This window comes from Paraliobacillus sp. PM-2, assembly GCF_001368815.1.
In the GTDB taxonomy this organism is placed as follows: domain Bacteria; phylum Bacillota; class Bacilli; order Bacillales; family Amphibacillaceae; genus Paraliobacillus.
On record NZ_CTEI01000003.1, the window covers coordinates 230,686 to 288,356 of the forward strand.

Genomic DNA, 57,671 nt, shown 5'->3' on the forward strand with positions numbered 1-57,671 from the left:
CTCCTTTAGGCATAAGTTCAGTTGAAATTTTAGCACCTGCCTGACCTGTTATTCCCCAACTCAAGCTTGGACCTAAGTCATTAGAATGTACCTCATCTATAAATTCCAAGGAGTCTAAAAATCCCTCACTACCTAAAACCCATTTTCCAGTTTCATCATTATATAATTTACTATCCGTACCATATAAAAGCATTAGGAAAGTTTGCATTGTAGTACCTTCACCCATTGCTTTTCCTGAATTCATCCAAATTGGTACCTTAACATCATCTTTAATAGTTTTTGCTGCTTCCAGAACATCATCCCATGTCTTAGGGTTCCAAGGCACATCTAAACCAGCTTCTTTAAAAACTGTCTTATTATACCAGAGCCCACGAACATCCGTAGATATTGGAACACCGTATGTCTTTCCATCTTCACCTTTTACACCATTTTTAACAGGATCATAGAAATGTTTCCAATCTTCCCAATTCTCCACTTTACTTGTAATAGGTTCTAAATATCCCGCAGCCGCATCAGCTTTTAGCCCCTCAGAGTCTTCCATAACAATATCTGGTGCTGTATCATCAGATTTCATCATTAGAATTGTTTTATTTGGATAATTACCTTCATTACTATCAATTGGCGTTATTTTTACATTTATACCTTCGTTACTTTCTTCAAAATCCTTTTTAGCTTCTTCCATCCATGCTTTAAAAGAGTCATCAGGTGATTTATATACTACTTCTATTGTTTTGTCTGAACTAGCATCGTCTTTTTCTCCCCCTGAACATGCAACAAGAGAAATGGTCGATATTAATACAGTTAGCAGAATTAAAAATTTTTTACTAAATTTCATTTTATTCTCTCCCCTTTTTTAATATTAGAGTGATCGTGCACTAAAATACTTCTGCTTCTTTTACCACCCCCCTTATCGTTTGTTCTAATTTATATTCTGATAAGTGTATCCCTAGGTGAATCAAATAATAACTGTTGAATAATAGAAGCTGCTCCCATTAGACCGGATTTCTTTCCAAAACTCGATTTTATAAACTTTATTTCTTTTGCGGAGTTGGAAAATGCTCTAGATTTAGCAATATCCTCACTTATTTGAATAATTTCAGGATATAATTCAACTAATTGGCCACCGAAAATTACCATTTTAGGAGCGAAAAAATTCAATGCATTTGTAACCCCTATGCCTAAATAACGGGAAGCTTCTTCTAAAACTTTTAATACTAAGACATCACCTTTTTCACCATGCTCCATGATTGTTTCCAATGTTAAGGAATTTTCATTGTCTATATAAACATCAGTCAATGAACTTTTCACTCCTCTACGGATCTCTTGCTTAATTCTGGTGATAATAGATAATCCAGATGCCATTGCCTCTAAACATCCAAAATTACCACAATTACATCTTGGTCCATCAGGGTCAATCAATATATGCCCAATTTCCCCAGCTCCATTTTTAAAACCACGATAGGTGCGCGAGTCAACAATTATTCCTCCACCAATTCCTTGATCGGCAAAAACGTAAAGAATATTCTCATTATTATTGACTGTACCAAACCATTGCTCTGCTAAAGCTACGGCATTCGCATCTTTTTCTAAGATCGTAATAAGGTTATAGCGTTTTTGTAATTGATCTTTGAGATTAACATTTTCTACACCTTGTAAATTGGGTGGCGATAAAATTTGGCTACCATTCTCATCAATTGGTCCGGGTGCCGATACACCTATACCAGCAATTTTTGAAACTGCTAACCCAGATTCATTTAGAACATCGTCAATAGTTTTGTAAACCTTTTCAATTAAAGGTGTATCTTGATTAAAATCATTCATTAAAGCTACATTTTCCTTGTAAATATCCCCTTTAAAATTCACTAAGGCAGCAGAAACCTTTGTAACACCAATATCTAAAGCAATCACATAAAAATTATCCCAATTGAACTCATATAGAACGGGTTTTCTACCCCCATTTGATTTTCCATAACCAGCAATTTTTATAGCACCTGCTTTCAATAGATCGGAAGTTATATTACCAATTGTTGCAAAGGTTAAATTTGAACTTTTAGAAATATCATCTTTTGTAATTAGACCTTTCTTATGAATTATTTTCAAAACCAAAGAACGATTATATTGCTTTATCTGCTCCGTATTCCAGTGTTCCATCTTATCCATTTGCTATGACCCTCTTTACTTTTTTAAATGCATATAATAAGTTTATTTATATAAAAGCGTTTTCATTACATTTTTAAAAAAAATAACATTTATATGTTAATAATTTACTTAACTTATTAAATTGTTTTTAATAAGTTAAGTAAATTGTATCACCAGAAATAGTAAGTGTAAACCGTTAATTTTAAATTTTTAACAAAAAATAACTAATATAGACTAAAGATCCATTAATGATTAGTGAACCCAATCCCCATAGAAGTTTAGCTGGCACCGCTCCCTTAACACAAAGCATAAGCGATGCCTTGTTATAGATTGACATTAGACATACATTAAATCCCTATCTATTATAAATAATAAAAAAACATGGTGCTTTCTGTGATCATACACAGTCAGCACCACGATCTGTTTTTTAACTAATACAATGGATTAAAGATTGTTATTAGATTCTTTCTTTCTTCTGACTACTACTAATAATGCTCCCATTCCTATTATTAGCAGCCCTAAAGCTAACCAATTAAACATGTTAGTAGCTGTATTTGGAAGATTATTATCTTTATCTGAGTCACCATTTTCCCCTGGCTTACCGTCTGCTCCTGGTTCACCTGGTTCTGTAGACTCTTCTGCCTCTTTCAAATCTTCATGCGCTGCGGTTAATGCCGCAAGTGCTTCATCCACATTATCCTGGGTTGCATTAGTCTCAGAAGCAACAATTTTTGCTACTGCTAATGCTTCAGTTAATGTAGTCCAGCTTTCCTCTGTATAAGCTGTTTCATCTAAGTCTTCAACCTCAGCTATTTTTTCTTCTAAGGCTGTTTTATCAGCTGGATCTTCTGATTCTGTAGGCTCTTCTGCCTCTTTCAAACCTTCATGCGCTGTGGTTAATGCCGCAAGTGCTTCATCCACATCACCCTGGGTTGCTTCACCTTCAGAAGCAACGGCTTTTGCAGCTGCTAATGCTTCAGCAAATGTTGTCCAGCTTTCTTCTGTATAAGTTGTTTCATCTAAGTCTTCAACGTCAGTTATTTTTTCTTCTAAAGCTGTTTTATCGGCTGGATCTTCTGGTTCTGTAGGCTCTTCTGCCTCCTCCAAACCTTCATGCGCTGCATTTAATGTCGCAAGTGCTTCATCCACATCACCCTGGGTTGCATCAGTCTCAAAAACAACGGTTTTTGCCGATGCTAAAGCTTTAGCGAATGTATCCCAGCTTTCTTCTGTATAAGCTGTTTCATCTAAGTCTTCAGCCTCAGCTACTTTTTCTTCTAAAGCTGTTTTATCTACTTCTTCTACATCTTCATCAACAATTTCATCAAGAATAAGGTTATCTAATATATATTCACCTTGTCCAGCATTTCGTGGAGATATGTCTAGATAGTAATCGTCGTAGTCACCCGTTGTAAATTCCAGATTAATTGTTCCTGGATTCTCTCCATCTGTATGTTTAACTGCTGGTTTTGTGATTAACGTTTCATTACCATCATCCGTTTTAATACTTGCATTAAAGATGCCATCTTGATATGCAATATAGTCAATACTCAATTCATATTCAGTATTAGCCTTAAGCCTCATTGTTTGTGGCAGGGTTCTCATATGATCCCCATATCTAATCTTTAATGAATAACGTCCATCGATTGTATCTTTTGTATGTGGTTTATTTGTTTCAGATAAGTGTGAGTTATCTGATTGAGTACTGACGAACGGTCCGAATCCTTCATCAACATTCTCAAAATCTTCTAAGAATGTATGACCTTTTTGATCTGAAAGCCCTAATTTTCGAACTCGCACATCATTAAAGTCGACTTTACCATCTGCATCTGATTCTTCACCAATAAGTTCTAATAAAACTGTATCGTTTTGAGCTATAAACTTAACACCCATGCGTTGGAAGTATGTCCGATTTTTGTCTGTATGTTTAACACCATAAATTACATCACTCTTGTCGATATAGTTTTCATAAACATTATCGCCATCAGTAATTCTAATTTTGGCACGCTTTCCGTTTTCAACCAATGTCCATACAGATGCTCCATAAGACTCGCCAACTTCTAAGCCAGTAAGTTCTTGAGAGACAACTCCTTCTTCTGCACCACCAATAATCATATGCGTATTTCCAATATTATTATTATGGAATTTAGCTGATCCTGAATCCTTTTTCCAGTCTTTAAATGCATGAGAGTCAAATCCTGCGTCTTTTACAACCGAACCTTGGGTCCAATCTACATCAACACTTGATTTCTCACTAACATTTTCCGAACCCTTATAAAGTGTGTAGCCTGTTTGTTTATCTAAATCTATGGTTACTTTGCCATCATTTACTTTAATCGTTTCTATGAGTTCTCTACCTTGGTCGCTAAGTTTAAATAATTCAACTTCAGCTACATCTTCCCAACCATTTGGAAGGTCCCATGTTTTTTCAGATCCATCATCGCTCCAAGCATAGATTTTTTCATTTTCACCTTCATTTGTCCACGGGATAAAAATTTTATTTCCTTCCGCTACTTTTTTACCATCTTGCGATATATGGTTAGCTCCGTTTACCATTTCTGTAACAACGTTTCTTTCTTTTCCAAGAACAGCTTTATTTGTTGTTTCATAATTCATGATTGGATATTGAGCAAGATATTTATTCGGTAATACTTGTGTAAAGAATCCTTGAATTGATTTGTTGTAATCAACAGAGTTTTGCCATCCGTTAAATCCAACGTTTCTTGTGTGTGCATCTCTAAATAGCGCTTGATTACCAAAGATATCTTTATCATTATTATGAATAACTCGGACTAAGTTTCCAGCATCGTTAAAGCGATTACCGATATGGTGAGCCCACACGGAATCCTTTGTAAACTCGTCAACATATTCTGTCCCTAGTGCCATACCTAATTTGTCATTAATAGCGTCTGCTATTTTATGTGCTGGCCAACGTGTATCGAAGTATACGTCAACATAAATCATTTCTAAAAGACCTTTGGTTGATGTATCTAAATTTTGTAATCTTTCAAGCATACCTTGTTCTTCTTTAAGAATATCATTTTCACGGATAATTTGAGATGCACTGTCATACCATGACCAACCTGGTACAGATGATACGAGGTCATCTCCGTATTGTTTTGCCTCTGGATAAGCTTCTGTATGGTTAATATGTACACCAACAGTAGCATTATTATCCTCTGCATTTTCGAGTAATACTAAGAAATCTTCAAGTCCGCCGGCACGATCTGAGAAATTATTAAAATCTGGGTGTGATGCATCGTGACCTTCCGATTGATATCCTTTAATAATAATATTTTGTTTAAATCCATCTGTTCCTAGATTGAATTTTTTAATATTATCTAAAATTCTTAAGAACGGATATTGCGCGTTACTTCCTACATTCATTGCAATTGAGTTGTAAGATTGCATTACTACATCACTACCGACAGCTTTTCTGGCAATATCATCACGATAGGCAATGGCACCATCAATAGCATCAACTATTCCATCTTCGTTTCGGTCTAGCGTAATTGCTACTTTAGTCCATGGTTCTTCTATTACTTCATTATCTAAACCGCGATATAAATATTCATTTGTCCAAATACCTGTCGATGTGTATCCATCTTGTACAAATGTTTGATATGCAACTTCATTTCTGCGTTTAATGGATCCATTAGAAATTGATGCTGCAATTTTATCTGAACTTAAGACAGCAATAGATGTTTCTTGATACGCATCTGAAATTTCAACATCAGATAAGTTAAGATTTTTTTGTTCTCTATAGTTATTCACTGTTAATGCAGCATTTTCTTTATTACTTTCCATTGATACAAGAGAATGTTCTGGAAAGTTAATCGTATAAATCATTTGTCCTTCTTCATTAATATTCTTAATTCTAAAATCAAGAACATTATTTTCTACTGTCAATACAACATCAAATGAAACTCCAATTTCCTCAACCTTCATTGAATAAGTAATTTCATTTTCACTTACTACACTTGTTACTTCTGGTGTGTACATTGTATTGTTTATTTCTACTTCATGGACTTTATTTGCTTGTCCAGTAATCGTTTCTCCACCTAAAGTATAGTGGTTAACAGTTGGGAAGTCTTTATCAACATTGACTGTTAATTGTTCTGATTTAATTTCAGCTGATTCGATATTTTCAGTTACTCGAGTAGGGAATTTAGCTTCTTTAACACTTAAATAAGAAACATTAGCTCCTGCTCCACCGTAATAACGTAATCCAACTTTACCTGCTTTATTACTAACTCCACTTACTTCTCCAGTATAGATTTCAGCATTATCAAGATATATTGTTGCTACGTTTTCAACAATACGCGCTTTTACTTTATAAGGTTCCATGCGATTAGCATAAATTCTATTTCCATCTTGTGTTAATTGTTTGTTTTGTCCTCCTGATGAAAATAAATTCCATGAAGTTGAGTTACCCCCTACTCCATTTTGCCCTAAAGCTAACCAATCATCTGGACCATTATAACGTAAAACAATTGCAAAGTTACCTGAATCATTTTTTGGATCAAACATGAATTCTACTTCAGTGTTTTTATATTCTGGAGCATTTTCATCAACAACGATTAAGTTTTGACCATTAGTAATGTCTAAACCTTTATCGTGTTTTACCTCACCATTACCACTAACCTTTTTGATCCCATTAATATCGTCAGAGAAATCTTTTACATAAAGTTCTTCACTTACTTGAGATGGTCCTAAAACTGTGATTGGGAATTCAGCTTTAAATCCATCTTCATATTCTAAAATCACTTTAGTTTTCGTATCTGTTTCTCCCTGAAGAGGTTCAATAAATTCCTTTTTCAGCGTTAAACGTGTTGAATCTTCATTTAGCACATAATCTGTTCCTGCTTCTAATGCTTTTCCTTCATGCGTGATTTTTGATAATACATTTGTAGTTTCACTTATATTAATATTAATATCATATAAGCCTGCATCTCCACTACGTACTATAGCTGAACTTGGTGATAAGTTAACACCACTAAATTCGCCCATCACCATATTATGAAGATCGAGTTGTCCTTGTGTATCTCCTGAACCGTACCCCCATGTACGAATACCTGCTTTACCAGACTTTGTAGTAAAAGCATCAATAGGACCATTAAATACTTCATCATTATTTACTGTTAATCGATAATTATCATTTACAAATTCGATTCTTACTGTATTTTTTTCGCCTATGTTCAATGCTTTATTTCCTGCTTCTCCCCAATTTCCTCCAGTGATATAATTCCAGTTTCCACCCACGTCATAGCCAAATCCTGCAAAATCATTTGCACCATTAAACCTGAATAAAAACCCCATACGGGCCGAAGTTATCGGAGTGAATTCATATTCTACAAATCCATTTTTCATATTTGGTGAATAAGCATCGGAATAAATAGTATTTCCATCCGCAGCAAAGTTCATTGCCTGGTCTGCATATTCCATCGTTCCATCACCAGCTACTTTACCCCAACCGCCTGTGTGATCTTCGTCTTTAAAGGAAACTAAATAATGTCCGTCTTCTGTTTGTTCGTTTTCACGCATTTTTTCATATACAATATTGTCTACTTGTATAAATGCATAGTTGTCTGTATAACCCCATGTTCTTAAACCAAAATGACCTGCATCATTATCGGTATGAGGCCCATCATACAATTCCGTATCATCCACATAAACTTTTATATTTTCATTAACATATTCCATAGAAAACCTAAAACTTTGATTATCAACATTAAGATTTACATCCAACGCTTCTTCAGACTTCTGCCCATCTCTTACTGTAGCACGAATCCATTTTCCGCCAACATCGTAGCCGATGTAATCATAATTTTGTGCATCAATATGACGATAAACAATACCAAAACGTCCATGCGTGTTTTTAACACTAATATCCATTGCTAGACGAGCATTCTTGAATTGAGGTGCTTTGGTATTATGGTACTGTTGGTAATCAATAGAACCCGCTACCCAACCATCTGTTTCCATTTCTAGTTGTTCATTAACAACTTCCAAACGACCTGCACCAAGATCTTTTTCCCATCCTGTCAAATCTGGGCTAGAAAAATCTTCAGTGTATACCTCATTTGTAGTATTAGATGTCTCCAATGCCATTATATTTATTGGCATATAAGGAACTGCTAAAATCAATGCTAATAATATAGTTAATAACTTTCTTGATTTTATTTTCATTCTTACCCCTCTCCTCCCTTTTCTATTTTTCTATTTAAATTAAGATTTTTTATCAAACCTCCAATCTAAATAATAACTAAATGTGAGGATTTCATTGATGTATGCGTTTTCAATTAACTTGATGTTTTATCACATTAATTAAATTATAGTCTTACAACTATAGTATAGTTTTAAAAAATGGTTTGAAGCAATATGGATATTGTTTTATTTTTTAGAAAAATTGCTTCTTGCTATAAATTCATAAGATTCGGGGGGATTTAGACAAAACAATTAAACATGAAATAACACAAAATTATTTTCTGCTATTACTACCAAAAAAGGCACCGGCGAGATGCCGATGCTTTAGATTGGTTAAATCTATTATAGCAAAAAAGACACCAGCAAAATGCTGATGTCTTCATTCATTTTAAGAATAACGTTAAATTGATCCAACTTACACCCAAAGACTTTGGAAACGTTGGTATATCAATAAACCTATTAACGTTTTGAGAACTGAGGAGCTCTACGTGCGCCTTTAAGACCGTATTTCTTACGTTCTTTCATACGAGCATCACGAGTTAAGAATCCTGCACGCTTAAGCACTGTGCGGTATTCTGGATCAGCTTCTAATAATGCACGAGAAACGCCATGACGAATTGCACCAGCTTGTCCAGTGAATCCTCCACCATCAACGTTTACTAATACATCATAGCTACCTTCTGTTTCTGTTGCAGCTAAAGGTTGCTTGATAATTGTACGTAGTGTTTCATATGGGAAGTAATCTTCCGCATCACGTTTATTTACAATGATACGTCCAGTTCCTGGAACTAAACGTACACGAGCAGTTGATTTTTTACGGCGTCCGGTACCGTAGTATTGTACTTGTGCCACTATTCGTTACCTCCTTTTTTATTATCCACGAAGTTCGTATGCTTCTGGTTTTTGTGCTTGATGATTATGTTCAGAACCTCTAAATACGTGTAGTTTTTTACCCATTTTGCGGCCAAGGCTACCTTTTGGAAGCATACCTTTAATAGTTAATTCAAGCATTTGCTCAGGGTATTTTGTACGCATTTCATTTGCTGTACGCGATTTCAATCCACCTGGGTGGTTGGAATGACGGTGGTAAAGTTTATCATTTAACTTATTACCAGTTAATTCGATTTTCTCTGCATTGATAATGATAACATGGTCACCAGTATCGACATGCGGTGTGTACGTTGGTTTATGCTTGCCACGAAGAATTGCAGCTACTTCACTAGATAGACGACCTAGTGTTTGGCCTTCTGCATCAACTACAAGCCATTTACGTTCAATGTTTGCTTCATTCGCCATGAAAGTTGTGCGCATGATTCGTTAACCTCCTGTATATAAAAATTCACCTAATATCTTACGTTTCATTCGCTATTTCTAGCTTCTTCTGCTTTTATATTCTACACAATTAACTTTCCGGGGCTAATCGTGGTATATAAATAAAATGCCATAGATCATCATACATCAAGTCAGACCTAATGTCAATAGGGATTCACCTGGTTGCGTTGTTTTTTCAAAAGATAGATCAAAAGATAGATCAAACCATACTTATATTTCATTCAATTATAAGTGACAGATGTTAAAAATAGACCTTGTGGCGGAGCGGTTTTTCCAGCTTTTGATCGATCTTTACTCACTAAGATTTCTCTTATTTCCATTGGTTTTCGATTCCCTTTCCCTACCTCTATCAGTGTCCCAACTATAATACGAACCATATTATAAAGAAAACCACTGCCCTCAAACGTAAAAATGTACTGATTTTTATGTTGCTCGCATGTAGCTTGATAGATCGTTCTAACCTTCGTACCTTTCACTCCAGCATTAGCGGCACAAAATGCAGTAAAATCATGTTCTCCTTCAAGCATTGTACAAGCTTGTTGCATAGATACAATATCAAGTGATTCTTTTACAAAATAGCTATAATTTCTTTGAAACACATCTTTATCTTCATTATTTAACACATAGTATTGATATTTTTTTGTTTTTACATCAAATCGAGCATGAAAATCATCAGGGACTAATTGAACATGATCAATATAAATATCATTTGGTAGCACTGCATTCAGCGCTCTTTTCCAATTCGTTTCCGGAATCTTCAGATCTGTATCAAAGTGAAAAGTTTGACCAACAGCATGGACACCTGCATCTGTTCGTCCAGAGGCTACAATTCGTATCTCTTGTCCTTTATGAATCTTAGATAATGCCTGCTCAATTTTTTCTTGAATAGTAAGTGCATTGGGCTGTACTTGATACCCTGCATAAGCTGTGCCGTCATAGCTCACTGTTGTCAATAGTCGCATAATTGTTTATCTCCTTTATGAACGTAAGAAGAATAATATGATAATTACGAGAGCAAATATAATAAATGAAATAATATCAATTTTTTCTATCTTTAATTCTCTTAATTTCGTTCGTCCTTCACCGCCCTGATAACCACGAGCCTCCATCGCCATAGCTAGCTCCTCTGCGCGTTTAAACGCACTAACAAATAATGGTACAAGCAATGGAACAACCGCTTGTATCCGGTCTTTTAAAGGGCCTGTTCGAAAATCTACACCTCTTGATGCTTGCGCTTTTGATATTTTTTCCGTTTCTTGCATTAACGTTGGAATAAAGCGCAAAGATATAGACATCATTAAGGCCAATTCATGAACTGGAAACTTAATCTTCTTCAATGGGCGTAAAAGACTTTCAATCGCATCCGTTATTTCAATTGGAGTGGTTGTCAATGTCAATAAAGATGTTACTAATATTAATAAAAAGAACCGAAAAGAAATAGCAATCCCTTGTTTAATTGCTCCTGTGTAAACCGAAAATGAGAAGACCTCAAATAGTACGTCACCTTCTTTTGTAACAATTAAATGCAAAAGAAATGTAAAAATAATCAAGAACCATACTGGTGTTAGACCTTTCATAATAAAAGATAGTTTTATTTTGGTAGCTAGGGCAGTTCCAATGGCAAAGGTAGTTAGCCATGCATAGCTAGGAACTGAATTAGCAAAAAAGACAAAAATAACGAAAAAGAATATAACCATTATTTTTGTACGCGGATCTAATCGATGAATAAATGAGTTACTTGGTACATATTGTCCTATTAAAATAGAATTACCCATGTTCATCACCAACTCTCATCAACAAGGTGAGTTCAGCAGCTAATTCTGGAATGGTCTGTCCTTTATAAGGGAGCGAGATATCAAATTTTTCTTCTATTTTGCGTAAGAATTGAATGATTTCAGGTAAATCTAATTGAACTGCTTGTAATTTTTCCTTTTGTGTAAATACCTCACTAGGCACGCCTTCCATATATTTTGTCCCATGATCCATGATAATAACATGGTCTGCATAACGAAGTGCATCTTCCATGCTATGAGTGACTAAGATAGTAGTTAATTTTTTCTCATGGTGGAGCTGATAGAACATATCCATCATTTGTTTTTGACCTTTCGGATCTAAACCTGCTGTTGGTTCATCAAGCACTAAAACAGAAGGGTCCATTGCTAGTACACCCGCAATGGCAACTCTACGCATTTGTCCACCACTTAAATCAAACGGCGACCGTTCTAACATATCGGTAGATAACTGAACAGCTTCCATTACTTTTGGAATCCTTTTTTCGATTTCATGATCAGAAACGCCAAAATTACTCGGTCCAAAGCTGATATCTTTTTTTATTGTTTCATCAAATAATTGATGTTCTGGATATTGAAATACCACACCTACATGCTTTCGTAGGTTTTTAATTCCTTTTGGCTTTCCATTAGCTGTAAGTTTAAAATCGCCAATACGCACTTCACCCTCTGTTGGGCGCAGCAAACCATTTAAATGCTGAATTAAGGTTGATTTCCCAGAACCGGTATGCCCAACAACTGCTACAAAGGAACCTGATGGAATATCAAAAGAAAGATTAGTTAACGCTCGATGTTCAAAAGGTGTATTGGGTTGATAAGTATAGTTTACATTTTTGAATGATATGTCCATAATCCTTCTATTAACTCCTCTTGATTTAATGGTTGTTTCTCCAGAATCATTTGATCCTTGTTTATTTCATTTGCTAACTTCGCTACGAAAGGGATATCCAGACCAATTTTTTGTAACATTTTTTCCTTTTGAAACACTTCTCTTGGACTAGCTTCTAGCCATACTTCCCCTTTATTCATCACAATAACTTGATCAGCTTGTGTTATCTCATTTAAATCATGGGTAATTGATATTAACGAGATACCTTGTTGTAATCTAACATTATTAACTGTTTGCATGATTTCTTTTCTACCTTTTGGATCCAACATTGCTGTTGCTTCATCAAGTATAATCACTTGTGGGGAGACGGCTAATACACCACCAATGGCAACACGTTGTTTTTGTCCTCCAGATAATCGATGGGGCTCATGAAGGCGATAATCCCACATAGAAACGGCTTCTAGGCTGCTTTTTATCTTAGAAATCATTTTTTGTCGCTCTACTCCTCTATTTTCTAAACCAAAGGCAACATCATCTCTAACAGTCGTACCGACAAATTGATTATCAGGGTTTTGAAAAACCATACCAATGGCTTTTCTTACTTCCCAAACGGTTTCTTCTGTCACAGTTATACCATTAACAATTATTTCTCCCTTCACCGGAAATAACAAACCATTTATTAATTTTGCAATGGTTGATTTCCCAGAGCCATTATGCCCAATAATTGCCACCCAACGATCAGCAGGGATGCAAAAACTTACATTGTTCAGTACCCATGGCTGCTCTTCACTATATCTGAACGAAACATTACGAAACTCTATATAAGTATTATTCATATATTCCTCCAAAAAAAAACAATATATTTCCCTGGAAATAATGTATATTGTCGGGACATGTCATATATTATTAATTTATATCATAGTTTCTTCAAAATAAGGCACACTTCTAATTGATTATTTTATCATAATTTCATTGTATTGATATAGCTAATTTATAGATTTTAATCTTACGTTTTAAAATGCTTTATTATGAATATCAATTACTTTACGCTCTAAATATAATTTTTATAGGATTGATTATTCAAACACAATACATAAATAGCCGGGACGTGGGTGTTATGCTGTATCGGAATCAAAAATAATGCTTATATGGTCGTTTATATCTATTACACCTTCCTGTATTGCAAAAAGTTGAAATAAAAAAAGCCGTTTGCTCCACTTTGGGTAGCTAAACGGCTTCACCTATCTATATCTAATGAAGGCATGAGCAAAAAAGGGCTTTGATTCACCTCGTGCAGAGATTCTGTCCAAGCCCTTACCTTCATATATCAAACTTTATACTAACTCAATAACTGCCATTTTTGCACCATCACCGCGACGTGGTCCTAATTTTAACACACGTGTGTAACCGCCCTGACGATCTTCGTAACGACTAGCTATATCAGAAAATAACTTTTGTACTGCATCTTCATTTTCAGCCGACTCTACATTATATAAATATGATGCTGCTTGACGGCGTGCATGAATATCACCACGTTTACCCAACGTAATCATTTTATCTACTACAGAACGAAGATCTTTTGCTTTTGCCTCTGTTGTTTCTAGACGCTCATGAATAATCAAATCAGTAGCAAGATTTCGAAGTAGTGCTAAACGTGCATCAGTCGTACGACCTAGTTTTCTAGCCATCGATTATCCCTCCCTTTTTCGGAATATCTCAAGATGTTTTCATATGATTAATCTTCTTTACGTAAACCTAATCCTAAATCCTCAAGTTTATGTTTCACTTCTTCTAGTGATTTTCGTCCTAGATTACGAACTTTCATCATATCTTCTTCAGATTTATTTGCAAGCTCCTGTACCGTATTAATCCCTGCTCGTTTTAAACAGTTATAAGAACGTACGGATAAGTCAAGCTCTTCGATTGTCATTTCAAGTACTTTTTCTTTTTGATCTTCTTCTTTTTCAATCATAATTTCTGCATTTTGTGCTTCATCTGTTAAACTAACAAAGATATTTAAATGTTCAGTATAGATTTTAGCACCTAAAGATACTGCCTCTTCTGGACGTATGCTCCCATCTGTCCAAACATCTAACGTTAATTTATCAAAATTCGTGATTTGACCTACACGAGTATTCTCTACTTGATAAGTAACGCGAGATACTGGAGTGAAAATCGAATCAACAGGAATAACTCCTATTGGTTGATCATCATGATTGTTAGCATCCGCTGGACGATATCCACGTCCACGTTCAGCAGTCATCTTCATATGCAATGCTGCATTACTACCCAATGTAGCAATATGAAGATCCGGATTAAGAATTTCCACATCACTGTCATACGTAATATCCGCAGCAGTAACAACGCCTTCTCCCTGTACATCTATTTCTAATGTTTTCTCTTCCTCAGAGTAAATCTTTAGAGCTAGTTTCTTCAGGTTAAGAATAATCGTTGTAACGTCTTCTATAACACCATCTATCGTCGAAAATTCATGTAATGCGCCATCAATTTGCACGGATGTTACAGCAGCACCAGGAAGTGAGGATAATAGAATACGACGTAAGGAGTTTCCTAGTGTAGTCCCATATCCACGTTCTAGTGGTTCTACGACGAATTTTCCAAATGTAGCATCATCACTGATTTCTACCGTTTCAATCTTTGGCTTTTCAATTTCGATCATTAATAAAACCCTCCTTCAAACGTCGAAACCCCGGTTAGACTATTTGCCTAACCGAAATTCCTCATGTAGGCAGTTCCCGCTTCTGCACTAAGTCCATTCGTATACTTCAAATCTGTCTTAAGCAATGGTGACTTTTAACTATTACATTAAATCATCACTTTAAATCGTTCATCTTAACTTTTAGCTTCATAAATCATTATAGACAGTCTGACAAATTCTATACGGATAAATTATTTATACACGACGACGTTTTGGTGGGCGACAACCATTGTGAGGAACTGGTGTTACATCAACAATGGCAGTTACATCGATACCAACTGCTTGTAGTGAACGGATTGCCGCTTCACGACCAGCGCCAGGTCCTTTAACTGTTACTTCTAATGTTTTTATTCCGTGCTCCTGTGCAGCTTTAGCAGCAGCTTCTGCAGCCATTTGTGCAGCAAATGGAGTCGATTTACGTGAACCTTTAAAGCCAAGTACACCAGCACTGCTCCAGCTTATTACATTACCTTGCACATCTGTAATCGTAACGATTGTATTGTTAAAAGTAGAACGAATATGTGCTATGCCAGTGTCTATATTCTTTTTCACACGTTTTTTACGCGTATTTGTTTTACGAGCCATTAGCTTAACGAACCTCCTTTAATACTTATTTCTTTTTATTAGCCATTGTTTTACGTGGGCCTTTACGAGTACGAGAGTTGTTCTTTGTCTTTTGTCCACGAAGTGGTAACCCTCTACGGTGACGTAAGCCTCTATATGAGCCAATTTCAATTAGTCGTTTAATATTTAAAGAAATTTCACGACGTAGATCGCCTTCTACAGTACGATTATCAACTGCAGTACGAATTTTTGCTAATTCATCTTCAGTCAAATCACGAACACGAGTATCTTCAGAAACACCAGCTTCAGCCAAAACTTCTTTTGCAGCAGATTTACCAATGCCATAGATATAAGTTAAAGAAATTACTATACGTTTTTCACGTGGAATATCAATACCTGCAATACGTGCCATACGTGTTGTGCACCTCCTTATTGATTAACCTTGTTTTTGTTTATGCTTCGGGTTTTCGCAGATTACCATAACTTTCCCTTTACGACGAATAACCTTACATTTTTCGCATATTGGTTTTACAGATGGTCTTACCTTCATCATCCATACCTCCTCTTGTATCGGAGCTTATCATTATTTATAACGGTACGTAATACGTCCTCTTGTCAAATCATATGGAGAAAGTTCAACCGTTACCTTATCTCCAGGTAAAATTCGAATAAAATGCATACGAATCTTTCCAGAGACATGAGCTAAAACGGTATGACCATTCTCTAATTCAACTTTAAACATTGCGTTCGGTAATGTGTCAGTAACAGTACCTTCTACTTCAATTGCATCGTCTTTCGCCATCGAGTTGATCTCCCTTCTTCAAATCAGTCACTACTTCATTGACAAATTTTGATATAGCAAAACGCAGCTTACCATTTGTAACGCGACCAGTTTCTAGAAGGCTATTTTGGACCTCAGGAGAAATAAAGTTCATCGGCATAACATGATTTAGATTCTTCTTCTTTGGTCGATCATACTTTCTTTTCTCTCCGTCAGCAAGTAAAGCAAAACGATCATCTACTATACCTATTACAATAGCATATTGACCAGCTTCTCGCCCTTGTAAAATTTGAACAACTTGACCTATCTGGGGATACGAATCCGCATCATTCAAACATGATCACCTTCACTTACCGATTTGTTATATTAACAAATCATGATATTGTTTTAAAATATATAGAAAACAAACATATATTTTACCATGTTTTGTGACAACCGTCCAATCATCCGCAAAAGTTGTTATCTGACATATCCCGCTATTAACCATGAAGTAATTATTTACTCATGATTAAATTTGTATGCATAGACCAAAAATAGATGTACCTTTTTAGTCTACTAACACACGTTGTATTTATTAGATGCGATATATTGGAAAGGCGGGCACCTGGTTTTGCTTGATTTGAAAATGAAATAACATTATTCACCATTAGTATATACATTCAAAACGCTTCTATAAACGTTAGTTGTTTTTACAATGGCAATAAGTTATTTATACATTAATTGGTATTTATGTGCAAACACACAGAAAACTTTATAATTTGTTTGTTATTTCTATCGTATTTGCACAAATTACCTACACTAATGTTTGAAGTTTTTGATCAATATCTTCAAAAACTTTGTTAATATCTTGTGAACCATCTATGGAGACAAGGTATCCTTTGTCATGATAAAAGTCTAACATTGGTTGTGTTTGTTTAATGTTTACTTCTAGACGTCTAGCAACTGTATCAGGACGATCGTCTTCTCGTTGAATGAGTGTTGTACCATCGTTATCACATACGCCATCTTCTTTTGGCGGATTAAAAGTAACGTGATACGTTGTGCCACACGTTGGGCAGATACGTCGACCTGTCAAACGTTCGATTAATTGATCTTGTGGAACATCAACATGTAGGACGAAATCTAAGGAACGCTGCATATCTTGAAGTAAGTTTTCTAAAGATTCAGCTTGTGCTATTGTTCTTGGAAAACCGTCTAATAAGAATCCAGCTTTGCAATCATCTTTACTTAAACGTTCACGCACAATTCCAATTGTTACTTCATCAGGGACTAATTCTCCTTGATCCATAAATGTCTTTGCCTTTTTACCGAGGTCTGTTCCTTCTTTAATTGCTAATCGGAACATATCTCCAGTTGAAATATGAGGGATCTGATATTTTTCTACTATCTTTTCAGCCTGAGTGCCTTTTCCAGCACCAGGAAGACCCATTAGAATTAAATTCACTGCAATTCCCCTCGCTCTCATTCATGATTAATAGGATCATTAATCAAAAACTATTTAATAAAACCTTTGTAGTGTCGTTTTACTAGTTGGCTTTCTAATTGTTTCATGGTTTGCAAAGCAACACCTACAACAATTAACAAGCTAGTACCGCCAATTTGGACTGCTTGCGGTAAATTAGCCATACTTCCTAACACTAATGGCAGAACTGCCACTGCTGCAAGGAATATTGAACCAACAAAAGTTAAGCGATACATAACACGTGTAAGATACGTTTCAGTTTTGTGACCAGGACGTATCCCAGGAATATAGCCACCTTGTTTCTTAAGATTTTCTGCCATTTGCTCTGGGTTTACCTGCACAAACGTATAAAAATAGGTGAATGCAATAATTAATGTTACGTATATAACCATGCCAATTGGCTGTGTGTAATCAAAAATCGTTTCTATGGTGTCTGCAACTTTTCCATCGAAAAAGCTAGCAATTGTTCTTGGTGCCATGATAAATGATACAGCAAAAATAACTGGAATAACACCTGCTGCATTCACTTTTAATGGAAGGTGGGTAGAGTGACCACCTACTGGTGAACGATTTACTAAACGTTTTGCATATTGAATTGGTATTTTACGAAGTGCTTGTTGAATATATATAACACCAACTACAACTGCAAGTACTACCAAAACAATTAAGGAAACAATAACAATATTGATGAATAAATCATCACCTGTGTTACCACCAAAATATTGCTCGAATAATTGATTAACGCCATTTGGTATTGCAGCAACAATACCGGCAAAAATGATAATCGATATACCATTTCCTACTCCATGTGCGGTAATTTGTTCTCCGAGCCACATTAAAAAGGCTGTTCCACTTGTTAATACAATTGCAATTACAATATATTTTCCAATACCAGGATTTGAAATCAATTGACCACCTGCCATGGCATTAAAACCAATTGACATAGCAATTGCTTGAATAAAGGCAAGGATAATGGTTGCATATCTAGTAAATTGCGCTAGCTTACGTCTACCGACTTCTCCTTGCTTCTTCCATTCAGTGAATTTGGGTACGACATCCATTTGCAATAATTGCATAATGATGGAAGCGGTGATGTAAGGCATAATTCCCATTGCAAAGATGGAGAAATTCTTCAAAGCCCCGCCTCCAAATGTATTTAAGAAACCAAAAACACTTTGTTGATCATCCATAAATTCAATTACATCCCGATTGGAAAACGGAACAGGAATGAATGTCCCTAACCGAAAAACAATCAGCATTAATAATGTAAAAACAATTTTACTTCTGATATCCTTCACACGCACAAAATTGGAGATTGTACGGAACATTAAATCACCTCTATTTTACCGCCCGCTGCCTCTATCGCTTCTTTGGCTGAAGCAGAGAACTTGTGAGCTTTTACAGTAAGTTTCTTTTCCATATTGCCATTTCCAAGAACTTTAATGCCGGCTTTTAACTTGCTAACCATACCTGATTCAAGTAAAAGCTCAGGTGTTACTTCTGTACCTTCTTCAAATTTATTTAAAGTGTCTAAATTAACGATTGCATATTCTTTACGGTGAATATTCGTAAATCCACGTTTTGGTAATCGTTGGAACAATGGCATTTGTCCACCTTCAAATCCTGGACGAACACCACCACCTGAACGAGCTTTTTGTCCTTTGTGACCACGTCCAGAAGTTTTTCCGTTACCGGAGGACATTCCACGACCTACACGATTTCGCTTTTTACGAGCTTGTGATGGCTCTAATTCATGAAGTTTCATGCGAGCACCTCCTCTTTGCGCTAATGTTTTATACTTCTTTAACCGCTACTAAATGTGATACTTTATTTAACATGCCTCTAACCGCAGGCGTATCTTCACGGACTACAGATTGATGGATTTTTTTTAATCCCAATGTTTGAACCGTTGCTTTTTGCACTTCAGATCTGCCGATGATACTGCGCGTGAGGGTAATTTCTAACTTTTTAGCCATGTGATTTCCCTCCTTATCCTAACAGTTCTTCTACTGATTTACCACGTAATTTTGCTACTTCTTCTGCACGTTTTAAACCTGCAAGGCCACTAATAGTTGCACGAACCATGTTGATTGGTGTGTTAGAACCTAATGATTTAGAAAGGATATCACCAACACCTGCAAGCTCAAGTACAGCACGAACTGGGCCACCTGAGATAACTCCAGTACCTTCTGCTGCTGGTTTCATTAAGATGCTACCTGCACCAAATTCTCCAACAATTTCGTGTGGAATAGTAGTACCTACGATCGGTACAGTTATTAAGTTTTTCTTCGCATCATCAATGGCTTTTTTAATCGCATCAGGTACTTCTTGTGCTTTCCCTGTACCAAAACCAACATGTCCGTTTTTATCACCAACAACAACTAATGCTGCAAAGCGAAAACGACGTCCACCTTTTACTACTTTTGCTACACGATTAATTGTTACTACGCGTTCTTCTAAGTCTAATTTATTTGGGTCAATATTAGTACGCAATCTATGTCCCTCCTTTTACAATTAAAATTCAAGACCTGCCTCACGGGCAGCATCTGCTAATGCTTTCACACGTCCGTGATATAAATATCCTCCACGGTCGAACACCACGTTTTTGTGGCCTTTTTCTTGTGCACGAGAAGCAATAACCTCGCCAACTTTTTTCGCAGCTTCTACGTTTCCAGTCGCATCTAGACTAAGCTCTTTATCTACTGTTGACGCACTTACTAGTGTGACACCAGCAACATCATCTATTAATTGAGCATAAATGTTTTTGTTAGAACGATAAACGTTTAAACGAGGACGTTCTGCTGTTCCAAAAAGCGTTCTACGCACACGACGATGTCTTTTCTTACGTACGGCATTTTTGTCTGGCTTTGTGATCATCTAGGTCACTCCTTTCTGTTACCTAACTAACCTGTTTCGGTTAACTAACCTTACTTAGCTGTTTTACCTTCTTTACGACGTACATATTCATTCTCATAACGGATACCTTTTCCTTTATAAGGTTCAGGTGGTCGAATAGCACGAATATTTGCAGCAATTGCTCCAACTAATTCTTTATCAATACCTTTTACAACTACACGAGTGTTTGAAGGTACATCAATTTCAATACCATCTTGAACATCAATCTCTACTGGGTGAGAATATCCAGCGTTAATTACAACTTTATTACCTTGTTTTTGAGCACGGTAACCTACACCTTGAATTTCAAGTGCTTTTTCGAAGCCTTTGTGCACACCCTCAACCATGTTGTTAATTAGGCTGCGTGTTGTGCCGTGTAAAGCACGGTGCTCTTTATGATCACTTGGTCTTTCAACCGTTAGTACGTTATCTTCAATATTAATTGTCATATCTTCATGAAATTGACGAGTTAATTCACCCTTAGGACCTTTAACAGTTATTTTGTTGTTATCATTTTTGATTTCAACACCTTCAGGGATTTCAATAATCTTTAAACCTATACGAGACATCTCTGGGGCACCTCCTATCTTGTTAAATATTTATTACCAAACGTATGCTAGCACTTCGCCACCAATAGCTTGTTCACGTGCTTCTTTATCTGATAGTACACCTTTAGAAGTAGAAACGATCGCAATTCCTAGGCCGTTAAGAACTTTAGGAATCTCGTCTGCTTTAGCGTAAACACGCAAACCTGGTTTACTAATACGCTTCAGTCCAGAAATAACACGCGCTTCGTTTGTACCATATTTTAAGAAAATACGAAGTACACCTTGTTTATTATCTGTAATGTATTCATAATCACGAACAAAGCCCTCACGTTTTAGAATATCTGCAATGTCTGTTTTTAGTTTTGATGCAGGAAGCTCTAGCTTCTCATGGCGAACCATGTTTGCGTTACGAATACGTGTTAACATATCTGCGATTGGATCTGTCATAACCATTAAATATTACCTCCTTCCCTAATCGGGGTTTACCAGCTTGCTTTTTTGACACCAGGAATTTGACCTTTATAGGCAAGTTCACGGAAACAAATACGGCAAAGTTTAAATTTACGAATTACAGAGTGTGGACGTCCACAACGCTCACAACGTGTATATTCTTGCACTTTATACTTCGGTGTGCGTTTTTGTTTCGCAATCATTGATTTTTTAGCCACTATTTTCCCTCCTTGTATTAGCTTTTATAGCTTATTTTTGGAAAGGCATGCCAAGTTTTGTTAATAATTCACGAGCTTCTTCGTCAGTATCAGCAGTTGTAACAATAACGATATCCATACCGCGAACTTTACTTACTTGATCATAATTTATTTCTGGGAAAATCAATTGTTCTTTTACACCTAGTGTGTAGTTTCCTCTTCCATCAAAAGCTTTTTTAGAGATACCACGGAAGTCACGTACACGTGGAAGTGATACATCAATAAGTTTTTGTAGGAATTCATACATTCGTTCACCACGAAGGGTTACTTTTGCCCCAATAGGCATTCCCTCACGCAAACGAAAGCCTGCAATTGATTTCTTTGCTTTTGTTATTAATGGTTGTTGTCCTGAGATAAGTGCTAATTCTTCTACTGCACTATCTAGTGCTTTTGAATTTTGTACTGCATCTCCAACACCCATGTTAATTACGATTTTTTCAACTTTTGGTACTTGCATTACTGAATCATAGTTGAATTTTTCCACCAATGATGAAACGATGTCGTTTTGATATCTTTCCTTTAGTTCGTTCATCGAGTAGCCCTCCTTTCACAGCACAGTTATTTATCTAACGCTTCACCGGATTTTTTAGCGATACGAACTTTTTTTCCGTTACGTTCTTCATATCCTACACGAGTTGGTTCGCCGGATTTTGGATCAATCGGTAATACATTAGAAACATGAATTGGTGCTTCTTGTTCAATAATTCCGCCTTGCGGATTGTCTTGAGAAGGTTTCGCGTGTTTTTTCATCATATTCACACCTTCTACAAGTACTCGATCTTTTTTAGGGAAAGCAACTAGAATTGTACCTTGCTTACCTTTATCTTTACCAGAGATTACCTGTACTTTATCACCTTTTTTTACATGCATGCTAAACGCACCTCCTTACAAGGCTTATCATTACGATCTTTTTAATCATTAAAGACAGATAGGGTTGATTTATTATCCCTTTAATGAATAACAGAACAACACATTTCTGAATTCAACGTTTTATTATAGTACCTCTGGAGCCAGAGATACAATTTTCATGAATTTTGCATCACGTAATTCACGTGCGACTGGGCCAAAGATACGAGTACCTCTTGGGCCTTTATCTTCACGTACAATTACCGCTGCGTTTTCGTCAAAGCGAATATATGAACCGTCTTTACGACGAACTCCGCTTTTCGTGCGTACGATAACAGCTCTTACCACTTCACCTTTTTTGACAACGCCCCCAGGTGTTGCTTGTTTTACCGAACACACGATAACATCACCAATATTAGCAGTTTTACGTCCTGAACCACCTAGTACTTTAATTGCTTGTACTTCGCGGGCACCAGAGTTATCTGCCACTTTCAAACGAGTCTCTTGCTGAATCATACTGTCGTTACCTCCCTTCGGAATCAATCCGAGCGAACTTTACTTTTATTAGATAATTACCGCTTCTTCCACTACTTCAACAAGACGGAAACGTTTTGTTGCTGATAGCGGACGAGTTTCCATGATTGAAACAATATCGCCAACTTTAGCTTGGTTATTTTCATCATGCGCTTTAAATTTCTTAGAATATTTAACACGTTTTCCATAAAGTTTATGGAACTTATAAGTTTCTACTAGTACAGTAATCGTTTTGTCCATTTTATCTGAAACAACGCGACCAGTGTAAACTTTACGATCATTACGCTCAGTCATTTGAGGTTAACCTCCTCTCGGTTTAACTAGTTATTTACGCTAAGCTCTCTTTCACGTACAACAGTTTTCATGCGTGCAATGGATTTACGAACTTCACGAAGACGTGCAGTGTTTTCCAATTGACCAGTAGCTAACTGAAAACGCAAGTTGAAAAGCTCTTCTTTTAATGACTTGATTTTTTGTTCAATTTCGGCAGTGGTTAGTTCTCTGATTTCATTAGCCTTCATTGATTTCACCACCAATTTCTTCACGTTTTACAAACTTAGTTTTAACAGGTAGTTTATGAGAAGCAAGACGTAGTGCTTCACGTGCTACTTCCTCAGATACTCCAGCAATTTCAAACATAATCTTACCAGGTTTCACTACAGCAACCCAACCTTCAGGTGCACCTTTACCAGAACCCATTCGAACTTCTAGAGGCTTTGCAGTGTAAGGTTTATCTGGGAAAATTTTAATCCAAACTTTACCGCCACGTTTCATATAACGAGTCATAGCAATACGAGCTGACTCTATCTGACGGCTTGTGATCCAAGAAGCTTCTATAGCTTGTAATCCATACTCACCAAAGGCAACAGACGTACCACCTTTTGCTTTACCTTTCATTTTACCACGATGTTGCTTACGATGTTTTACACGTTTAGGCATTAACATAATGCGTGCCCCCTTCCTTACTTATTGTTTTTAGTTGGAAGGACTTCTCCACGATAAATCCATACTTTAACACCAAGTTTACCATATGTTGTATCTGCTTCAGCAGTACCATAATCGATATCGGCACGTAAAGTATGAAGTGGTACAGTCCCTTCGCTATAACTTTCTGCACGAGCAATATCTGCTCCGCCTAAACGGCCAGAAACCTGTGTACGAATACCTTTTGCTCCTGCACGCATAGCACGTTGAATTACTTGTTTTTGTGCACGACGGAAAGAAATACGATTCTCTAATTGACGTGCAATATTTTCAGCTACTAATGTTGCATCAATGTCTGCTTTTTTCACTTCGACAATATTAATGTGAACTTTTTTACCAGTTAGAGCATTTAGTGATTTACGAAGTGCTTCTACTTCAGATCCGCCTTTACCAATAACCATACCAGGTTTAGCGGTAGAAACGGAAATGTTCACACGATTTGCCGCACGTTCGATTTCAATCTTAGAAACAGCAGCATCTTTCAGACGTTGTTCAACATATTCACGAATTTTAATATCTTCATGTAATAAGTCTGCATAATCTTTGCCAGCGTACCACTTTGATTCCCAGTCGCGGATAACACCAACACGAAGTCCTATCGGATTAACTTTTTGACCCACAGATTATCCCTCCTTCTTTTCTGATACAACCACTGTAATGTGGCTTGTTCTTTTATTGATTTGACTAGCACGACCTTGTGCACGTGGACGGAAACGTTTCAATGTTACGCCTTCATTCACATATGCTTCAGATATATATAAATCATCTGGGTTCATTTCATAGTTGTGTTCTGCATTTGCGATCGCAGAGTTTAAAACTTTTTCGACAACTGGCGATGCGCCTCGTTGTGTATGCTTTAAAATTGCAATTGCTTCTCCAACGTCTTTTCCTCGAATTAAATCAATTACCAAACGAACTTTACGAGGAGCAATTCGAACAGTTTTTGCAACAGATTTAGCTTGCATCAAGAGTGCCTCCTCTCATAATTAGCGTTTTGTTTTCTTGTCATCGCCCGCATGCCCTCTGAATGAGCGTGTTGGCGCGAATTCACCTAATTTATGTCCAACCATATCTTCTGTAATATATACAGGTACATGTTTGCGTCCATCATATACAGCGATTGTTTGACCTACAAAGTTAGGGAAAATAGTAGAACGACGAGACCAAGTTTTCACCACTTGCTTTTTATCATCTTCGTTCAATTTTTCAATTTTTTTCATTAAATGGTCATCTACGAAAGGTCCCTTTTTTAAACTACGACCCATGCATAAACCTCCCTTCGTGATTGTCGGACGAGTAGTATCGTCCGTCTTACAACCCCGTTATTTTTTACGTTTACGTACAATAAATTTATCTGATGGTTTATTACGTTGACGTGTTTTGTAACCAAGTGTAGGTTTACCCCATGGAGACATCGGTGATTTACGTCCGATTGGCGCACGTCCTTCACCACCACCGTGTGGGTGATCATTAGGGTTCATTACAGAACCACGAACAGTAGGGCGAACACCTTTCCAACGGGAACGTCCTGCTTTACCCACATTAATTAATTCGTGTTCTATATTTCCAACTTGGCCAACTGTTGCACGACAAGTGCCTAGAACCAAGCGAACTTCACCTGAAGTTAAACGAACTAATACATATTTATCTTCACGACCTAGGATTTGCGCTTGAGATCCCGCAGAACGAGCAAGCTGTCCACCACGGCCAGGTTTTAATTCAACATTATGAATAATTGTACCAACTGGAATATTTACAAGTGGCAATGCATTACCTAATTTGATATCTGCATTTTCACCTGAGATAATTTCTTGACCTACTTTGATTCCTTTTGGTGCTAAAATATAGCGTTTTTCACCATCTGCATAGTGAATTAATGCAATATTAGCAGAACGGTTGGGATCATACTCGATTGTAGCAACGTGACCAGGTATTCCATCTTTGTCACGCTTAAAATCGATAACACGATATTTACGTTTATGTCCACCGCCTTGATGACGAACAGTTAATTTCCCTTGGTTGTTACGTCCTCCACGTTTGTGTAGTGAACTAAGCAACGTTTTTTCTGGCTCTGTAGTTGTGATTTCAGCAAAATCAGATCCTGACATGCCACGTCTACCATTTGAAGTTGGTTTATACTTCTTAATCGCCATCTTTTTTCCCTCCTTCTTTTATAGCGTTATATTAAACACTCTCGAAAAATTCTAGTTCTTTACTGTCTTCAGAAAGTTGAACAACAGCTTTTTTACGATCAGGACGAAATCCTCCGTAACGACCCATACGCTTGAATTTACCTTTAAGATTCATAGTGTTTATTTTTATCACTTTCACCCCAAAGATTAATTCAACAGCTTGTTTGATTTCTGTTTTATTCGCTCTTGGATCTACCTCGAACGTATATTTCTTATCAACCATTAGGTCTGCAGAGTGTTCCGTAATAATCGGGCGCTTAATAATATCACGTGTGTCTTTCATTATGCAAGCACCTCCCCTGCTTTTTCAGCTGCATCTTTTGTAATAATCAGCTTGTCATGCGTAAGCAAGTCAATAACGTTAACTTCACTTACTGGTAATACTTTTGCGTTTGGCAAGTTATTAGCAGAACGTGTTACTACTTCATCTTTTTCTGAAGTAACAATTAATGCTTTGGCATCCACGTTAAGCGTGTTAAATAAGTTAACAACTTCTTTTGTTTTTGGAGCATCAAATGCTAATGTTTCCAAAACAACTAAGCTATCTTCTTTTACTTTAGAAGATAATGCTGAGCGAAGTGCTAAACGACGTACCTTTTTAGGTAGTTTATAGCTATAACTACGTGGTGTTGGTCCAAATACTGTTCCACCACCAACCCATTGAGGTGAACGAATAGAACCTTGACGCGCACGACCTGTGCCTTTTTGGCGCCATGGCTTACGTCCTCCACCCTTTACTGCTGAACGGTTTTTGACAGCGTGTGTACCTTGACGACGAGACGCTTGTTGCATAACAACTGCATCGTGCAATACGTGCTCATTTGGTTCAATACCAAACACTGCATCGTTCAGTTCCACATCACCCACTTGCGATCCGCTTTGGTTATATAGTGCTACTTTAGGCATGACATATCCTCCCTTCAATTTATAATTAGTTAGCCTTTATTGCACCCGTGATTTTTACGAATGATTTTTTTGCACCTGGAACGTTACCTTTGATTAATAAAAGGTTGCGCTCTGCATCGACTTTTACTACTTCTAAGTTCTGAATAGTGATTTGTTCTCCACCCATTTGTCCAGGTAGTTTTTTACCTTTAAATACATGCATTGGATCAATTGCACCCATCGTACCAGGGCTTCTATGATAATGAGAACCGTGACTCATTGGACCACGTGATTGGTTATGGCGTTTAATAGCACCTTGGAAACCTTTCCCTTTAGAAGTTCCTGTTACATCAATTACATCTCCAGCTTGGAAAACCTCTACGCTAATTTCTTGACCAACTTCATAGTTATCAAGATTTACGTTACGGAATTCACGAATGAAGCGCTTAGGGTTCGTGCTCGCTTTTGCAGCATGCCCTTTTGCTGGTTTGTTAGAACGAGATTCTTTCTTGTCAGCAAAACCTAATTGAACTGCTTCATAGCCATCATTGTCTTCTGTTCTTTTTTGTAGAACCACGTTTGGTTCTGCTTGAACAACTGTTACCGGCGTTAATTCTCCATTTTCAGAGAAAAGCTGTGTCATGCCGATTTTGCGACCTAAGATTCCTTTCGTCATCCGTTACACCTCCTAAAATTTTAATCTATTAAAGTTTGATTTCAATATCTACACCAGACGGTAAGTCCAAACGCATTAATGAATCAACTGTTTGTGGTGTAGGACTAACAATATCAATCAGACGTTTGTGTGTGCGCATTTCAAATTGCTCACGAGAATCTTTGTACTTGTGTACTGCACGTAAAACTGTATATACGGATCTTTCAGTAGGTAATGGAATTGGTCCTGATACCCCTGCTCCAGAACGTTTTGCAGTATCTACAATTTTTTCAGCAGACTGATCTAAAATACGGTGATCGTATGCTTTTAAACGAATTCTAATTTTTTCTTTTGCCATTATTTTCCCTCCTTTTCGCCCATTTTTTTAATAGACATTCTCCGCGAAAATTCCTTAGCACCCCGCCATGGCAAAGGGGCCGGGTGTGCCAACAACCTTCCGCATCATCGCCTTTTTATGACCAACATCGTTCATTATATAAAAAAGATCGTTAAAATGCAAGTTCAAATCCTAATTAATTATTTTTTTTTCGAATGTTTTCGCTTTTTTTTTTAATAAAATGATATTTTTTTGTATTTTTTTTAGGAATAATGATAGTTAAGCAGTTCTTTTTCTTATATTGATTAGTAAACATAAATAAAAAAAGATTCTATTCCTAATTTTAATTAACTGAAATTCCAATAAGAAAAAGAACAGGTAACTGAGTTACCTGTTCTTAAAATAATATATTATTTTTCGATAGTTGCAACAACGCCGGCGCCTACTGTACGGCCACCTTCACGAATAGAGAACTTAGTTCCTTCTTCAATCGCGATTGGAGAGATAAGCTCAACTGTCATTTCAACGTTGTCTCCAGGCATAACCATTTCAACACCTTCAGGTAGGTTGATTACACCAGTTACGTCCGTTGTACGGAAATAGAACTGTGGACGGTAGTTGTTGAAGAATGGAGTATGACGTCCACCTTCTTCTTTAGATAATACATAAACTTCTGCTTTAAAGTTTGTATGCGGAGTGATAGAACCAGGCTTAGCTAGTACTTGTCCACGATTAATATCTTCACGAGAAACACCACGAAGAAGTGCACCAATGTTGTCTCCTGCTTCTGCATAGTCAAGAAGCTTACGGAACATCTCAACACCAGTAACAGTAGTTTTTGATGGTTCTTCAGCTAGACCAATAATTTCAACTTCGTCTCCAACTTTAACTACTCCACGCTCAACACGTCCAGTAGCAACAGTACCACGACCAGTGATTGAGAATACGTCCTCAACTGGCATCATGAAATCTTTTTCTGTGTCACGATCAGGACGAGGAATGTATTCATCAACAGCATCCATTAATTCATAGATAGCATTAACGTAGTTTTCTTCGCCTTCAAGTGCTTTAAGAGCAGAACCTTTAATTACCGGTACGTCATCTCCTGGGAAGTCATACTCAGCTAGAAGGTCACGTACTTCCATTTCTACTAGCTCAAGAAGTTCTTCATCGTCTACCATATCACATTTGTTTAAGAATACAACAATCGCTGGTACACCTACTTGACGAGAAAGTAAGATGTGCTCACGAGTTTGTGGCATTGGGCCGTCAGCAGCAGATACTACTAAGATAGCTCCATCCATTTGTGCTGCACCAGTGATCATGTTTTTAACATAGTCAGCGTGTCCTGGGCAGTCAACGTGTGCATAGTGACGATTTTCAGTTTCATACTCAACGTGTGCAGTAGAGATAGTAATTCCACGTTCGCGCTCTTCAGGAGCACCATCGATTTGATCATAAGCCATTGCAGTACCTGAACCAGAACGATTGTGTAGTACTGTTGTAATAGCAGCAGTTAGTGTAGTTTTACCATGGTCAACGTGTCCAATAGTACCAATGTTAACGTGGTCTTTGGAGCGGTCAAATTTTTCTTTACCCATTTATAGTTCCTCCTTTAATTTTAAAAAAATATGTTTATATGACATGTAAGCTTGCTTAGAAACAAAATAGTTACTTATTTCTAAGCTCACAATACAAGTTATACTTTAGAATGTGGAAAAAATCAATTATTCTCCAGTATTTTTCTTAATAATTTCTTCTGAGATACTCTTTGGTACTTCTTCATAGTGATCAAAGTGCATTGTGTATACACCGCGTCCTTGCGTGTTTGAACGAAGTGATGTAGCATAACCAAACATTTCTGCAAGTGGTACAAAAGCTTTTACCACTTGAGCTGTTCCGCGTGCTTCCATACCTTCCACACGACCACGACGAGAAGTAACATCACCCATAATGTCTCCCATATATTCTTCTGGGATTACAACTTCTACTTTCATCATAGGTTCTAGTAACGCAGGGTTACATTTATTTTTTGCAGCTTTTAATGCCATTGATGCAGCTACTTTAAAGGCTGTTTCGTTTGAATCGACATCGTGGTAGCTACCATCAAATAGAGTTGCTTTCAAATCAATTAGTGGATAACCAGCTACAACACCGTTTTCCATCGATTCTTTAATTCCTGCTTCAACGGATGCGATATATTCACGAGGTACCGCACCACCAACAATTTTATTAACAAATTCGAAACCAGCACCTTCTTCATTCGGTTCGAACTTAACCCAAACGTGACCATATTGTCCACGTCCACCAGATTGACGTACGAATTTACCCTCTACTTCCGCTTCACTGCGGAATGTTTCGCGGTAAGATACTTGTGGTGCACCTACGTTAGCATCTACTTTGAACTCGCGTCTTAAACGATCAACAATGATATCTAAGTGAAGTTCACCCATACCAGAGATGATTGTTTGTCCTGTTTCAACATTCGTTTCTGTTTTGAAAGTAGGATCTTCTTCAGCAAGTTTCCCTAAAGCAATCGACATTTTATCCTGATCCGCTTTAGACTTAGGTTCAATCGCTACAGAAATAACCGGCTCAGGGAATTCCATAGATTCAAGAATAACTAAGCTTTTTTCATCACATAGTGTATCTCCAGTGCCAGTATCTTTCAATCCTACTGCACCAGCAATATCACCAGCATATACAGAAGCAATCTCTTCACGAGAATTTGCGTGCATTTGTAGAATACGCCCTACACGTTCACGCTTATCTTTCGTAGAGTTCTTAACATATGAACCTGAATCCAATCTACCAGAATACACTCGGAAGAATGTCAACTTACCAACAAATGGGTCTGTTGCAACTTTAAATGCTAAAGCTGAGAAAGGTTCGTTATCATCTGCCCTACGCACTACTTCTTCATTTGTTTCTGGTACATGGCCTTCAATTGGTTTAACATCTGTTGGTGCTGGTAAGTAATCAATAACACCATCGATTAGTAATTGTACACCTTTGTTTTTGAATGCAGAACCACAAAATACTGGATAGAATTCAACAGATAGAGTAGCTTTACGAACTGCCGCACGCAACTCATCTTTTGTAATTTCTTCTCCTTCTAAATATTTCATCATTAGTTCTTCATCAGTTTCAGCAACAGCTTCAATAAGGTTTGTACGGTACTCTTCAGCTTGTTCCAAATGTTCTTCAGGAATCGGGCGTGATTCATCACGAGTTCCTAAATCATCTAAATAATAATGAGCTTCCATTTCAATCAAGTCAATAATTCCGTTAAATTCATCTTCTGCACCTATTGGCAGTTGAACCGGATGTGCATTTGCACCAAGACGATCACTAATTGTACCAACTGAGTACAAGAAGTCAGCACCTACTTTATCCATTTTATTAACGAAAACAATTCTTGGTACACCGTAAGTAGTAGCTTGGCGCCAAACTGTTTCTGTTTGAGGTTCTACACCTGACTGCGCATCTAGTACTGTTACTGCACCATCTAGTACACGTAAAGAACGTTCAACTTCAACTGTGAAGTCTACGTGTCCTGGTGTATCAATGATGTTAATACGATGACCTTTCCATTGAGCAGTTGTAGCAGCAGATGTAATGGTAATCCCGCGCTCTTGTTCCTGCTCCATCCAGTCCATTTGGGAAGCACCTTCGTGTGTTTCACCAATTTTATGGATACGTCCTGTATAGAAAAGAATACGCTCTGTTGCTGTTGTTTTACCAGCATCAATGTGGGCCATAATCCCAATATTACGTGTCTTTTCCAAGGAGAATTCTCTAGGCATGTTTCTTTCTCCTTCCTGTTTGTAAATTCCATTTTTACTATATCATGTTTTGGATATAAATATACAGTTAGTATAAAAGCAAGAGAATATCTTATTCAAAATAATCATTTTTGCTTTTATATTACCAACGATAGTGAGCAAATGCTTTGTTTGCTTCTGCCATTTTGTGCATATCTTCGCGTTTTTTAACAGATGAACCTGTGTTGTTAGAAGCGTCTAAAATTTCATTCGCAAGACGTTCTTCCATTGTTTTTTCTCCGCGTAAGCGAGAGTAGTTAACAATATAACGAAGACCTAATGCTTGGCGACGCTCTGGACGTACTTCTACTGGTACTTGATAGTTTGAACCACCAACACGGCGAGCGCGCACCTCAAGTACTGGCATTACATTTTTCATTGCCTGTTCAAATACTTCCATAGCTTGTTGACCACTACGTTCTTGAACAAGTTCAAATGCTTTATAAAGAATTTTTTGTGCTTTACCTCTCTTACCGTCAACCATAATTTGATTGATCAAGCGAGTAACAAGCTTTGAATTATATAACGGATCTGGTAAGACATCACGTTTTGCTACTGGACCTTTACGTGGCATTGTCTAACCTCCTTTCTAAAATCATTAACTTATTTCACTTACTTCTTTTTCTTCGGTCTTTTAGTACCATATTTTGAACGGCCTTGTGCACGTCCTTCAACTCCAGCTGTATCTAACGCACCACGTACTATGTGATAGCGCACACCTGGCAAGTCTTTTACACGTCCTCCACGAATAAGTACAACACTGTGTTCTTGAAGGTTGTGCCCAATCCCAGGAATGTATGCAGTTACCTCAATTCCATTTGTTAAACGAACACGAGCATATTTACGTAATGCAGAGTTCGGTTTCTTTGGAGTTAACGTACCAACACGCGTACATACTCCGCGTTTTTGTGGAGAAGATTGGTTTGTTAATGATTTTTTAAAGCTATTATACCCTTTATTTAAAGCTGGTGAGTCAGACTTCTTACCTTTACTCACACGACCTTTACGTACTAATTGGTTAATAGTTGGCATATGTTTTTTCCTCCCTTCTTCTAACGTTTGTAATACCACACATCCAGGTGGTTCATTTATAAGCAAAAAACAAAGTTTTCATGAATGGTATTACCCATGCATCAAAACTTTATTGCTTTATTGCAACTGTCGCTGTACCCACATCAATACCACACGCTTTACCAAGTTTTTTCTTGGAATCAACTTGAACACACGGTATATCCATTTCCTTTGCAAGTTGCGACACTTTATTTGTTATATGCTGATCTGCATCAGCAGCTATAACAACTTCATTCACTTCACCATCTCTAATGGCTTTAAGTGTTTGTTTTGTGCCTATAACTAATTGTTCTTTAACCTGTGCCACTTTTTCATAAGACATTTACACATCCTCCAAAGCAACAAGGATAACAGAAGCACCTTGAATATAGTACCATTCTAACATTCTAATGTCAACAAAAAATGTCATCATTTGTTGATAGAATCTATATTCAAAATGCATCGTTTTTCACCTTGTCCTCTAAACCATACTATTATGGTGTTACTTCTTCTTCTATCTCTTCTGTAATCTGATCAATTGGTTCTTCTGTTTCTGCTTGTATTTTTCGATACCTTTGCATTCCGGTACCAGCAGGAACTAGTTTACCGATGATCACATTTTCTTTAAGTCCTAATAGCTCATCTCGTTTACCTTTAATTGCTGCATCAGTTAATACACGAGTTGTTTCCTGGAATGATGCAGCAGACAAGAATGAATCTGTCTCGAGAGATGCCTTTGTAATACCGAGCAGAACCGGTCTACCGACTGCAGGCTGATTACCTTCTAACAGCACTTTCTTATTCGCATCTCGGAATTGGTGGATCTCAAGCAGCGAACCAGGAAGCACATCTGTATCACCAGCATCACCAATACGCACTTTACGAAGCATTTGTCTTACCATTACTTCTACGTGCTTATCACCGATTTCTACCCCTTGCATACGGTATACTTTTTGCACTTCTTTTAACAAGTATGATTGTACCCCATCAATACCCTGGATCTTTAACAATTCTTTCGGATCAATAGAACCTTCTGTTAACGCTTGACCCGCTTCAATTTTGTCACCTATATCAACTTTCATACGCGCGCCATATGGTGCAGTATATGAACGCTTTTCAACAGTTCCTTGTATAACAATCTCCTGTTTATCTTTTACTTCTGTTATATCTTCAACAATACCGGTGATTTCAGAGATAACAGCTTGCCCTTTTGGATTTCTTGCTTCGAAAATCTCTTGAATACGAGGTAGACCTTGTGTAATATCACTACCAGCAACCCCACCAGTGTGGAACGTACGCATGGTTAGCTGTGTACCAGGCTCACCAATGGATTGGGCAGCAATAATACCCACTGCTTCTCCAACTTCTACCTCTTCTCCTGTTGCTAAGTTACGTCCATAGCATTTTTTACAAGCGCCATGTTTCGTATTACATGTGAACACACTACGAATAGTTACTTCTTCGATTCCAGATTCAACAATCTGTTTAGCGATATCTTCTGTGATCACTTCATTCTTTCCAATTATCGCATCATTTGTCTCTGGATGACGAACTGTTTGGAATGCTGTTCGACCAATTAAACGATCAAGTAATGGTTCGATCATTTCTGTACCTTCTGTTATAGAGCGAACAGTTAAACCTTTATCTGTTCCACAATCTTCTTCACGGATGATTACATCTTGTGCTACATCAACTAAACGACGGGTTAAGTAACCTGAGTCAGCTGTTTTTAGCGCTGTATCAGCAAGACCTTTACGTGCACCGTGCGTAGAGATAAAGTACTCTAATACTGTTAAACCTTCACGGAAACTAGATTTGATTGGTAGTTCAATAATTCTACCAGCCGGGTTAGCCATTAATCCACGCATACCAGCTAACTGTGTGAAGTTAGAAGCATTACCACGCGCACCAGAATCACTCATCATAAATATAGGATTTCGTGGATTCAATGTTTTCATCAATTTGTCTTGAATCAAATCTTTCGCCTGTGACCAGATAGAGATGACACGATCATATCGTTCTTCATCCGTAATCAGACCACGACGGAATTGTTTTAACACTTTATCTACTTTAATTTGTGCTTCTTCAAGAATATGTTCTTTCTCTGCTAATACAACAATATCGGCAACACCAACAGTTATACCAGCTTTTGTTGAATATTTAAAACCAAGATCTTTCATACGGTCAAGCATTTTTGATGTTTCGCTGATTTTAAACTTCTTAAATACTTCCGCAATAATATCTCCTAAAATACCTTTTTTAAATGGAAGAATAGCATCACGCTCTGCAATGATTTCTTTAGCATTTACACCTTGTTCAATAAAATACTTCTCAGGTGTACGTATTTCAAGGTTTTCTTGCGTTGGCTCATTCATATATGGGAATGAATCAGGAAGCATATCATTAAAGATTAATTTACCAACTGTTGTTACTAACAATTGATTTTTTTGTTCTTCTGTTAAGTTCTCTTTATTAAGCGAAGATGCTTGCACGGCAATCCGCGTGTGTAAGTGTACATACCCATTTTGATAGGCAATTAAAGCCTCGGAAAGGTCTTTAAAGATCATTCCTTCGCCAATTGCACCTGCACGTTCCATCGTTAAGTAGTAATTACCTAACACCATATCCTGTGATGGTGTTACTACCGGTTTTCCATCTTTTGGATTTAAGATGTTTTGTGCTGCTAACATAAGAATTCTAGCTTCAGCTTGTGCTTCTGCAGACAGCGGTACGTGAACCGCCATTTGGTCACCATCGAAATCAGCGTTGTATGCTGTACAAACTAATGGATGCAAACGAATCGCGCGTCCTTCTACTAAAGTAGGCTCAAATGCTTGAATTCCTAAACGGTGTAATGTTGGTGCGCGGTTCAATAATACAGGGTGTTCTTTAATAACATCTTCTAATACATCCCAGACCTCTGGGTGTAATCTTTCAATTTTTCTTTTGGCGGATTTTATGTTATGTGCCAAACCTCTTTCAACTAACTCTTTCATGATGAAAGGTTTGAATAACTCAACAGCCATTTCTTTTGGCAGACCACATTGATACATTTTTAAGTGTGGACCAACGACAATTACTGAACGACCAGAGTAATCAACACGTTTACCTAATAGATTTTGACGGAAACGACCTTGTTTACCTTTCAACATATGAGAAAGTGATTTTAATGGACGATTTCCTGGTCCGGTAACCGGGCGACCTCGACGGCCATTATCGATTAAAGCATCTACAGCTTCTTGAAGCATACGTTTTTCATTTTGCACAATTATGCTTGGAGCGCCAAGATCTAACAAACGCTTTAAGCGATTGTTACGGTTAATAACACGACGATATAAATCGTTTAAATCAGAAGTCGCAAAGCGACCACCATCTAATTGAACCATCGGTCTTAACTCAGGTGGGATAATCGGCAATACATCCAAAATCATCCACGCAGGGTGGTTTCCTGAATTACGGAATGCTTCCAATACTTCTAAACGTTTAATTGCCCTTGTTCTACGTTGACCTTGAGCAGTCTTTAATTCTTCACGTAAAATCTCTACTTCTTTTTCTAAATCTACGTCTTCTAAAATTCGTTTAATTGCTTCAGCGCCCATATCAGCTTGAAAACCATTACCGTATTTATCACGGTACGCACGATATTCTTTTTCAGATAGAAGTTGTTTTTTCTCTAGTGCCGTCTCACCTGCGTCTATAACGATATAAGCAGCAAAATAAATTACTTCTTCTAATGCTCTAGGTGACATATCTAATACTAGACCCATTCTACTCGGGATTCCTTTAAAATACCAAATATGTGAAACAGGAGCTGCCAACTCTATATGTCCCATGCGTTCACGGCGAACTTTTGATTTTGTAACTTCTACACCACAACGATCGCATACAACACCCTTATAACGTACACGCTTGTATTTTCCACAATGACATTCCCAGTCTTTTTGTGGCCCAAAAATTCTTTCACAAAATAAGCCGTCTTTTTCAGGTTTAAGTGTTCGATAGTTAATGGTTTCTGGCTTTTTAACCTCACCATATGACCAAGAACGAATTTTGTCTGGTGATGCTAGCCCAATTTTCATATACTCAAAATTATTTACATCTAGCAAGGGGCCTACCTCCCTTTTAGTATGTGTTCGAAAATAGCAGCCAAATGAAAGGTGTTGTAAACCTTTCATTTGGTCACTAAATTTGAAGTTATCTATTAATTAAACTCTAACAACGCACCGCTTATCTTTCCTCTAACTCTAAGTTAAACTGATCAGCAGATTGGTTATCTTCTTCTTCAATATCACGTAATTCTATTTCTTCTTCATCAGCTGATAGCATTTTAACGTCCATACCAAGACTTTGTAATTCCTTAATCAATACTTTAAACGACTCTGGAATACCTGGTTCAGGAACACTATCACCTTTAACAATTGCTTCATACGTTTTCACACGACCCACTACGTCATCGGATTTAACGGTCAAGATTTCTTGTAATGTATAGGCAGCTCCATAAGCTTCTAGCGCCCATACCTCCATCTCACCAAAACGTTGTCCCCCAAATTGCGCTTTACCACCAAGTGGCTGTTGCGTAACAAGTGAATAAGGACCAGTAGAACGCGCGTGTAATTTATCATCAACCATGTGCGCAAGTTTGATCATATACATGACACCTACAGATACACGGTTATCAAATGGTTCACCCGTACGGCCATCATAAAGAACAGTTTTTGCGTCTCTTGCCATACCAGCTTCTTCAATTGTTTCCCAAACATCTTCCTCACGCGCACCATCAAATACAGGAGTTGCAACATGAATACCAAGTTGACGAGCGGCCATACCTAAATGCAACTCTAATACTTGACCGATATTCATACGAGAAGGAACCCCTAATGGGTTTAACATAATATCAATTGGTGTACCATCTGGTAAGAAAGGCATATCTTCTTCAGGTAATATTTTCGAGATAACCCCTTTATTACCGTGACGACCAGCCATCTTATCCCCCTCATGTATTTTCCGTTTTTGAACGATGTATACACGAACAAGTTGATTTACACCAGGTGGCAATTCATCTCCATCTTCGCGGTTAAAGATTTTTACATCAAGTACAATTCCACCAGCGCCATGTGGCACACGAAGTGATGTATCACGTACTTCACGAGCTTTTTCTCCAAAAATGGCATGTAGTAATCTTTCTTCGGCGGAAAGTTCTGTTACTCCTTTAGGTGTTACCTTTCCTACTAACAAATCGCCATCTTCTACTTCCGCACCTACGCGAATAATCCCTCTTTCATCTAAGTCGCGCAACGCATCCTCACCAACATTAGGAATATCTCTTGTGATTTCTTCTGGTCCAAGCTTTGTATCACGGGCTTCTGATTCATATTCCTCAATATGGATCGATGTATAAACGTCATCTTTCACAAGACGTTCACTCATAATAATCGCATCTTCATAGTTATAGCCTTCCCATGTCATGAAGCCAACTAGCACATTTTGTCCTAATGCTAATTCACCATCTTCCATAGACGGACCATCCGCTAATATTTCACCCTTCGTAACACGATCGCCTACACGAACGATTGGACGTTGATTATAGCAAGAACCTTGGTTTGATCGAATAAACTTCTGCAAACGATAGCGATCGAGATCGCCTTGAACTTCTTTACCATCAACTTCAGAAACACGACGGACATGTACTTCTTTGGCTTCTACACGTTCCACAATTCCTTCATGCTGGTTAATTACAGCCGCACCAGAATCCTTACCAGATACATACTCCATTCCAGTACCAACAATTGGTGAGCGTGGTTGCATAAGTGGTACTGCTTGACGCTGCATGTTCGCACCCATCAACGCACGGTTTGAGTCATCATTTTCTAAGAATGGAATACACGCCGTTGCAGCTGAAACAACTTGCTTTGGTGAAACATCCATGTAATCAATGCGATCACGACTTACGATTGTGTTTTCACCACGGAAACGAGCGATAACTTCCTCATCAGCAAAAGCACCATCTTCAGTTAAACTAGCATTCGCTTGTGCTACTACATAGTTATCCTCTTCATCTGCTGTTAAATAGTCATACTGATCGGTTACCTTCCCGGTGTTTGGATCGACACGACGATACGGCGTCTCAATAAATCCAAACTTATTCACTTTCGCATAGGAAGATAATGAGTTAATCAATCCAATGTTAGGACCTTCTGGTGTTTCAATTGGACACATACGACCATAGTGTGAATAGTGAACATCACGAACTTCAAAGCCAGCTCTTTCACGCGTTAAACCACCCGGCCCTAAAGCAGATAAACGACGTTTATGTGTTAATTCTGCTAACGGATTTGTCTGGTCCATAAACTGTGAAAGTTGCGAACTGCCGAAAAACTCTTTTATAGATGCAATTACAGGGCGAATATTAATCAGTTGTTGTGGTGTAATCGCTGATGTATCCTGAATAGACATACGCTCACGCACTACACGTTCCATTCTAGATAAACCAATCCGGAATTGATTTTGTAATAATTCACCAACAGAACGCAAACGTCGATTACCTAAGTGATCAATATCATCCGTGTCCCCAACTTGATGTAAAATATTAAAGAAATAACTAATTGCTGCCAAAATATCAGACGGCGCAATGTTCTTAACAGAATTGTTAACCGCACCATTCCCAATAACATTGAGTGTTCTTTCGCCTTCCGGATCAGTCGGATCTACAATTTTAATTGACTGAATTTTGATCTGATCTTCTAGAACACCTTCATGTGGTTGTAAGTACTGCTCACCAAAACTGTCTTCTTCTGTATCTAAGTATGGTAGGATTTTGTTCAACAAACGACGATCTATTTTCGCCCCTTTTTCTCCTATCACTTCGCCGGTTTCCTGGTCTACCAAGGTCTCGGCTAACGTTTGATTAAACAAACGATTTTGGATGTGTAATTTTTTGTTTATTTTGTATCGACCAACATTAGCTAAATCATATCGTTTTGGATCGAAAAAGCGAGATACAAGTAGACTTTTAGCATTTTCAACGGTTGGTGGTTCACCAGGACGTAAACGTTCATAAATTTCAAGTAATGCTTTTTCGCTTGTTTCTGTATTATCTTTTTCTAATGTATTTTTTAAATATTCGTTATCACCAATTAAATCAATGATTTCTTGATCATTACCAAAGCCCAACGCACGTAACAGGACGGTGATAGGCATCTTCCTTGTACGATCAATACGAACATGTACAACATCTTTTGCGTCGGTTTCAAATTCTAACCAAGCTCCACGGTTAGGAATCACCGTAGCTGTATAACCTCGCTTACCATTTTTGTCAATTTTTTGACTGAAGTAAACACTTGGCGAACGAACCAGCTGTGATACAATCACTCGTTCAGCTCCGTTAATAACGAATGTTCCTGTATCTGTCATTAATGGGAAATCTCCCATAAATACTTCTTGCTCTTTCACTTCCCCAGTTTCGTTGTTTAACAAACGAACTTTCACTCGAAGTGGAGCATTATAAGTAACATCTCTTTCCTTTGATTCATCTACAGGATATTTCGGTTCTCCTAAGCTATAATCGACAAATTCTAACGATAGGTTACCTGCAAAGTCTTCAATTGGAGAAATATCTTTAAACATTTCTCGCAAACCTTCCTCTAGAAACCAATCATAGGAAGCGGTTTGAATCTCAATAAGATTCGGTAATTCTAAAACTTCACTAATACGCGCGTAGCTTCGGCGCTGGCGGTGCCGTCCATACTGAACTAGTTGACCTGTCAACTGCTTCACCCCTTAAATCAAGAATAAAAAAACATAGCAAGCTTAATGTATATACATAGATTTATATTAAGCTTGTATACCTTCTCCCGATACAAAAATGCATCTATCGGTATTGACTTATATAATGGAAAAGGTATAATTTAATCAGAATAAAAATTGTTCGGTACACATACCGAACAAACTTGCGAATGCTTAAGCAACTCACAAGTTATAATAAACCATTCATTCCTTGAACAAATGGCAGTACATATTAATTAATCTTCTACTAGGCATAATGCTAAATTCATCTACCAAGTCCACGTTTTACCATTCTATCCTTATAAAAAAGTAATATACATCTTTAATATGGTAAAATTAACACTTGACAAGCAAACATGCCTATTGGCATTTTTTAATATTACCATAAACTAAACATGTGGTCAAGTTTTTTACTGTCGCTTATTTTTTTGCTTTAATAATGAAGTATCCTTTATTTTTCTTTACAGTCTCTACTTCACGAAACTGTTCATTCAACTTCTTAATCGCAGATGGAGCGCCTTGCTTCTTTTGAATAACAATCCATAACTCACCATCAACACTTAAGACATCATAACTTTCCTCAAACATTTGATGCACCGTTTGTTTACCTGCACGAATCGGTGGATTTATCAAAATTGCTGCGTAAGAACGCTTCGGAATTGCCTCCAACCGATCACCAATGTAAAAAACAACATTTTTAACCTGGTTTTGTTTTGCATTTCCTTTCGCTAATTCAAGCGCCCTCTCATTAATATCACTTAAAATGACTTGTCTTTCCGGAAACGTTTTGGCAATCGAGAGTCCAATAGGTCCATAACCACATCCAAGATCAATGATATCCCCTGGTATATTTGGTGGTTGAAAAGCGTTAATCAATGTTTTTGAACCAAAATCAACTTCATTTTTTGAAAAAACACCGAGATCGCTTGTGAACTGAAAGGTTTGACCACGCAGCTCATATGTCCACGTTTTGGGGTTACTTTTAGATTGGGGTTGATTTACAAAGTATTGCTCCGACATATTAGCACCTACTTTAGATGATATAATATAAAGCTCGTCTACTAGTAGACGAGCTTTATGATCAATACTTACTTCAATTCTATAGAAGCGCCAACTTCTTCAAGTTTAGCTTTCATTTCTTCAGCTTCTTCTTTAGAAGCGCCTTCTTTAATTGCTTTTGGTGCGTTATCTACAAGATCTTTCGCATCTTTAAGTCCAAGACCTGTAATTTCACGAACCGCTTTAACAACTTTAATTTTAGATGATCCAGCACTTTCTAGAACAACATCAAATTCAGTTTGTTCTTCAACAGCTTCTCCACCAGCAGCACCACCAGCTACTGCTACAGGCGCAGCTGCTGTTACACCAAATTCTTCTTCAATTGCTTTTACTAAATCATTTAATTCAAGAACAGACATTTCTTTGATCGCTTCAATAATTTGCTCTTTAGACATTATATTTTCCTCCTATTTTAGGTTTTTATTTTATACCGTTTAGCTTTATTACGAACTATGATGCAATTAAGCTCCTTGTTCTTCTTTCTGCTCTGCAATTGCTTTTGTTGCATATGCAAAGTTGCGAACTGGAGCCTGCAATACGCTGAGTAGCATAGAAAGTAGGCCCTCGTAGTTTGGTAGATCCGCAAGCTCTTTAATTTGATCAAGCGTTGCAATATTACCTTCAATCACACCAGCTTTAATTTCCAATGCTTCGTGCTCTTTTGCAAAATTATTTAAAATCTTTGCAGGAGCTACTACATCTTCATCACTAAATGCGATAGCGGTTGGTCCTACAAGCGCATCATTTAAATCCGTTAATTCAACTTCCTCTGTAGCACGGCGAGTCATTGTGTTTTTATACACTTTGAAATCCACACCTGCGTTACGTAGTTGGCTACGAAGTTCTGTAACTTCAGCAACATCAAGGCCACGATAATCTACAAGTATTGCAGTTTTACTATCGCGGAACTTATTTGCAATTTCAGATACAACTTGTTTTTTGTGTTCAATAATGGTTGACATTGTTCCACCTCCTATTGACTAATCATTATACCGGAACATCAGGATTACCTATACCTAAAAAACCTCCATGCCGTGTAGACATGAAGGTTTTGTTTGAATGGGTTAGATTGATATTGTAGCACAATACCATCTTTATTCAGACACCTCGGTAGGAATTATTAAGCCTTTAAGCACCTACTGTCTACGGTACAACGTATTTGTTTTTATATTCAACATTGTTCATTATAGCCAAGGCTCATAATGAAGTCAATAGTCAATTTCTTATTTCGCAAAAGTTGATGGGTCAATTTTAACACCTGGACCCATCGTAGATGTTACAGCTGCATTTCGCATATAAATACCTTTTGATGCCTGAGGTTTAGCTTTTATCAGTGTATTAGCTAGCGCTTGGAAATTCTCTACTAGTTGATCTAACTCAAAAGAAGCTTTTCCAATTGGAACGTGAATGTTAGATTGACGATCCACGCGATATTCTACTTTACCAGCTTTGATTTCTTTCACTGCTTTTTCTACTTCAAATGTAACTGTACCAGTCTTAGGGTTTGGCATCAAACCTTTTGGTCCAAGCACACGACCTAATTTACCAACTTCAGCCATCATATCTGGAGTCGCTACAATTACATCAAAGTCAAACCAACCTTGATTGATTTTGTTAATAAGATCTTGCTCTCCTACATAATCTGCACCAGCAGCTTCTGCTTCTTTCGCTTTGTCACCTTTAGCAAAAACTAAAACCGTTTGTGTTTTACCAGTACCGTGCGGCAATACCATTGCACCACGAATTTGTTGATCTGCTTTCTTTGGATCGACACCTAAACGAAAAGCAGCTTCTACCGTTTCATCGAAGTTTGCTTTAGCGGTTTGCTTCACTAAGTCCAAAGCTTCTCTAACATCATACGCCTTCGTACGATCAACAACACTTAGAGCTTCTTGTTGTTTTTTTGTTTTCTTAGCCATTATAATTTCCTCCTTGAATGTGGTTTTAGCGGTTATACCTCCCACTTTAAAAAGCGGCCGCTGTTATCTAACAACACAGAAAGATAACAGACACTAGATTCTCATCTAGTTAATGGTTATCGTTAACCATCTTACAAAAAGGCTGCGTAATGGCCATAATCTTCCATTCACGCAACCTTTACATCGTCCGTCTACGATATGGGATTAGTCTTCAATAACAATACCCATACTACGCGCAGTACCTTCTACCATACGCATAGCAGCTTCTACATCAGCAGCGTTTAGATCAGGCATTTTTGTTTCTGCGATCTCTTTTACTTTATCACGCTTTAATGTTGCTACTTTATTACGATTTGGTTCGCCTGATGCACTTTCGATACCTGCTGCTTTTTTAAGTAACACCGCAGCCGGCGGAGTTTTTGTAATAAATGTAAAGGAACGGTCTTCAAAAACCGTAATTTCTACCGGTATAATCATACCTGCTTGATCTTGCGTACGGGCATTAAATTCCTTACAAAATCCCATAATGTTAACACCTGCTTGACCTAAAGCTGGTCCAACTGGTGGTGCCGGATTTGCTTTCCCTGCTGGGATTTGAAGTTTAACTACTTTAATTACTTTTTTAGCCACGAGACACACCTCCTTAAGTCCGTGATGTGGTAATAGGGCAATACCCTCCCACTCATTTCATATACAAATTAAAACCTTATACTCCAAGTATAAAGAACATTAAAATTCTAGCATGATACAACAAAAATTGCAAGTGTTAGTTGTTAACTATTTCTTCAATTCATTTATTAAAGTTATAATTTAGTGATTTGCGTAAAGTCTAGTTCGACAGGAGTTTCACGACCAAACATATTTACATGCACTTTTACCTTTTGCCTATCTGAATCTATCTGCTCAATAGTACCTGTGAAATCTTTAAAGGGCCCGTCTGTTACACGAACACTTTCCTTAATATCAAAATCTATTTCAGTTACCGTCTCATTCATTCCCATTCTCTTCAGAATAGTTTCAACTTCTTCTTGCAAGAGTGGCGTTGGTTTCGTACCAGATCCGGCTGAACCAACGAAACCTGTTACACCTGGTGTGTTACGAACAACATACCAAGAATCATCCGTCATAATCATCTCTGCCAACACATAGCCAGGAAACACTTTTTTCTTGGCAATTTTTCTTTTCCCATTCTTAATTTCCGCTTCTTCATCTTCCGGAACAAGGACACGGAAAATTTTATCTTCCATACCCATTGATTCTAACCTTTTTTCTAAATTAGTCTTCACTTTATTTTCATATCCAGAATACGTATGGACTACATACCATTGTTTTTCCATCTTGCAGGACAACCTCGTGTCCTTCCCTCCCTTTTATTTTTCCCAATTTAAAAAACCCGCTAAAACGGGTTTTTCTAGAAACGTTCTATTTATTATCATTATAGCATATAATTGCGTAATCTATTCAAAAAATAAATTAAGAATTTGTGTAATACCTAAGTCTATCAAAGCGAAAAATACCGCAACAAAAGCCACTGTCGTTACTACTGTAATTGTATAACGAAACAACTCTTGTCCACCAGGCCATGATACTTTTTTCATTTCTCTAGACACATTTTTAAAAAATGTAACAAGATTCATAGGTGGTAACCCCCAAACTTCTGCCAATTTTTAAAAAATCATTTACTTTGTTTCACGATGCAAAGTATGCTTATTGCATCTTTTACAAAATTTATTCACTTCTAAACGTTCAGTCATTGTGGTATTTTTATTTGAACTATAGTTCCTACTTAAACATACAGTGCATGCCAATACAATCTTTTTTTGCAATTATTTCACCCCTTATATCCGTTAAGGGTTGTACACTCTTATTAATTTATCACGGTTATTATTCCCTGTCAACGCTTTCTCAGGTTATTCTCTGTCTGCTCATAAGCTTATTTCACTAAGGTCCAAATATTTTTCAAGCTTTCTTTTTACTCGTTGCAAAGCATTATCAATCGATTTAACATGGCGTTTTAATTTATACGAAATCTCTTGATACGTACGACCATCCAAATATAATGCAAGTACTTCACGCTCTAATTCACTCAATACCTCTGACAATTTACCCTCTAATATCCCGTGTTTTTCTTGATTAATAAGTAAATCTTGCGGGTCATCCGTCACAGTTGCGTTCACCAATACGTCTAACAAGGTTCGTTCAGATTCTTCATCGTAAATAGGTTTATCTAAAGATACATACGAGTTTAAAGGCATATGCTTTTGCCTGGTCGCTGTTTTAATAGCGGTAATAATTTGGCGAGTAATACATAATTCTGCAAATGCTTTAAATGAAGACAATTTATCCGATTTATAATCACGTATTGCTTTGTATAAACCTATCATTCCTTCTTGCACGATATCATCATGATCTGCTCCAATTAAAAAATAGGTTCTAGCTTTCGCATGTACAAACCCACGATATTTATTAATTAGATAGTCCAAGACATAGCTATTTTCATGGTGAGCAAGTATAATCAGCTCATCATCTTCTAACAATTCTAAATCTAGCACTCGACTCTTTGTTTGCGCATAAGTGACACTCAACCTGGACTCCCCCTAGTTGTTGAAAGTGAAGATATAGAAATATTATACAGGAAGCGCTTCAATTGCGTCAACAGAACCTTCCCTACTTTTGACCCCTTCTCCACTGTTCAAAAATTTCTAATACATCTTGCTTTATAGGGATTTTGGTAGATATTTGTCGAGCTTTGTAAGATTTAAGGTCGTCTTCTATTTCTTGTTGGATGTTTTCAATCTCCAAATATAACTCTCGAGCTGACTTTCGATAAGCTCCTTGAGCAAATATAGTTCGTTGTTCTGTATAATCAGATGTAGCAACATACACCTTTGTCTTAACATTTTTCAATTCCTTAACTAAGCGCTCTATACACTCATCAGCGGTTTCTTGTTCCTTCGTGTAAATCACTTCTACTTTATAGTTTGTATGCTTCGTTTCTCCCCCACTTACTTCATACGCATCAAAAACAATAATAACACGATAGCCTCGATACGCTTGGTACTCTGCCATCTTTTCAATCAACAAATTTCGAGCTTGCTCTAAGTCAATATCTTTAATTTTTTTTAGTTCTTGCCAATCTCCAATCATGTTATAGCCATCAACAAGCAGAACATCCATCAGGACTCACCAAGCGGATAACGCTTTCTGTAAATTTCATACATCAAAATACTTGCGGCAACCGAAGCATTTAAAGATGATACATTACCTGTCATTGCCAAGCGAACTGTCCAATCGCATTTTTTTCTAACTAACCTACTGATTCCCTTTCCTTCATTACCGATTACTAAAGCTAACGGCAACGATCCTTCTAGCGAGCGATAATCTCTTGTAGCTTCCGCTTCTGTACCAACAACCCATACATGACGATCTTTTAGTTCATCAATCGTTTGTGCAATGTTTGTCACGCGCGCAACTGGTATATATTCCATTGCACCCGCAGAAGTTTTAGCAACAGTTGCAGTCAGACCAACCGCTCTTCGCTTAGGGATGATAATCCCATGTGCTCCTACTGCATCAGCAGTCCGCAGAATAGACCCTAAATTATGTGGATCCTCAATTTCGTCCAAAATAATAAAGAACGGTTCTTCCCCTTTCTGTTCTGCACGAATAAACAAATCTTCTATGGATGCATATTCATATGCAGCTACTACTGCAACGACACCCTGATGATTTCCATCTACTTGCTTGTCCAACTTTTGCTTAGGAACACGATTCACAACAGTACCTTGCCGCTTAGCTAAGCTCTCCAAATTTTTTGTTGTTGATTGATTTAATTGATCAGAAATTAGCAATTTATTAATAGACCGACCAGACTTCAACGCTTCTAAAACAGGGTTTTTTCCTATAATCCATTCTTCTGACATATTAACCTTCTCCTTTCTCCACAAACTCAATCGCTTCTTTGATTAATGTTTGTAAACGTTCTTCATTTTCAGACAAATAATGAAATCCTAGCAATGCTTCGAATGCTGTACTGTAACGGTACGTTTGGACATCTGTATTTTTTGGAATAGAACCCGATTTAGCATTTCGTCCTCGACGAACAATCGCTTGCTCTTCTTCTGTTAATCTTGCCTGCTCAAGCCAATACCGGATGACTTTGGCTTGAGCTTTTGCTGAAACAAACTTAATTGCAGCGTGATGTAGAGTATTTAGTTTTTGAGAACCCATTTTAACTAAATGCTCTCTAACATATAACTCATATATCACATCTCCCATATAAGCAAGCGCCAGACTCTTCATTTGTTTTACTCTTTGCTCTTTCATCATTAGCCTCTCTTCCATCTTGTACCTTGCGGTGTATCCTCTAAAATAATGTTTTTTTCTTTTAATTCATCACGAATCTGATCAGCTAATTGAAAGTCTCTATTTTTTCTTGCTTGCTCACGTTGTTCGATTAAGTGATTGATCTCCTCATCAACTAATTCTTCTAATCCATCAATTTGAATTCCTAATACTTGTAATAAATCTTTTAAAAGTGATTGAAATGCTTCCATTACTTCTGTTGATGTTTGATTTTGCTGAATATACACATTTGCTTCTTTTGTTAGTTCGAAAATAACCGCAATTGCATTAGCTGTATTAAAATCATCATCCATTTCTGTTAAGAACGCTGTTTTAAATCGAGTAATTTCATCCAACCATTTATCAGCATCTTCTGCTAGGTTAAGACTAGCTTGTTTTCGATGTTCCAAGTTTTGATAAGCATTTTTTATACGATCTAAGCCGTTTTTGGCATTTTCCAGCAGTTCTTCGCTAAAATTAATTGGATTACGATAATGTACACTTAACATAAAGAAACGGATTAATTGCGGATCAAATTTCTCAATTAAATCATGAGCTAAAATAAAATTACCAAGGGATTTTGACATTTTTTCGTTATCAATCGTTATATACCCGTTATGAATCCAATAGTTAGCAAAGCTTTGATCATTGCACGCTTCAGACTGAGCAATCTCATTTTCATGATGCGGAAAAGTAAGATCTTGCCCACCAGCATGGATATCAATTGTCTCACCTAAATATTTCTTTGCCATAGCAGAACATTCAATATGCCAACCCGGCCTTCCTTCCCCCCATGGAGAATCCCATGCAATTTCACCTGGTTTCGCCTTCTTCCAAAGTGTAAAATCTAACGGATCTTCCTTCTTTTCTCCAACTTGAATTCTAGAACCCGAACGTAGATCATCAATGGATTGGTGTGATAACTTACCATATTCCTTAAATGAACGGGTTTTAAAATAAACGTCACCTGCTGATTCATAGGCAAATCCCTTAGCAATTAACGCATCAATAAAATCAATAATATCCTCCATGGATTCCGTTACCCTTGGATGATACGTAGCCTCCTTCACTCCTAACGCTTGCACATCCGATCGATAGGCATCAATAAAGCGATTTGCCACGTCTTCTACCTCTTCATCCAGCTGATGAGCAGCTTTTATCAACTTATCATCTACATCAGTGAAATTAAGCACATAATCTACCTGATAGCCCTTATATTCCAAGTAACGACGAACCGTATCAAATACAATTGCTGGCCTTGCATTACCAATATGAATATAGTTATAAACGGTTGGACCACAAACGTACATACGAACCTTCCCTACTTCAATTGGTTTAAATATCTCTTTTTTTCTAGTAAGTGTATTATAAATTTGAATTGTCATCTGGATTCACTCCCTTTAATCTGTTAACTTCTTGTCTTAATTCATCTATTTCCTCATTTAATTCTTTCATCACCTCTGATACAGGGTCTGGAAGCTTATGGTGATCTAAATCTTGTCTCATCCGTTCTCCATTTTGCACAACTACCTTACCTGGAATACCTACTACTGTTGAATGGTTAGGGACATCCTTTAGCACGACTGATCCCGCGCCAATCTTTGCGCTCTCTCCAACGGTTATAGAGCCCAAAACTTTTGCACCTGTTGCTATTAAAGCATTATCTTTAATGGTGGGATGTCTCTTTCCTTTTTCTTTTCCCGTTCCACCTAATGTCACACCTTGAAATATGGTTACATTATTACCTATTTCACATGTTTCTCCAATCACCACTCCCATGCCATGATCAATAAAGAAACGATTTCCAATTTGAGCACCTGGGTGAATTTCTATTCCGGTTAAAAAACGGCTAATTTGTGAAATAACCCTAGCAATAAAAAAGAATTTTTTTCGATATAATGCATGTGCAATACGATGAGACCAGATGGCATGTAGACCTGAGTAAGTGAGGAAAACTTCTACACGTGTACGTGCAGCAGGATCTTGATCAAATACTACATCCATATCTTCTTTTAATTGCTTCCAAAAGCGCATCACTTCACCCCCATATAACACATAAAAATTGTTATTATAGTGCAGTATATACAAACAATGGTATAAATTCATTTATGAATGGACCCGCTACACAGTAAAAAGCGCCTCTATGTTCTTCAACACAGAGACGCTTTTTGCGCGGTCCCACTCTGTTTAGAAAATCAGCTTGATTCCCTCTACTTTTGGCTCCTATAACGGTGAGCGTACCGCCTTTGTTTACTCCGATTCAACAAAGGACTCTGAGGTGCATGTTCTAAACATGTACTTAAAATCACTTTCAGCCAAGGTGATTCTCTCTGAATAAGTAACGACTGTTTATACTTTTCCTCTTCTTCGTTCTACATTTTTTACTATGATATGTTTAAACCTTTATAACTGTTCCAATACATTTGTTAATCTTGCAACAACAACCTCTTTACCTAATAAATAAATAGCATTTGGAAGTTCTGGGCCGTGCACTTGACCAGTAGTTGCTACACGTATTGGCATAAATAAGTTTTTTCCTTTTTGCTTTGTTTCTTTCTGAGTCGCTTTTATCTCAGATTTAATTGCAGCTGGACTTAATTGATCAAGTGCTTGTATTTTGTCTTTAAATACACTTATAACTTCTGGAACTTGTTCCCCACTCAATACTTCCTTCGCATCATCCGTATATGTTATCTCTTTTTGGAAAAAGAGAGAAGTTAACTCAACAATTTCTTGCCCATAATTTAGTTGTTCTTTATATAAAGCAATTAATTCAAGTGCCCAGTCTTTTGTTGACTGATCCATATTTTCTGGTAATCTTCCTGCCTCAACTAGGTGAGGTAAAGTCAATTCTACCACACGATCAAAATCTGCTGCTTTTATATATTGATTATTCATCCATTTTAACTTTTGCGGATCAAAAATAGCCGCAGATGTTGATAAACGCTCTGGATCAAATATTTCAATAAATTGTTGCTGTGTAAAAATCTCTTCTTCTCCAACTGGAGACCACCCTAATAATGTAATAAAATTAAATAATGCTTCAGGGAGATAACCAAGATTTTTATACTGTTCAATAAATTGTAAGATGTGTTCATCACGTTTACTTAATTTTTTGCGATTTTCATTTAGAATAAGTGTCATGTGGCCATACTTTGGCGGTTCCCATCCAAACGCTTCATAAATCATCATTTGCTTAGGTGTATTTGAAATGTGTTCCTCACCACGTAAAACATGGGAAATGCCCATTAAATGATCATCTATTGCAACAGCAAAGTTGTATGTCGGTATACCATTTTTCTTCACCATCACCCAGTCACCGAAGTCGCTGGATTCAAAGGTAATATTCTCTCTAACAATATCATTAAATGTATACGTCTTACCTTCAGGGACACGGAAGCGAATACTAGCTTGTCTTCCTTCCGATTTAAACTGTTCAATTTGCTCAGCTGTTAAATCACGATGTGCTCCAGAGTATTTTGGAACTTGTCCATTGGCACGTTGTTGCTCACGTTCTGCTTCAAGTTCTTCCTCTGTCATATAACATTTATAAGCAAGCCCGCGATCTAACAATTCATCTACATACTTTTTGTAAATATCTAAACGCTCCATCTGACGATAAGGACCATAGTCTCCACCAATGTCTGCACCTTCATCCCATTCTAACCCTAACCATTTGAGATAGCGCAGCTGACTCTCTTCCCCACCTTCTACATTACGCTTTTCATCTGTATCCTCCGTACGAATAATGAATTTACCACCCAAGTGTTTTGCATATAAGTAATTAAAAAGTGCTGTTCTTGCGTTTCCGATATGTAAATGCCCTGTCGGACTTGGTGCATACCGCACACGTATATCATTTGTCATTTTAAAGTTCCCCTTTCTTTCGTCGGCACTTTGGTTCTATTCTATCATTTTTTTCTTTATTTTGCGTGTTTCCCTTTTTTCAACAGGTTAACGAGTGGTGCAATTTTTTTCTCGTCCAATAAAACCTAATCCTTCTATGGTAGTAGCTTTCACATTAATATCTCCATAATCTATTCGTAGTATACGAGAATGTTTTGCCGAATTTTTGAAATGCGCGTGTTAGCTTAGGTTGCTAAATAGGCACTGTACACCTGCCTCATAACTTTTATTTTGCACCATTTCTAAAATAATTGCCAGTAGTTTTTCTAGGTTTATTTTTATGAGCGTTGGAGCATTATCAGGCAAATGAAAGCCAATATCCCCTTCGCCGATATGATACATACTCCCCTCTCATCATTTATTATTCATCAGGATTAGATTTATACTTTATTACCTCATAAGAAAAAGTGATAACAAAGTTATCACTTCTACTTAATCTGTTATACTCTTTTTACAGTGCTTTTTCAAGTAGTTTTGGCTTTGCAAATATCATTCGACCAGCCGATGTTTGCAATACACTAGTTATTAACACTTCAATCGTTTTACCAATATAATCTTTTCCTTCTTCAACAACAATCATTGTTCCATCGTCTAAGTAGGCAACACCTTGATTCTGTTCTTTACCGTCCTTAATAACCTGAACAGTCAGTTCTTCCCCAGGTAGTACTACCGGTTTTACAGCATTAGCAAGATCGTTGATATTTAATACTTGAACATTTTGAAACTCACAAACTTTATTTAAGTTAAAATCGTTGGTTACTACAATTCCATCAATTACTTTAGCTAATTTCACTAATTTACTATCTACTTCCTGAATTTCTTCAAAATCACCATCATAGATCTCTACATTGACTGGCAGGTCTTTTTGCATCCGATTTAACACATCTAAACCACGACGTCCCCGGTTACGCTTCAATGCATCAGAGGAATCAGCAATATGTTGCAACTCTTCTAAAACAAATTGAGGAATAAGCACAGTTCCCTCTAGGAAACTTGTTTGACATATATCCGCAATACGACCATCGATTATAACACTGGTATCCAAGATTTTCGCTTTAGGCAAGAGTGGCTGTTCATTTGATTCAACTCTTTCATTTTTTCTATCCTTATCTTTTCTAGCAATCGTAAGTACACTTAAAAATTCATCTCTTCGTTTAAAACCTACTTGAAAACCTAAATACCCTAATAAAATCATAACGAATAGCGGAACAACTTGTGATACAACAGTAATCTGGATATCCTGAATTGGTTGATTAATGATATAAGCAATCACCAGACCAACAATTAAACCTAAACTTCCAAAAAATAAATCTGTTACCGGCGCTTTTAACAACGTATCTTCTAACCACTTAACAAAATGAACGATATAATCTATTAGCCAAAATGTTAATAAATAAAATATAATAGCTCCTAAAACTAAACCTATATATGGTGCGACATATTCCGAACTTAACCAACTATCCCCAATAAAACTTATTAGCTTAATAATCTCTGGTATATACAAATATCCAGCGGTACCACCGGCAATAATAATAAATAATTGCACAACTTTTTTCAGCACCACAGTCACCTCCTAACACATAGTATCTCCAATCAATAGAAAAATAATCAGTTTAAAGCCAAAAGTTTTTTATAACTTAACATAATTTACATATAAAGTCAAACTATAAACATAAAATTCTAACATAATGAAATTAAAAAGTCAATTCATGTTAGATATTATTCTATTCTGTCGAATTAATGATCTAATGTCACTTGCAATGCCTCCTGTACAGAATTTACTCCTACCACTTCTATTGTAGAAGGTATTGTCCAACCTTCTAAGTTCTTCGCTGGGATAATCGCTCGTTTAAAACCTAGCTTAGCTGCCTCCTGTACACGTTGGTCAATACGAGATACTCTTCTTATCTCCCCAGTTAAACCTACTTCTCCAATCAGCACATCATCCGGTTTAGAGGCTTGATCTTTAAAACTAGATGCAATGCTTATCGCAACTGCTAGATCAATAGCTGGTTCATCTAACTTTACACCACCCGCAACTTTAACATACGCATCTTGATTTTGCATAAGTAGTCCAACACGTTTTTCTAAAACAGCCATCAACAGCGGTACACGGTTATGATCAATTCCTGTTGCCATTCTTCGCGCCTGTCCAAAACTAGTTGGTGAGATTAGTGATTGGATTTCTACTAAAACAGGACGTGTCCCTTCCATCGAAGCTACCACCGTAGAACCAGCTACACCTTGTGAACGTTCTTCTAAAAATATCTCTGACGGGTTAAGGACTTCTCTCAACCCCTCTTCTTTCATCTCAAAAATACCCATTTCATGTGTGCTACCAAAACGATTTTTTACACTACGCAAAATACGAAACGTATGATGCCGCTCTCCTTCAAAATATAAAACAGCATCTACCATATGCTCAAGTAATCTTGGTCCTGCAATAGCTCCCTCTTTTGTCACATGTCCTACAATAAAAATTGGGATATGATTTGTTTTAGCAATACGCATTAATTCACTTGTGCATTCTCTTACCTGCGAAACACTTCCAGGAGCACTCGCTACTTCTTCTTTAAAAATAGTTTGAATGGAATCGATCACAATAAACTTTGGTTTTAATTGATCAATTTGATTAGCAATATAATGTAAATTTGTCTCTGATAAAACATAGAGATTGTCAGATGATATATTTAAACGATCTGCTCGTAATTTAGTCTGTCTGGTGGATTCTTCTCCAGATATATAAAGTACACGTATATCGTTTTTAGCTAATTGATCAGAAACTTGTAGCAAAAGTGTTGACTTACCTATACCAGGGTCACCTCCAATTAATACAAGCGAACCCGCTACAATTCCACCACCTAAAACACGATTTAATTCTGGCATCTGGGTGGCAACTCTTGCTTCCTCTTTCGATTCAACCATTGTAATACTCTCTGGCTTTGTCGAATTTACTTGTCCAATCCCACTATGTTTAGACGAAGATTTTGTAGAAACTTCTTCAACTAATGTATTCCAATTATTACAACTTGGGCATTTTCCCATCCATTTTGGTGTTTCATATCCACATTCTTGGCAGACAAACTTTGTTTTCGATTTAGCCATACATAACCACCTTTTCCTACTACCTATTATATACGAAATAACTTGTTTGAAAGTTACATATAGATTAATAATTTGTGTAAAAACAATGAAAGTCTTAATACGTTGTCATTATACTTTAAAATAGAAAAATCGGAAGGGTACTACCTCCCGATTTTAAAATGCTTTTAAGCCAGCATATACTGTAATTACTTACTCAATACTGAAAACTCACCTTTATCATTTATACCAATTTTGATTTTTTGACCTTTTTTAATTTCTTCTCTCAATAAAGCTTCAGACAATAAATCTTCTACATTTTTTTGAATCGATCGTCTTAATGGTCTTGCACCATATTCTGGGTCAAATCCTTCATTTGCAATTTTTTCAATCGCCTCATCAGATAATACAAAATCAATACCTTGATCTACTAAGCGTTTTTGTAGTTGCTCTACCATTAATGTAACAATATCTTTCATATGTTTTCTCTCTAAAGAATGGAAAACAATAATTTCATCAATTCGGTTTAGAAACTCTGGACGGAATGCCTTCTTCATTTCTTCAGTAACTTTTGATTTCATATCTTTGTAATTAGCTACTTCGTCATCAAGCGTAAAACCTACGTATTTGTTTTGTTTTAATTCACTTGCTCCGACGTTTGAAGTCATAATAAGAACTGTGTTCCGAAAATCAACTAAACGACCTTTAGAATCGGTTAATCGACCATCTTCTAACACTTGTAATAAAATATTAAACACTTCAGGATGAGCTTTCTCTACTTCATCTAATAACACAACGGAGTAAGGTTTCCTTCTTACCTTCTCTGTCAGCTGTCCACCCTCTTCGTAACCTACATAACCTGGTGGTGATCCAACTAAACGAGAAGTTGTATGTTTCTCCATATATTCAGACATATCTATTCGAATCATAGCATCCTCATCACCGAACATTGATTCAGCTAGCGCTCTTGCTAATTCTGTTTTCCCCACACCTGTTGGACCTAAGAAAATAAAAGAACCGATTGGGCGCTTTGGATCTTTTAGTCCCGCTCGCGCACGTCGAATTGCTTTAGATACTGCATCTACAGCCTCCTCTTGACCAATCACACGATTATGCAAGACAGATTCAAGATTTAATAAGCGCTCACTCTCATCTTTTGTTAAAGATGATACCGGCACACCAGTCCATGTAGATACGATACTTGCAATATCCTCTACTGTTACCTCAGAACTCTCTTGACCTTGTTTTTCTTTCCATTTTTCTTTTGTTGTCTCTAATTCTTCACGCAAGCGTTGTTCATTATCACGTAATGACGCTGCCTTTTCAAACTCTTGACTCTGAACAGCCGCATCTTTTTCTTTTCTTACCTCTTCTAGACTTTGTTCTAATTCTTTAAGATTAGGTGGTGCTGTATATGAACGTAACCGCACCCGTGAAGCAGCCTCATCAATTAAGTCAATTGCTTTATCCGGGAGGAAACGATCTGTAATATAACGATTCGATAGATGAGCTGATGCATCAATTGCTTCATCGGTAATTGTTACACGGTGATGTGCTTCATAACGATCACGTAATCCTTTTAAAATCAAAATGGATTCTTCCAATGTCGGTTCATCTACTTGAATTGGTTGAAAACGACGTTCCAACGCTGCATCCTTTTCTATATATTTACGATATTCATCTAAAGTTGTAGCACCAATACATTGTAATTCACCTCGAGCAAGTGATGGTTTTAGAATATTGGAAGCATCAATTGCTCCCTCTGCGCCACCTGCTCCAATCAAAGTGTGTAATTCATCAATAAATAAAATAACATTACCAGCCTGACGAATCTCTTCCATAACCTTCTTTAAGCGATCTTCAAATTCACCACGATATTTTGTTCCAGCAACTACTGTACCCATATCCAAGGTCATCACTCGTTTATCACGTAGCATCTCTGGAATTTCGTTATTTACAATTTGCTGAGCTAACCCTTCTGCTACAGCTGTTTTACCTACACCAGGCTCCCCAATTAAGACAGGGTTATTTTTCGTTCGACGACTAAGCACTTGAATAACACGCTCAATTTCTTTCTCACGACCAATTACAGGGTCAATATTCCCCTCTTTAGCAATTGCTGTTAAATCACGTGCTAAAGAGTCTAATGTTGGTGTATTGGCTGTTGTTGCCTGTCCATTTCTACCCTGACTTTTTCTTGTTGTCTCATTGCTCCCGAGAAGCTGCAATACTTGCTGACGAGCTTTGTTTAAACTTACACCAAGGTTATTTAATACCCGTGCTGCTACACCTTCCCCTTC

The 57,671-nt window shown here is 37.2% G+C and carries 65 protein-coding genes and 2 other annotated features (2 of these 67 only partly in view); all 65 genes read right to left on the reverse strand.

The features are described 5' to 3' along the window. Positions 1–835: the 5' portion of an extracellular solute-binding protein gene (locus BN1058_RS13760; RefSeq protein WP_090858946.1), read on the reverse strand. 497 nt of this gene lie to the left of the window's left edge; the window shows 835 of its 1,332 coding nt (coding positions 1–835); it begins with the start codon at positions 833–835; the stop codon falls past the left edge of the window. Positions 836–924: 89 nt separating this feature from the next. Continuing rightward, positions 925–2,160: an ROK family protein gene (locus BN1058_RS13765; RefSeq protein ID WP_090858949.1), complete on the reverse strand. Its 1,236-nt coding sequence runs from the start codon at positions 2,158–2,160 to the stop codon at positions 925–927. 423 nt (positions 2,161–2,583) lie between these two features. Then, on the reverse strand, positions 2,584–8,328 hold the full coding sequence (locus BN1058_RS13770; protein ID WP_090858952.1) for an endo-alpha-N-acetylgalactosaminidase family protein: 5,745 nt from the start codon (positions 8,326–8,328) through the stop codon (positions 2,584–2,586). Between the two features lie 477 nt (positions 8,329–8,805). Then, positions 8,806–9,198, reverse strand: a complete 393-nt coding sequence (rpsI, locus tag BN1058_RS13775; RefSeq protein ID WP_090858955.1) for a 30S ribosomal protein S9 — start codon at positions 9,196–9,198, stop codon at positions 8,806–8,808. Positions 9,199–9,219: 21 nt separating this feature from the next. Further along, complete coding sequence (gene rplM, locus BN1058_RS13780) at positions 9,220–9,657, reverse strand: 50S ribosomal protein L13 (RefSeq protein ID WP_090858957.1); 438 nt, start codon at positions 9,655–9,657, stop codon at positions 9,220–9,222. Between the two features lie 242 nt (positions 9,658–9,899). Next, the gene (truA, locus tag BN1058_RS13785; protein WP_090858960.1) at positions 9,900–10,640 is read right to left on the reverse strand and encodes a tRNA pseudouridine(38-40) synthase TruA; all 741 of its coding nucleotides are present in this window, start codon (positions 10,638–10,640) and stop codon (positions 9,900–9,902) included. Positions 10,641–10,655: 15 nt separating this feature from the next. Further along, on the reverse strand, positions 10,656–11,453 hold the full coding sequence (locus BN1058_RS13790) for an energy-coupling factor transporter transmembrane component T family protein (protein ID WP_090859173.1): 798 nt from the start codon (positions 11,451–11,453) through the stop codon (positions 10,656–10,658). Then, positions 11,446–12,318, reverse strand: a complete 873-nt coding sequence (locus BN1058_RS13795; protein WP_090858963.1) for an energy-coupling factor ABC transporter ATP-binding protein — start codon at positions 12,316–12,318, stop codon at positions 11,446–11,448. The genes BN1058_RS13790 and BN1058_RS13795 overlap by 8 nt, the downstream gene beginning before the upstream one ends. Beyond that, positions 12,294–13,133: an energy-coupling factor ABC transporter ATP-binding protein gene (locus tag BN1058_RS13800; RefSeq protein WP_090858966.1), complete on the reverse strand. Its 840-nt coding sequence runs from the start codon at positions 13,131–13,133 to the stop codon at positions 12,294–12,296. The genes BN1058_RS13795 and BN1058_RS13800 overlap by 25 nt, the downstream gene beginning before the upstream one ends. Positions 13,134–13,631: 498 nt before the next feature. Continuing rightward, the gene (rplQ, locus tag BN1058_RS13805; protein ID WP_090858969.1) at positions 13,632–13,985 is read right to left on the reverse strand and encodes a 50S ribosomal protein L17; all 354 of its coding nucleotides are present in this window, start codon (positions 13,983–13,985) and stop codon (positions 13,632–13,634) included. 47 nt (positions 13,986–14,032) lie between these two features. Beyond that, on the reverse strand, positions 14,033–14,977 hold the full coding sequence (locus BN1058_RS13810) for a DNA-directed RNA polymerase subunit alpha (RefSeq protein ID WP_090858972.1): 945 nt from the start codon (positions 14,975–14,977) through the stop codon (positions 14,033–14,035). 234 nt (positions 14,978–15,211) lie between these two features. Next, positions 15,212–15,601, reverse strand: a complete 390-nt coding sequence (gene rpsK / locus BN1058_RS13815; protein ID WP_090858975.1) for a 30S ribosomal protein S11 — start codon at positions 15,599–15,601, stop codon at positions 15,212–15,214. Between the two features lie 25 nt (positions 15,602–15,626). Then, the gene (gene rpsM, locus BN1058_RS13820; protein ID WP_090858978.1) at positions 15,627–15,992 is read right to left on the reverse strand and encodes a 30S ribosomal protein S13; all 366 of its coding nucleotides are present in this window, start codon (positions 15,990–15,992) and stop codon (positions 15,627–15,629) included. Between the two features lie 24 nt (positions 15,993–16,016). Then, complete coding sequence (rpmJ, locus tag BN1058_RS13825; RefSeq protein WP_003156543.1) at positions 16,017–16,130, reverse strand: 50S ribosomal protein L36; 114 nt, start codon at positions 16,128–16,130, stop codon at positions 16,017–16,019. A gap of 33 nt (positions 16,131–16,163) precedes the next feature. Beyond that, positions 16,164–16,382, reverse strand: a complete 219-nt coding sequence (infA, locus tag BN1058_RS13830) for a translation initiation factor IF-1 (protein WP_003464670.1) — start codon at positions 16,380–16,382, stop codon at positions 16,164–16,166. Then, positions 16,360–16,695, reverse strand: coding sequence for a KOW domain-containing RNA-binding protein (locus tag BN1058_RS13835; RefSeq protein ID WP_090858981.1), 336 nt, complete (start codon positions 16,693–16,695; stop codon positions 16,360–16,362). The genes infA and BN1058_RS13835 overlap by 23 nt, the downstream gene beginning before the upstream one ends. Positions 16,696–17,154: 459 nt before the next feature. Continuing rightward, positions 17,155–17,805, reverse strand: coding sequence for an adenylate kinase (locus tag BN1058_RS13840; protein ID WP_090858984.1), 651 nt, complete (start codon positions 17,803–17,805; stop codon positions 17,155–17,157). A gap of 50 nt (positions 17,806–17,855) precedes the next feature. Continuing rightward, on the reverse strand, positions 17,856–19,151 hold the full coding sequence (gene secY, locus BN1058_RS13845; RefSeq protein ID WP_090858987.1) for a preprotein translocase subunit SecY: 1,296 nt from the start codon (positions 19,149–19,151) through the stop codon (positions 17,856–17,858). Then, a complete protein-coding gene (gene rplO / locus BN1058_RS13850) occupies positions 19,151–19,588 on the reverse strand; it encodes a 50S ribosomal protein L15 (protein WP_090858992.1) in 438 nt (145 codons plus the stop codon). Before rplO ends, secY begins: the two co-directional genes overlap by 1 nt. A 28-nt stretch (positions 19,589–19,616) precedes the next feature. Next, complete coding sequence (rpmD, locus tag BN1058_RS13855; protein WP_090858995.1) at positions 19,617–19,799, reverse strand: 50S ribosomal protein L30; 183 nt, start codon at positions 19,797–19,799, stop codon at positions 19,617–19,619. A 13-nt stretch (positions 19,800–19,812) separates the two neighbouring features. Continuing rightward, positions 19,813–20,316, reverse strand: coding sequence for a 30S ribosomal protein S5 (rpsE, locus tag BN1058_RS13860; protein WP_090858998.1), 504 nt, complete (start codon positions 20,314–20,316; stop codon positions 19,813–19,815). A 21-nt stretch (positions 20,317–20,337) separates the two neighbouring features. Continuing rightward, the gene (gene rplR / locus BN1058_RS13865) at positions 20,338–20,700 is read right to left on the reverse strand and encodes a 50S ribosomal protein L18 (protein ID WP_090859001.1); all 363 of its coding nucleotides are present in this window, start codon (positions 20,698–20,700) and stop codon (positions 20,338–20,340) included. Between the two features lie 50 nt (positions 20,701–20,750). Beyond that, positions 20,751–21,287 carry a 50S ribosomal protein L6 gene (rplF, locus tag BN1058_RS13870; RefSeq protein ID WP_090859004.1) on the reverse strand — a complete coding sequence of 179 codons (537 nt, stop codon included), beginning with the start codon at positions 21,285–21,287 and terminating at the stop codon, positions 20,751–20,753. Between the two features lie 33 nt (positions 21,288–21,320). Further along, entirely contained in the window at positions 21,321–21,719 is a 399-nt protein-coding gene (rpsH, locus tag BN1058_RS13875) for a 30S ribosomal protein S8 (protein ID WP_090859007.1), read from the reverse strand. 29 nt (positions 21,720–21,748) lie between these two features. Then, a complete protein-coding gene (rpsN, locus tag BN1058_RS13880) occupies positions 21,749–21,934 on the reverse strand; it encodes a 30S ribosomal protein S14 (RefSeq protein ID WP_090776246.1) in 186 nt (61 codons plus the stop codon). 31 nt (positions 21,935–21,965) lie between these two features. Beyond that, positions 21,966–22,505, reverse strand: coding sequence for a 50S ribosomal protein L5 (gene rplE, locus BN1058_RS13885; protein ID WP_090859010.1), 540 nt, complete (start codon positions 22,503–22,505; stop codon positions 21,966–21,968). 26 nt (positions 22,506–22,531) lie between these two features. Beyond that, a complete protein-coding gene (gene rplX, locus BN1058_RS13890) occupies positions 22,532–22,843 on the reverse strand; it encodes a 50S ribosomal protein L24 (protein ID WP_090859012.1) in 312 nt (103 codons plus the stop codon). Between the two features lie 123 nt (positions 22,844–22,966). Then, a complete protein-coding gene (gene rplN, locus BN1058_RS13895; RefSeq protein ID WP_090859015.1) occupies positions 22,967–23,335 on the reverse strand; it encodes a 50S ribosomal protein L14 in 369 nt (122 codons plus the stop codon). A gap of 48 nt (positions 23,336–23,383) precedes the next feature. After that, positions 23,384–23,647, reverse strand: coding sequence for a 30S ribosomal protein S17 (gene rpsQ, locus BN1058_RS13900; protein WP_090859018.1), 264 nt, complete (start codon positions 23,645–23,647; stop codon positions 23,384–23,386). Positions 23,648–23,673: 26 nt separating this feature from the next. Further along, complete coding sequence (gene rpmC, locus BN1058_RS13905; protein WP_018934219.1) at positions 23,674–23,874, reverse strand: 50S ribosomal protein L29; 201 nt, start codon at positions 23,872–23,874, stop codon at positions 23,674–23,676. Then, positions 23,864–24,298: a 50S ribosomal protein L16 gene (rplP, locus tag BN1058_RS13910; RefSeq protein WP_090859021.1), complete on the reverse strand. Its 435-nt coding sequence runs from the start codon at positions 24,296–24,298 to the stop codon at positions 23,864–23,866. The genes rpmC and rplP overlap by 11 nt, the downstream gene beginning before the upstream one ends. A 17-nt stretch (positions 24,299–24,315) precedes the next feature. Next, entirely contained in the window at positions 24,316–24,957 is a 642-nt protein-coding gene (gene rpsC, locus BN1058_RS13915; RefSeq protein ID WP_090859024.1) for a 30S ribosomal protein S3, read from the reverse strand. 3 nt (positions 24,958–24,960) lie between these two features. Continuing rightward, on the reverse strand, positions 24,961–25,302 hold the full coding sequence (gene rplV / locus BN1058_RS13920) for a 50S ribosomal protein L22 (protein ID WP_090859027.1): 342 nt from the start codon (positions 25,300–25,302) through the stop codon (positions 24,961–24,963). A 21-nt stretch (positions 25,303–25,323) separates the two neighbouring features. After that, positions 25,324–25,602 carry a 30S ribosomal protein S19 gene (gene rpsS / locus BN1058_RS13925; RefSeq protein ID WP_090859030.1) on the reverse strand — a complete coding sequence of 93 codons (279 nt, stop codon included), beginning with the start codon at positions 25,600–25,602 and terminating at the stop codon, positions 25,324–25,326. Between the two features lie 57 nt (positions 25,603–25,659). Further along, positions 25,660–26,490, reverse strand: a complete 831-nt coding sequence (gene rplB, locus BN1058_RS13930) for a 50S ribosomal protein L2 (protein ID WP_090859032.1) — start codon at positions 26,488–26,490, stop codon at positions 25,660–25,662. Between the two features lie 31 nt (positions 26,491–26,521). Continuing rightward, positions 26,522–26,812, reverse strand: coding sequence for a 50S ribosomal protein L23 (rplW, locus tag BN1058_RS13935; protein WP_090859034.1), 291 nt, complete (start codon positions 26,810–26,812; stop codon positions 26,522–26,524). Further along, the gene (rplD, locus tag BN1058_RS13940) at positions 26,812–27,435 is read right to left on the reverse strand and encodes a 50S ribosomal protein L4 (protein ID WP_090859037.1); all 624 of its coding nucleotides are present in this window, start codon (positions 27,433–27,435) and stop codon (positions 26,812–26,814) included. Before rplD ends, rplW begins: the two co-directional genes overlap by 1 nt. Positions 27,436–27,460: 25 nt before the next feature. Further along, positions 27,461–28,090 carry a 50S ribosomal protein L3 gene (gene rplC, locus BN1058_RS13945; RefSeq protein ID WP_090859040.1) on the reverse strand — a complete coding sequence of 210 codons (630 nt, stop codon included), beginning with the start codon at positions 28,088–28,090 and terminating at the stop codon, positions 27,461–27,463. A 28-nt stretch (positions 28,091–28,118) separates the two neighbouring features. Further along, entirely contained in the window at positions 28,119–28,427 is a 309-nt protein-coding gene (rpsJ, locus tag BN1058_RS13950; protein ID WP_090859043.1) for a 30S ribosomal protein S10, read from the reverse strand. 389 nt (positions 28,428–28,816) lie between these two features. Beyond that, positions 28,817–30,007: an elongation factor Tu gene (tuf, locus tag BN1058_RS13955; RefSeq protein ID WP_090859046.1), complete on the reverse strand. Its 1,191-nt coding sequence runs from the start codon at positions 30,005–30,007 to the stop codon at positions 28,817–28,819. A gap of 126 nt (positions 30,008–30,133) precedes the next feature. Next, on the reverse strand, positions 30,134–32,212 hold the full coding sequence (gene fusA / locus BN1058_RS13960) for an elongation factor G (RefSeq protein ID WP_090859051.1): 2,079 nt from the start codon (positions 32,210–32,212) through the stop codon (positions 30,134–30,136). Between the two features lie 121 nt (positions 32,213–32,333). Further along, positions 32,334–32,804, reverse strand: coding sequence for a 30S ribosomal protein S7 (gene rpsG, locus BN1058_RS13965; RefSeq protein WP_090859054.1), 471 nt, complete (start codon positions 32,802–32,804; stop codon positions 32,334–32,336). A 38-nt stretch (positions 32,805–32,842) separates the two neighbouring features. Continuing rightward, the gene (gene rpsL, locus BN1058_RS13970) at positions 32,843–33,262 is read right to left on the reverse strand and encodes a 30S ribosomal protein S12 (RefSeq protein ID WP_090859056.1); all 420 of its coding nucleotides are present in this window, start codon (positions 33,260–33,262) and stop codon (positions 32,843–32,845) included. Between the two features lie 109 nt (positions 33,263–33,371). Beyond that, positions 33,372–33,623 carry a 50S ribosomal protein L7ae-like protein gene (locus BN1058_RS13975; protein WP_090859059.1) on the reverse strand — a complete coding sequence of 84 codons (252 nt, stop codon included), beginning with the start codon at positions 33,621–33,623 and terminating at the stop codon, positions 33,372–33,374. Positions 33,624–33,774: 151 nt separating this feature from the next. Further along, positions 33,775–37,386, reverse strand: a complete 3,612-nt coding sequence (gene rpoC, locus BN1058_RS13980; protein ID WP_090859063.1) for a DNA-directed RNA polymerase subunit beta' — start codon at positions 37,384–37,386, stop codon at positions 33,775–33,777. 121 nt (positions 37,387–37,507) lie between these two features. Continuing rightward, a complete protein-coding gene (rpoB, locus tag BN1058_RS13985) occupies positions 37,508–41,044 on the reverse strand; it encodes a DNA-directed RNA polymerase subunit beta (protein ID WP_090859067.1) in 3,537 nt (1,178 codons plus the stop codon). Positions 41,045–41,482: 438 nt separating this feature from the next. Further along, on the reverse strand, positions 41,483–42,082 hold the full coding sequence (locus BN1058_RS13990) for a class I SAM-dependent methyltransferase (RefSeq protein ID WP_090859070.1): 600 nt from the start codon (positions 42,080–42,082) through the stop codon (positions 41,483–41,485). Between the two features lie 68 nt (positions 42,083–42,150). After that, on the reverse strand, positions 42,151–42,516 hold the full coding sequence (gene rplL / locus BN1058_RS13995) for a 50S ribosomal protein L7/L12 (protein WP_090859072.1): 366 nt from the start codon (positions 42,514–42,516) through the stop codon (positions 42,151–42,153). Positions 42,517–42,582: 66 nt separating this feature from the next. Then, complete coding sequence (gene rplJ, locus BN1058_RS14000) at positions 42,583–43,083, reverse strand: 50S ribosomal protein L10 (RefSeq protein WP_090859075.1); 501 nt, start codon at positions 43,081–43,083, stop codon at positions 42,583–42,585. A 46-nt stretch (positions 43,084–43,129) separates the two neighbouring features. Further along, positions 43,130–43,288, reverse strand: a sequence feature (ribosomal protein L10 leader region). Positions 43,289–43,344: 56 nt separating this feature from the next. Next, positions 43,345–44,040: a 50S ribosomal protein L1 gene (gene rplA / locus BN1058_RS14005; RefSeq protein WP_090859078.1), complete on the reverse strand. Its 696-nt coding sequence runs from the start codon at positions 44,038–44,040 to the stop codon at positions 43,345–43,347. Positions 44,041–44,244: 204 nt separating this feature from the next. Beyond that, positions 44,245–44,670, reverse strand: coding sequence for a 50S ribosomal protein L11 (gene rplK, locus BN1058_RS14010; RefSeq protein WP_141652161.1), 426 nt, complete (start codon positions 44,668–44,670; stop codon positions 44,245–44,247). Between the two features lie 173 nt (positions 44,671–44,843). Next, on the reverse strand, positions 44,844–45,377 hold the full coding sequence (gene nusG / locus BN1058_RS14015; protein ID WP_090859083.1) for a transcription termination/antitermination protein NusG: 534 nt from the start codon (positions 45,375–45,377) through the stop codon (positions 44,844–44,846). A 120-nt stretch (positions 45,378–45,497) separates the two neighbouring features. Beyond that, a complete protein-coding gene (gene secE, locus BN1058_RS14020; protein ID WP_090859086.1) occupies positions 45,498–45,677 on the reverse strand; it encodes a preprotein translocase subunit SecE in 180 nt (59 codons plus the stop codon). Between the two features lie 42 nt (positions 45,678–45,719). Continuing rightward, positions 45,720–45,866 carry a 50S ribosomal protein L33 gene (gene rpmG, locus BN1058_RS14025; protein ID WP_090859089.1) on the reverse strand — a complete coding sequence of 49 codons (147 nt, stop codon included), beginning with the start codon at positions 45,864–45,866 and terminating at the stop codon, positions 45,720–45,722. A 99-nt stretch (positions 45,867–45,965) separates the two neighbouring features. Then, positions 45,966–46,625: an RNA polymerase sporulation sigma factor SigH gene (sigH, locus tag BN1058_RS14030; RefSeq protein WP_176694533.1), complete on the reverse strand. Its 660-nt coding sequence runs from the start codon at positions 46,623–46,625 to the stop codon at positions 45,966–45,968. An 82-nt stretch (positions 46,626–46,707) separates the two neighbouring features. Further along, entirely contained in the window at positions 46,708–47,217 is a 510-nt protein-coding gene (locus BN1058_RS14035; RefSeq protein WP_090859092.1) for an NYN domain-containing protein, read from the reverse strand. Further along, positions 47,217–47,963, reverse strand: a complete 747-nt coding sequence (gene rlmB, locus BN1058_RS14040; RefSeq protein WP_090859095.1) for a 23S rRNA (guanosine(2251)-2'-O)-methyltransferase RlmB — start codon at positions 47,961–47,963, stop codon at positions 47,217–47,219. Before rlmB ends, BN1058_RS14035 begins: the two co-directional genes overlap by 1 nt. A gap of 1 nt (position 47,964) precedes the next feature. Further along, positions 47,965–48,366: a Mini-ribonuclease 3 gene (locus tag BN1058_RS14045; RefSeq protein ID WP_090859179.1), complete on the reverse strand. Its 402-nt coding sequence runs from the start codon at positions 48,364–48,366 to the stop codon at positions 47,965–47,967. 2 nt (positions 48,367–48,368) lie between these two features. Next, entirely contained in the window at positions 48,369–49,769 is a 1,401-nt protein-coding gene (gene cysS / locus BN1058_RS14050; RefSeq protein WP_090859097.1) for a cysteine--tRNA ligase, read from the reverse strand. Further along, positions 49,750–50,418, reverse strand: a complete 669-nt coding sequence (gene cysE / locus BN1058_RS14055; protein ID WP_090859100.1) for a serine O-acetyltransferase — start codon at positions 50,416–50,418, stop codon at positions 49,750–49,752. The genes cysS and cysE overlap by 20 nt, the downstream gene beginning before the upstream one ends. A gap of 120 nt (positions 50,419–50,538) precedes the next feature. Continuing rightward, positions 50,539–50,761: a binding site (T-box leader), on the reverse strand. Between the two features lie 26 nt (positions 50,762–50,787). After that, positions 50,788–52,251 carry a glutamate--tRNA ligase gene (gene gltX, locus BN1058_RS14060; RefSeq protein WP_090859104.1) on the reverse strand — a complete coding sequence of 488 codons (1,464 nt, stop codon included), beginning with the start codon at positions 52,249–52,251 and terminating at the stop codon, positions 50,788–50,790. 219 nt (positions 52,252–52,470) lie between these two features. Continuing rightward, positions 52,471–52,632: a 2-C-methyl-D-erythritol 2,4-cyclodiphosphate synthase gene (locus tag BN1058_RS14230; RefSeq protein WP_141652163.1), complete on the reverse strand. Its 162-nt coding sequence runs from the start codon at positions 52,630–52,632 to the stop codon at positions 52,471–52,473. 109 nt (positions 52,633–52,741) lie between these two features. Next, positions 52,742–53,851 carry a PIN/TRAM domain-containing protein gene (locus tag BN1058_RS14065; RefSeq protein ID WP_090859107.1) on the reverse strand — a complete coding sequence of 370 codons (1,110 nt, stop codon included), beginning with the start codon at positions 53,849–53,851 and terminating at the stop codon, positions 52,742–52,744. A gap of 176 nt (positions 53,852–54,027) precedes the next feature. After that, a complete protein-coding gene (gene radA, locus BN1058_RS14070; protein WP_090859110.1) occupies positions 54,028–55,395 on the reverse strand; it encodes a DNA repair protein RadA in 1,368 nt (455 codons plus the stop codon). 185 nt (positions 55,396–55,580) lie between these two features. Continuing rightward, positions 55,581–57,671, reverse strand: partial view of an ATP-dependent protease ATP-binding subunit ClpC gene (gene clpC, locus BN1058_RS14075; protein ID WP_090859114.1) — the 3' portion only. Its footprint extends 342 nt past the window's final position; only the last 2,091 of its 2,433 coding nucleotides appear in the window; its start codon lies beyond the right edge, outside the window — the gene reads right to left on this strand; it ends in the stop codon at positions 55,581–55,583.

Coding starts and splice junctions, on each gene's coding strand:
- BN1058_RS13765 (WP_090858949.1), bottom strand. CDS start 2,160: ATGGATAAGATGGAACACTGGAATACGGAGCAGATAAAGCAATATAAT.
- BN1058_RS13770 (WP_090858952.1), bottom strand. CDS start 8,328: ATGAAAATAAAATCAAGAAAGTTATTAACTATATTATTAGCATTGATT.
- rplM (WP_090858957.1), bottom strand. CDS start 9,657: ATGCGCACAACTTTCATGGCGAATGAAGCAAACATTGAACGTAAATGG.
- truA (WP_090858960.1), bottom strand. CDS start 10,640: ATGCGACTATTGACAACAGTGAGCTATGACGGCACAGCTTATGCAGGG.
- BN1058_RS13790 (WP_090859173.1), bottom strand. CDS start 11,453: ATGGGTAATTCTATTTTAATAGGACAATATGTACCAAGTAACTCATTT.
- BN1058_RS13795 (WP_090858963.1), bottom strand. CDS start 12,318: ATGGACATATCATTCAAAAATGTAAACTATACTTATCAACCCAATACA.
- BN1058_RS13800 (WP_090858966.1), bottom strand. CDS start 13,133: ATGAATAATACTTATATAGAGTTTCGTAATGTTTCGTTCAGATATAGT.
- rplQ (WP_090858969.1), bottom strand. CDS start 13,985: ATGGCTAGAAAACTAGGTCGTACGACTGATGCACGTTTAGCACTACTT.
- BN1058_RS13810 (WP_090858972.1), bottom strand. CDS start 14,977: ATGATCGAAATTGAAAAGCCAAAGATTGAAACGGTAGAAATCAGTGAT.
- rpsK (WP_090858975.1), bottom strand. CDS start 15,601: ATGGCTCGTAAAACAAATACGCGTAAAAAACGTGTGAAAAAGAATATA.
- rpsM (WP_090858978.1), bottom strand. CDS start 15,992: ATGGCACGTATTGCAGGTATTGATATTCCACGTGAAAAACGTATAGTA.
- rpmJ (WP_003156543.1), bottom strand. CDS start 16,130: ATGAAGGTAAGACCATCTGTAAAACCAATATGCGAAAAATGTAAGGTT.
- infA (WP_003464670.1), bottom strand. CDS start 16,382: ATGGCGAAAGACGATGCAATTGAAGTAGAAGGTACTGTTACTGACACA.
- secY (WP_090858987.1), bottom strand. CDS start 19,151: ATGTTCCGTACAATCTCCAATTTTGTGCGTGTGAAGGATATCAGAAGT.
- rplO (WP_090858992.1), bottom strand. CDS start 19,588: ATGAAACTTCATGAATTAGAGCCATCACAAGCTCGTAAAAAGCGAAAT.
- rpmD (WP_090858995.1), bottom strand. CDS start 19,799: ATGGCTAAAAAGTTAGAAATTACCCTCACGCGCAGTATCATCGGCAGA.
- rplR (WP_090859001.1), bottom strand. CDS start 20,700: ATGATCACAAAGCCAGACAAAAATGCCGTACGTAAGAAAAGACATCGT.
- rplF (WP_090859004.1), bottom strand. CDS start 21,287: ATGTCTCGTATAGGTTTAAAGATTATTGAAATCCCTGAAGGTGTTGAA.
- rpsH (WP_090859007.1), bottom strand. CDS start 21,719: ATGGTTATGACAGATCCAATCGCAGATATGTTAACACGTATTCGTAAC.
- rplE (WP_090859010.1), bottom strand. CDS start 22,505: ATGAACGAACTAAAGGAAAGATATCAAAACGACATCGTTTCATCATTG.
- rplX (WP_090859012.1), bottom strand. CDS start 22,843: ATGCATGTAAAAAAAGGTGATAAAGTACAGGTAATCTCTGGTAAAGAT.
- rplN (WP_090859015.1), bottom strand. CDS start 23,335: ATGATTCAGCAAGAGACTCGTTTGAAAGTGGCAGATAACTCTGGTGCC.
- rpsQ (WP_090859018.1), bottom strand. CDS start 23,647: ATGACTGAGCGTAATGATCGTAAAGTTTACACTGGTCGCGTTGTTTCA.
- rpmC (WP_018934219.1), bottom strand. CDS start 23,874: ATGAAGGCTAATGAAATCAGAGAACTAACCACTGCCGAAATTGAACAA.
- rplP (WP_090859021.1), bottom strand. CDS start 24,298: ATGTTAATGCCTAAACGTGTAAAACATCGTAAGCAACATCGTGGTAAA.
- rplV (WP_090859027.1), bottom strand. CDS start 25,302: ATGCAAGCTAAATCTGTTGCAAAAACTGTTCGAATTGCTCCTCGTAAA.
- rpsS (WP_090859030.1), bottom strand. CDS start 25,602: ATGGGTCGTAGTTTAAAAAAGGGACCTTTCGTAGATGACCATTTAATG.
- rplB (WP_090859032.1), bottom strand. CDS start 26,490: ATGGCGATTAAGAAGTATAAACCAACTTCAAATGGTAGACGTGGCATG.
- rplW (WP_090859034.1), bottom strand. CDS start 26,812: ATGAAAGACACACGTGATATTATTAAGCGCCCGATTATTACGGAACAC.
- rplD (WP_090859037.1), bottom strand. CDS start 27,435: ATGCCTAAAGTAGCACTATATAACCAAAGCGGATCGCAAGTGGGTGAT.
- rplC (WP_090859040.1), bottom strand. CDS start 28,090: ATGACGAAAGGAATCTTAGGTCGCAAAATCGGCATGACACAGCTTTTC.
- rpsJ (WP_090859043.1), bottom strand. CDS start 28,427: ATGGCAAAAGAAAAAATTAGAATTCGTTTAAAAGCATACGATCACCGT.
- tuf (WP_090859046.1), bottom strand. CDS start 30,007: ATGGGTAAAGAAAAATTTGACCGCTCCAAAGACCACGTTAACATTGGT.
- fusA (WP_090859051.1), bottom strand. CDS start 32,212: ATGCCTAGAGAATTCTCCTTGGAAAAGACACGTAATATTGGGATTATG.
- rpsG (WP_090859054.1), bottom strand. CDS start 32,804: ATGCCACGTAAAGGTCCAGTAGCAAAACGTGATGTCTTACCAGATCCG.
- rpsL (WP_090859056.1), bottom strand. CDS start 33,262: ATGCCAACTATTAACCAATTAGTACGTAAAGGTCGTGTGAGTAAAGGT.
- BN1058_RS13975 (WP_090859059.1), bottom strand. CDS start 33,623: ATGTCTTATGAAAAAGTGGCACAGGTTAAAGAACAATTAGTTATAGGC.
- BN1058_RS13990 (WP_090859070.1), bottom strand. CDS start 42,082: ATGTCGGAGCAATACTTTGTAAATCAACCCCAATCTAAAAGTAACCCC.
- rplL (WP_090859072.1), bottom strand. CDS start 42,516: ATGTCTAAAGAGCAAATTATTGAAGCGATCAAAGAAATGTCTGTTCTT.
- rplJ (WP_090859075.1), bottom strand. CDS start 43,083: ATGTCAACCATTATTGAACACAAAAAACAAGTTGTATCTGAAATTGCA.
- rplA (WP_090859078.1), bottom strand. CDS start 44,040: ATGGCTAAGAAAACAAAAAAACAACAAGAAGCTCTAAGTGTTGTTGAT.
- nusG (WP_090859083.1), bottom strand. CDS start 45,377: ATGGAAAAACAATGGTATGTAGTCCATACGTATTCTGGATATGAAAAT.
- secE (WP_090859086.1), bottom strand. CDS start 45,677: ATGAATCTTGTTACATTTTTTAAAAATGTGTCTAGAGAAATGAAAAAA.
- BN1058_RS14035 (WP_090859092.1), bottom strand. CDS start 47,217: ATGGATGTTCTGCTTGTTGATGGCTATAACATGATTGGAGATTGGCAA.
- rlmB (WP_090859095.1), bottom strand. CDS start 47,963: ATGTCAGAAGAATGGATTATAGGAAAAAACCCTGTTTTAGAAGCGTTG.
- BN1058_RS14045 (WP_090859179.1), bottom strand. CDS start 48,366: ATGAAAGAGCAAAGAGTAAAACAAATGAAGAGTCTGGCGCTTGCTTAT.
- cysS (WP_090859097.1), bottom strand. CDS start 49,769: ATGACAATTCAAATTTATAATACACTTACTAGAAAAAAAGAGATATTT.
- cysE (WP_090859100.1), bottom strand. CDS start 50,418: ATGCGCTTTTGGAAGCAATTAAAAGAAGATATGGATGTAGTATTTGAT.
- gltX (WP_090859104.1), bottom strand. CDS start 52,251: ATGACAAATGATATACGTGTGCGGTATGCACCAAGTCCGACAGGGCAT.
- BN1058_RS14230 (WP_141652163.1), bottom strand. CDS start 52,632: ATGTATCATATCGGCGAAGGGGATATTGGCTTTCATTTGCCTGATAAT.
- radA (WP_090859110.1), bottom strand. CDS start 55,395: ATGGCTAAATCGAAAACAAAGTTTGTCTGCCAAGAATGTGGATATGAA.